Source organism: Extensimonas perlucida (assembly GCF_007655255.1).
Lineage (GTDB): Bacteria > Pseudomonadota > Gammaproteobacteria > Burkholderiales > Burkholderiaceae_C > Extensimonas > Extensimonas perlucida.
In genome coordinates this window covers 1-56,426 of record NZ_VMYE01000011.1, presented here as the reverse complement: position 1 = coordinate 56,426, position 56,426 = coordinate 1, and the positions used below count along the sequence as shown (strand labels likewise).

The window sequence follows — 56,426 nt, the reverse complement described above, 5'->3', positions numbered from 1 at the left end:
CGCTCGAGCGTGGCAAGCTGTGTGATGCTGTTGCGCGTGTGCCCCGCGAGGCCCGTGCGCGTGGCGTAGGCGCGTACGCGCTGGGCATCGTCGTACGCCAGGAAGAGCTTTCCCGTGGACGTCAGGTGCAGCGGCGCCCGGCCGCCTATGGCGCGCACCACCTGCATGCCCGAGCGTTCGCTGTAGCTGCGTTCGATATAGACGATTTCATCGCCTTGGCGCACGCTGAGGTTCACGGGCTGTTGGATCAGCTTGTGCAGCTTGCGCATGGGGGCGAGTGCGGCTTCGCGCACGTTGAGGCGGCCTTTGACGAGGTTGCCCAACTCCAGCAGACGCATGCCCAGGCGATAGCTGCCGGTTTCTGGCCTGTCGACGAAGCGGCCCAGCGTCAGGTCGTTCAGGATGCGGTGCGTGGTCGAGGGGTGCAGGCCGGTTTTTTCGCTGAGCTCCTTGAGCGAAATCGGCTCTTCGCGCGAAGCCAGGACGTCGATCAGGGTGAACATGCGTTCCAGCACCTGGATGCTGGGCTTGCTGGCAGTGGCCTGGGGATTTTTCTTCATGGGACATGCGCTAGACGATGTTCACGCATCTTATCTTGTGAAATGTCTTGCCATCAATCGGGAATGGATTCGGGCGCATCCCGCCATTGCCATTTGCCGTCCACGAGCACCTCGTGCGGCACAAAGCGCGCCTTGTAGGCCATCTTGGGGCTTTGCGCGATCCAGTAGCCCAGATAGACGTAGGGCAGGCCGAGCTGGCGCGCTTCCTGCACTTGCCACAACACGCTGTAAGTGCCGTAGCTGCTGTGTGCGTCGGACTCGTAAAAGGTATAAACAGCCGACAGTCCATCGTCGAGCACGTCGAGGATGGACACCATCTTGAGGGCGCCGGGCTGGCCGCCCGTTCCTGGCGCGCGGAACTCGACCAGGCGCGAGTTCACGCGGCTTTGCAGCAGGAACTGGGTGTATTGGTCGATGTTGTCCTGGTCCATGCCGCCGCCGGGGTGGCGCAGGCTCTGGTAGCGGCGGTAGAGCTGGTAGTGCTCGGCCACGAAACCCAGACGCAGCACGCGCACCTGCAAGTCGGCGTGGCGCGCGGCGGCGCGGCGCTGGCTGCGGTCGGGCCGGAACGCTGCCACGGGCACGCGCAAGGGGATGCAGGCCTGGCAGCCGTCGCAATAAGGCCGGTAGGTGAACATGCCGCTGCGCCGAAAGCCCTGCGCCACCAGCGCCGAATACGGCCCCGTCTGAATCAAGTGGCTGGGCGTGGCAACCTGCGAGCGCGCCTGCCGCCCAGGCAGGTAGCTGCAAGGGTAGGGGGCCGTGGCGTAAAACTGCAGGGCGCGCAGCGGGAGTTCGTTGAGTTGCGTCATGCGTGGGCCGGCAGGGGGGAAGCTGTGGCCGCGGCTGGCGGGGTGGCCGCGGTGGTCGAATGCACCAGCGGGTGCGCGAGCAAGCCGTCCCAATACGACGGGTCGAAGTGCCAGCGCAGGGGCGGCAGCGTCTGTGCAGTGGCGATGTGCTGCAGGAAGTCGGTGCGTGGAATCTCGCGTGCGCCCAGCGACGCCAGGTGTGCGGTGTTTTGCTGGCAGTCGATCAGCGCCACGCCTTCGCGCCGACACAGGCACACCAAGGCCGCGAGCGCGATTTTGGAGGCGTCGCTGGCGTGCGCGAACATCGATTCGCCGAACACCGCGCGCCCCAGCGCCACACAATACAGCCCGCCCACGAGCTTGCCATCGACCCAGGTTTCGACGCTGTGCGCGTCGCCGGCCGCGTGCAGCCGCTCATAGGCACGCACCATTTCGGGGACGATCCAGGTGCCGTTTTGGCCGGCGCGCGGCGTGCTTGCACAGGCGCGAATGACTTGGCCAAAGGCGTGGTCTATGCGAATCTCACAATCGGGCGTGGCGGCAAAGCGCTGCAAGGTTTTGCGCAGCGAGCGGTGCAGGCGGAATTCGGCCACCGGCAGCACCATGCGCGGATCGGGCGACCACCAGAGGATGGACTGCCCCGCGCTGAACCACGGGAAGCAGCCTTGCGCATAGGCCGCACGCAGGTACGCGAGATCGAGCGCGCCGCCCGCGGCCAGCAGGCCGGGGGCGGGCGTGTCCGGCCCCCAGGCGCGGTTGGGGGGCGGCAGCGGGTCTTCGGGTTCGAGCCAGGGAAGTTGCAAGGGCATGTGCAAAGCGTAGCAAAGAGCGGCCCAGGCTGCAGAAAATGCACAGAAAAAGGGGCTCAGCCAAAAAACCAATAGCACACGGCAATCGCCGCGAGCACGCCCGCAAGCTCGGCGAGCAGCGCGCAGGCTACCGCGTGGCGCGCACGCTGTATGCCCACGGCGCCGAAATACACCGCGAGCACGTAGAAGGTGGTTTCGGTGCTGCCCTGCACCGTGGCGGCGAGCAGCGCGGCAAAGCTGTCCACGCCGTGGGTCTGCATGGTTTCGATCAGGAGGGCGCGCGCGGCGCTGCCCGAAAAAGGCTTGACCAGCGCCGTGGGCAGCGCATCGACGAAGCGCGTGTCCCAGCCGAACCATTGCACGGCCACGCGGATCGCGGCGAGCAGGTAGTCCAGCGCCCCTGAGGCGCGCAGCACGCCCACGGCGCAGAGCATGGCCACGAGGTAGGGCAGCAGGTTTTTTGCCACCTCGAAGCCTTCGCGCGCGCCGTCGATGAAGGCCTCGTACACAGGCACGCGCCGCCAGGCGCCCAGCAGCAGAAAAAGCAGCAGCAGCCCGAACAGCAGCAGGTTGCCCAGCAGTGACGACAGCTGCGTGAGCGCCGCCGCCGGCAACGTGGCCAGCAGCGCCATGAAGCCGCCCAGCGCCAGCGCCACGGGCAGCAGGTAGGCCAGCACCACGGGGCTCCACAGGGGCAGGCGCTGCACCCAGGCGACACTGAGCAGGCCCACCAGGGTCGAGGCCGAGGTGGCGAGCAGGATGGGCAGAAAGACCAGCGCCGGATCGGGCGCGCCCTGCTGCATGCGGTACATGAAAATCGTCACCGGCAGCAGCGTGAGCGAAGACGCGTTGAGCACGAGGAACAGGATTTGCGCGTTGCTCGCGCTCTCGGGGTGTGGGTTGAGCGTTTGCAATTCGCGCATGGCCTTGAGGCCGATCGGCGTGGCGGCGTTGTCCAGGCCGAGTGCGTTGGCGGCAAAGTTCAGCGTGATGAGCCCGAGTGCCGGGTGCCCGCGCGGCACTTCGGGCATGAGGCGCTGAAACAGCGGCGCAAGCCCGCGCGCGAGCGCCGCGACCAGCCCCGCGCGCTCGGCGATGCGCAAAAAGCCCAGCCACAGCGTGAGCGTGCCAAAAAGCAGCAGCATCACCTCGACCGAGAGCTTGGCCATGGCAAACAGCGCCTCGACCATGGCGGCAAACACCTGCGGCTGGCCGCCCACGAGCCACTGGCCGAGCGCAGCGAGCGCGGCGGTGAGGAAAAAGCCGAGCCAGAGACGATTGAGCATAGAGTCGGGGAGGGTGCGCTGCTTGTGCAAATGCAGCAGGATAGCCTTGTAAGAATGGGCTCCAAAAGCATACGGCGTGGGAATTTTGCGCGGTTTCTTGGTATCGTAGGAGGCATCTCAGCAACCAGGAGAAGACAGACCATGACCGAAAACCAAGCGAGCACGAACCTGCGCTGGCGTCTGGAAGAGCTGGACTTTTCTGCCCTGGACGCCGCGAAGGTGCAGGCGCGCGACGATATTTTTCTGCTGGTATGCAGCGCCTCGTTCGTCGAAAGCGGTGCTGACGTCTATGCACAGAACCTCGTCGATTATTTTGCCGGCGATGCCGAAGCCGGCGAATGGCTGGACGCACACTGGATGGCCGAGGAGCTGCAGCACGGCCGGGCGCTCAAGGCCTACGTGCAACAGGTCTGGCCCGACTTCGACTGGGACGGCGCCTATGCCGACTTTTTTGCCGAATACTCCAAGCTCTGCACCACCGACGAGCTCGAACCCACGCGCGGGCAGGAGATGGTGGCGCGCTGCATCGTCGAGATGGGCACCACCACTTACTACCAGGCGCTGCACGCCGTGAGCGACGAGCCCGTGCTGCGCGACCTGTGCTGGCGCATACGCACCGACGAGGTGCAGCACTACAAGCACTTCTACCACTATTTTTTGAGCTACCGCGAGCGCGAGCACCTGAGCCGCCCGCAGGTCATCGCCACGCTGTGGCGCCGCGCGGCCGAGCTGCGCCAGAGCGACGCCGACATCGCCCTGCGCCATGCCTGGAACTGGCGCTTTCGCGGCCGCGCCGACGCGCCGCCCTACGACGCCATGAGCCGACAGCTGTTCGCGCTCATGCGCACCCAATACCCGGTGGACATGGCCATGCGCATGGCGATCAAACCGCTGCAGCTGCCAGCCTGGCTGGAGCAGCGCATGGAGCGGCCCCTGAGCGCCATGGCGCGCTGGGCTTTGCTGCATTGATCTTGATAGCAGCACATGCTTGCTGTACCTAGGCTATAGCCCGTTTTTATGTGTAATTTGCAGGCGGCAGCAAAAAATCCGCGCCATTTGGGCGGCCCGGTACCCTGAGCTGGCTCACGGGCGCCGGGCTTTGCGCGATTTGCTTGCCTCGCCGGTACACCGCGAGGCGCGCTGCGCGCAATCGGATGGCTTCGGCGGGGTCGCGCGCATGCAGCAGCACGAAGTCGGCGTGGCAACCCGGCTGCAGGCCGTAGCCCTCCAGCCCCAGCAGCCGCGCGGGCTGCGTGGTCACGGCCTCGAAGCAGGCGCGCATGGCGCTCTGGCTGGTCATCTGCGCCACGTGCAGCCCCATGTGCGCGACTTCGAGCATATCGGCGCTGCCAAGGCCGTACCAGGGGTCGAGCACGCAGTCCTGCCCGAAGGCGACCGTGAGGCCCGCCGCGAGCAGCTCGGGCACGCGCGTCATGCCGCGACGCTTGGGGTAGCTGTCGTGGCGGCCTTGCAGGGTGATGTTGATGAGCGGATTCGCGACCACGCCGAGCTGCGCCTCGGCCAGCAGCGGAATCAGCTTGCTGACGTAGTAGTTGTCCATGCTGTGCATGGACGTCAGGTGCGAACCCGTCACGCGCCCCTGCAGGCCCAGGCGCTGCGTCTCAAAAGCCAGGGTTTCGACATGGCGCGAGTGCTGGTCGTCGCTCTCGTCGCAGTGCATGTCCACGCGCTTGCCCGCTTCGGCTGCGATCTCGCACAGGATGCGCACACTTTCTGCGCCCTCGGCCATGGTGCGCTCGAAGTGCGGAATGCCGCCCACCACGTCCACGCCCAGTTCCAGCGCACGCCGCACGTTGGCCAGGCCGCCGGGGCTGCGCAGCACGCCGTCCTGCGGAAAGGCAACGAGCTGCAGGTCGAGGTAGGGCGCCACGCGCCGCTTCACGTCGAGCAGCGCATGCACCGGCAGCAGGTTCGGCTCGCTCGTGTCCACGTGGCTGCGGATCGCGAGCAGGCCGCGCGCCACGGCCCAGTCGCAATAGCGCAGCGCGCGCTCGACGATGGCCTCGTGCGTGAGCGTGGGCTTGAGCTCGCCCCACAGTGCGATGCCTTCGAGCAGCGTACCGCTTTCGTTCACGCGCGGCTGGCCGTAGCTCAGGGCCGAGTCGAGGTGGAAATGCGCATCGACGAAGGGCGGGCTGAGCAGCAGGCCGCGGGCATCCACGGCCTCGTGCGCGGGCGCCTGCAGACCTTCGGTGACTTCGATGATGCGGCCATCTTGCACGGCGATGGACATGTTGCGGCGGCCATCGGGCAGGCTGGCGCGGGTGATGAGCAGGTCGAGCATGGTTGGATGCGTGGATGGCGTGGATGGCGTGGAAGAAGGGGCGGAAGGTCCACAGCCTCTCAAGCGGCGTGTTTGCGGTAGCTGGCCAGCAGCGCCGCCAATGCCGCCATGGCGACAGCGCAGCTGCGGTGCAGGTAGCGCAGGCCGAGGGGCGAGAGCCAACGTACTGCCTGGCGGCCCGCGACCGCGTAAGCCACCATCACCAGGGCATCGATGGCGACGAACAAGGCACCCAGCAGCGCGTATTGCGGGCCCTGCGGCAGCGCTGGATCGATGAACTGCGGCAGGAACGCGGCAAAGAACAGCAGGGCCTTGGGGTTGGAAAGCGCCACGCCCAGGCTGCGCACAAAGGCTGCGCGGCCCTGCACCCCCTGGCCCGGCGCCTGCGCCAGCAGCGCTTGCACATTCAGTAGTGGGCTGCGCCAGATTTGTACGGCAAGCCACAGCAGGTAAAGCACGCCCACTGTCCTCAGTCCGTCGAACAGCAGCGCAGACGCCGCCAGCAGCGAACCCAGCCCCACGGCGACGACGGCGATCACCAGACTGCTGCCTACGCAGGCGCCGGCCATGCCCCAGCCCGCCCGCCGCATGCCACCCGCCATGCCGTTGGAAAGTGCCAACAGCATGGTGGGGCCGGGAATCACGGCCAGCGCCAGCGAAGCCGTGGCAAAGAGCAAAAAGGTTTCGAAGGCGGGCATGGTCAGCGTTCTCCCTTGCGGTAGGGCTTCATCAGCGCCTGCGGGTAGGCGGCCTTGCGCGCCATCAGCACCAGCGCGAGGATGGACAGCAGGTAGGGCAGCATCAGGTACACCTGATAGGGCAGCCAGGCGTCGCCCGATTGTTGCAGGCGCAGCTGCAGTGCGTCGAAAAAGGCGAACAGCAGCGCGCCCGCCAGCGCCTTGCCGGGCCGCCACGAGGCGAACACCACCAGCGCCACGCAAATCCAGCCACGGCCGTTGACCATGTTGAAGAAAAACGTGTTGAAGGCTGAGAGCGTGAGAAAGGCGCCGGCCACGCCCATCAGCGCCGAGCCGGCGACCACGGCGCCCGTGCGCAGCGTGGCGACCGGGATGCCCTGGCTCTCCACCGCCTGGGGATTTTCGCCTACCGTGCGCAGCGCCAGGCCCAGCGGCGTGCGCGCCAGCAGCCAGGAGAGCGCGGGCACCAGCAGCAGCGCGAGCAGGGTCAGCGGGGTTTGCGCCTGCAGCACAGGCACGCCGAGCCAGGCCATGGGCGTGAAAGGCTCTATGGTGGGCGGGGTGTTCACCTTGGGGAAGCTGACGCGGTAGCCGTAATAGCTGAGCGCCGTGGCAAACAGCGTGATGCCCAGGCCCGAGACATGCTGCGACAGCGCCAGCCAGACCGTGAGCAGGGCGTGCAGCAGTCCGAACGCGGCGCCCGTGAGCGCGGCCACTGCTACGCCAGCCCACAGGCCGTGGCCCGCATAGACCGTGAGCCAGCCTGCAAAAGCGCCCGCGACCATGATCCCTTCTATGCCCAGGTGCAGCACGCCGCAGCGCTCGCACAGCAGCACGCCCAGCGTGCCCAGGATCAGCGGCGTGGCCACGCGCAGCACGGCGCCCCAGAACGTCAGGTTGGAGAGGATGTCCAGCCATGCGGTCATACGCAGAGCTCCTGCGTGGTGGACGCTTTTACATCGATAGCTGCTTGCGCTGTATGTAAGGGCGCTAGTGGCCAATTTTGCTTGTAATTAAAAGTCATTTCCAGCGCACCCGGTATTGTGTGAGCAGCGTGGCCACGAGCACCGCGAGCAGCGACGTGGCGACGATCACGTCGGCGATGTAGGTCGGCACGTCCAGGGCGCGCCCCATGCTGTCGGCGCCGACCAGCGTGCCCGCCACGAAAACGCCCGCTGCGATCACGCCCAGCGGATGCAATCCGGCCAGCATCGCGATCACGATGCCGCTGTAGCCGTAGCCGGGCGACATGTCCAGGGTCACGTAGCCCGTGCGCCCGGCGACTTCGATCGCGCCCGCGAGGCCGGCCAGAGCGCCCGAGAGCAGCGCCACCCACACCAGCGTGCGCGTCACGGGCACACCCGCGAACGCCGCGGCGCGCGCGTTCGCGCCCGTGGCGCGCAGGTCGAACCCGGGCAGCGTGCGCGCCAGCAGCAGCCACAGCAGCACGGCCAGCGCCAGCGCCCACAGCAGGCCCGTGTGCAGGCGCGTCTGTGGCACCAGGCGCGCGAGCTCCAGGCCCTCTTGCAGCGCCACGCTCTGCGGCCAGCCGAGCGCGAGCGGGTCTTTCATGGGGCCGTCGAGCAAGGCAGAGACGAGCAGCAGCACGATGAAGTTGAGCAGCAGCGTGGTCACCACCTCATCGACGCCCAGGCGCGTTTTGAGCAGCGCCGGGCCCAGCAGGAGCAGTGCCCCGGCCAGCGCTGCGGCCAGCATCATGAGCGGAAACAGCAGCCACGCGGGCGCAGCGAAGCCCATGCCGCCGTGCAGACCGCCCACGGCCACGCAAGCCAGGGCGCCGGCGTAGAACTGACCCTCGGCGCCGATGTTGAACAGGCGCGCGCGAAACGCCAGCGCAGCGGAGAGGCCCGAGAGAATCAGCGGTGTGGCGCGCGTCAGCGTTTCCGTGAGCGCGAACACCGAGCCGAATGCGCCCTGCAGCAGCAGCGCGTAGCTGCGCCCCACGGGTGCACCGGCCCAGCGCAGCAGCAGCGCGCACACGAGCAGCGTGAAGACGACGGCACCCACGGGCGCAGCCACGTAGGCTGCGGGGGCGATGGCATGGCGTTTTTCGAGTCTCATGGGACAGCTGCGGGGCGCGAGGGGTGGCTGTGCGTATTTTCGATATCGCTATCGATCCCATCCTTGCCTGCGACACCGCCGGCCATCGCCAGGCCGATGCTGGCGCGTGTCCACGCATGCGCGGGGCGCACGGGGCTGAGCGCACCGGCGTGCAGCACGGCGATGCGCTCGCCCAGCGCGATCACCTCGTCGAGATCGTCCGAGATCAGCAGCACTGCCGCGCCCGCATCGCGCGCGGCGACGAGCTGCTGCTGCACAAAGCGCACCGCGCCTATGTCCAGACCCCAGGTGGGCTGGTGCGCGACGATCAGGCGCGGCGCAGGGGCATCGGCGCGGCCGTCGACACCGGTGGGCGGCAGCAGTGCGCGGCCGAGGATGAGCTTTTGCATGTTGCCGCCCGAGAGCGCACGCGCAGGGCTGTCGAGCCCGCCGCCGCGCACGTCGAAAGTTTCGACGATGCGGCGTGCATGCGCGCGCGCGGCGGCACGCCGCAGCCAACGGCCGCGCCACCACGGGTAGGCAAACCAGGGGCTGCGCAGGCGCTCGGAGACGGCGTTCTCCCACAGCGGCAGTTCGCCCACCAGGCCCACACCCTGGCGGTCTTCGGGAATGCGTGCGACGCCTTGTTCGACGAGCCAGGCCGGGCGCGTCTGCCAGAGTTGCCCCTGCAGTGTGAGCCGCCCCGCGATGGGTGCACGCAGGCCGCTGAGCAGCTCGGCAAGCGCCGTCTGGCCGTTGCCAGAAACGCCTGCCACGGCCAGGATCTCGCCCGCGTGCAATGTCAGAGAAACGGCGTGCAAACGCTCGCGCAGATGGTCTGAGGTGCTCACATTTTCGAGAATGCAGCACGGCGTTCCAACGCGCTTGGCGGGCTGCCGCAGCGGCGCGGCTGCCACGGGTTGACCGACCATCCACTGCGCCAGCTGCTCCTGCGTGGTGCCGGCTGCGGGCGCCTCGGCAACGAGCCGGCCGTGGCGCAGCACGGCCACGCGCTGCGCCACGCGCAGCACCTCGGCGAGCTTGTGGCTGATGAAAAGAATCGACAGGCCCTGCGCGGCCATTTGCGTGAGTGTCTGTAGCAGGGCTTCGCTCTCTTGCGGCGTGAGCACGGCGGTGGGCTCGTCGAGGATGAGGATGCGCGCGCCACGGTACAGCGCCTTGAGGATTTCCACGCGCTGGCGCTCGCCCACCGAGAGGCTGCCCACGCGCGCATCGGGCTGCACGGGCAGGCCAAAGCGCCGCGCCACCTCGAGCAGCCGCTGCCGCGCCTGGGCGCGGCGCGAAAACGGCTGCCACAGCGGTTCGGTGCCCAGCAGTACGTTGTCGAGCACGCTGAGGTTGCCGGCGAGCGTGAAGTGCTGGTGCACCATGCCTATGCCCGCCGCCAGCGCCGCGCGCGGTTGGCCGGGCGGCAGCAGCCGGCCATGCACCCAAATTTCGCCCGCATCGGCGACGTAGTGGCCAAAGAGGATGGACATCAGCGTGGACTTGCCCGCGCCGTTCTCGCCGAGCAGGGCCAGCACTTCGCCGCGCGCGAGCTGCAGGCTGATGCCGTCATTGGCCACCAGCGGCCCGAAGCGTTTGGTGATGCCGCGCAACTCCAGGACGGTTTCCGTCATGTCGGGCGTACTGTGCTTATTTGACCGTGGAGCGCGGCGCGCTGTCGTCGATCTTCACGGTGAATTTGCCGGCGCGGATGTCGGCTTCGCGGGCGCGCACCTTGGCCATGAGCTCGGGCGGGACTTTTTTCTCGAAGGTGCCCAGCGGCGCGAGCGAGGAGCCGCCCCACTTCATCATCGAATAAGGGCCGTAGTCCTCGGCGCTGAACTTGCCCTCTTTGACGCGCTGGACCGCGCGGTCAATGGTCGGCTCCATGTGCCACAGGGCTGAGGCGACCACGGTGTCGGGGTACTGCTCCTGCGTGTTGATGACGTTGCCGATGGCGAGCTTGCCCTTGTCCTTGGCCGCGTCGCTCACGCCGAAGCGCTCGGCGTAGAGCACGTCGGCGCCCTTGTCGATCATGGCAAAGGTGGCTTCCTTGGCCTTGGGTGGATCGAACCAGCTGTTGATGAAGCTGACCGTGAATTCGACCTTGGGGTTGATCTCGCGCGCACCGGCCATGAAGGCGTTCATCAGGCGGTTGACTTCGGGGATCGGAAAGCCGCCGACCATGCCGATCTTGTTCGTCTTGGTCATGCCGCCGGCGATCATGCCCGTGAGGTAGGAGGGCTCCTGGATGTAGTTGTCGAACACGCTGAAGTTGGGCGCCTGCGGTTTGCCTGAAGAACCCGCGAGGAAGGCGACCTTGGGAAAGTCCCTGGCTACCTTGCGCGCCGCGGCTTCCACGCCGAACACCTCACCCACGATGAGCTGGCTGCCGCCCGTGGCGTATTCGCGCATCACGCGCTCATAGTCGGCGTTGGCCACGCTCTCGCTCGACTTGTATTCGATCTCGCCGCGCGCCTCGGCGGCCTTCAGCGCCTTGTGGATGCGGCTGACCCATTGCTGCTCGTAGGGCACGGTGTAAATGGCCGCGACCTTGAGTTTGGGCTGCGCCGCCTGTGCCACCGCTGGCGCCGGGGCCAGGCCCAGCGTGGCTGCGGCGCTCAGGGCCAGGCCGAGCAGGCGGGCGCCAAAGCCACGGCGTGTAGGGCGCGCGGCGCTGGCGCAGCGCTTGGTTTTGGCCTCGACTGTGGTGCGGGAGGCGTTGGAACGATCGGTCATGGTGCGTCCTCATGCAAAAGGGTAGGAACGATGCCAGGATGAAACAACGAAGGGAAAGCAAGATGCGCGCCCAAGTGGTGCGCCTGTTTGCGGCGGGCCTACTTCGTGCCAAAAATCCTGTCCCCCGCGTCGCCCAGGCCGGGCAGGATGTAGCCGTGCTCGTTGAGCTGGCGGTCTATCGCGGCGGTGTAGATGGGCACGTCGGGGTGCGCCTGGCGCAGCGTGGCGATGCCTTCGGGGGCGGCCAGCAGGCACAGGAACTTGATCGAGCGGGGCTGCAACTGCTTGAGCCGCGTGATGGCCGCCACCGCCGAGTGGCCCGTGGCCAGCATGGGATCGACGACGATCACGTCGCGCTCGTTCATGCCGGTGGGCATCTTGAAGTAATACTCCACGGCTTCGAGCGTGGCCGGGTCGCGGTACAGGCCGATGTGGCCCACGCGGGCGTTGGGCACCACGCGCAGCAGGCCATCAAGCATGCCGTTGCCCGCGCGCAGGATGGAGGCAAAGACCAGCTTCTTGCCGTCGATGATGGGCGCCATGGTCTTTTCGAGCGGCGTCTCGACTTCGACGAGCTGCGTGGGCACGTCGCGCGTGATCTCGTAGGCCATGAGCATGGCGAGCTCGCCCAGCAAGGTGCGAAACGACGTGCTGCTGGCTTCCTTGTTGCGCATCAGCGTGAGCTTGTGCTGCACGAGCGGGTGGGTGACGACGTGGACTTGGGGGTCGGTCATGGCAGGCGTGGGGCGAATGAAGGAGGGCTGAATTTTGGATCAAAAATGGCCTTGAAGCGCATACAGCAATCGCTGGCAGCTACTGTTTCAATAACACTTTGCGCATTCTCATCCGGCGTCGCCAAAGCGCCGCAGCGGCGCCAGGGGCGGGAAGTCGGCGGCGCTTTTTTGCTTCATCGCACGGATCGCGGTTTGCACGTTGGCGGTGCTCCACACCGCGCCTTGCAGCCAGCCCATCTGGCGCAGGCTGTCTTCGACGGAGTGGTCGCGCGCGTAGTTCAGCGCCTGTTTGCTGCCCCAGACGGCCACGGGCGCCTTGCTCGCGATTTCGCGTGCGCACTGCAGCGCGCCGGCAACCAGCGCCTCGTGGCTGTCGAACACTTCGTTGACCAGGCCGCAGGCCAGCGCGCGCTGGGCGCTCAGGCGCCTGCCGGTGTAGGCCAGCTCCTTGGCCAGGCCCATGGGGATGAGCTTGGGCAGGCGCTGCAGCGTGCCCACGTCGGCCACCATGCCGATGTTGATCTCCTGCACGCAAAAGAAGGCGTCGGCGCTCGCATAGCGTATGCAGGCCGCGGTGACCATGTCCACCGCGCCGCCTATGCAGCCGCCGTGGATCGCGGCGATCACGGGGATGCGCAGGTTTTCGAGCCGCGTGAAGGTGGCCTGCAGGTCGCCCAGCAGGTCGAAGATCGCGGCACGACCCTCGGGGCTGGCGTCGTCCATGGCGATCGCGCCGCCGAACACGTCGAGCGCCATGCCGGCCGAAAAGTGCTTGCCCGTGCTCGAAATCACCAGCGCGCGCGCCGCGTTGCCGTTGTGTAGCTCGCTGAGTACGCCGTCGAGTTCGCGCCAGAACACCGGGCCCATGGTGTTCATGGCCTCGGGGCGGTTCAGCACGAGGTGCGCGACATGGGCGTCGATCTGGAAGGAAAAGCAGTTCAGGTCGGTCATACAGGAGCTCCGTGGGAAAAATGAGGCATCAGCAGGCAAGCGGCCCGCCGCGTCAGCGTCGCTTGCCGCCCACGAGCGTGCCCATCACGCCGCGCAGCAGCTCGCGGCCCAGCGCCGAGCCCATGGTGCGCACGGCGGACTTGGCCAGGGTCTGCGCCAGGCCGTCGCGCTGGCCGCCGCGCGGGCCGGTGCTGCCGAACAGCACTTCGCCCAGGCCGCCGAGCACGCCGGACAGGGCGCCCGCGCCGCTGCCGGCCTCGGCTGAACCGGCTTGGGAGGTGTCGGGCGCTGCACCGGCGGGAGCAGACGCGCCCGACGCATCGGGCGCCCCAGCCGCCGACAGGGCGCGGCCCTGCAGCTTTTCGTAGGCCGATGCGCGATCCACGGTTTTTTCATAGACGCCTGCGACCAGCGATTGCGCGCGCAGCGCCGCGCGCTGCTGCGGCGTGATCGGGCCGATCTGGCTGCCCGGCGGCAGCACGAAGGCACGTTCGGTCACGCCGGGGCGGCCTTGCGCGTCGAGCAGGCTCACGAGCGCCTCGCCCACGGCGAGCTCCGTGATCGCCCGTTCTATGTCCAGCCCCGGGTTGGGGCGCATGGTGCTGGCTGCGGCCTGCACGGCCTTCTGGTCGCGCGGGGTGAAGGCGCGCAGCGCGTGCTGCACGCGGTTGCCCAGCTGCGCGAGCACGCTGTCGGGGATGTCGAGCGGGTTTTGCGTGACGAAATACACGCCCACGCCCTTGGAGCGCACCAGGCGCACGACGAGCTCGATGCGTTCGAGCAGCACCTTGGGCGCCTGGTCGAAAAGCAAATGCGCCTCGTCGAAGAAGAACACGAGCTTGGGCTTTTCGGGGTCGCCGATTTCGGGCAGCTGCTCGAACAATTCCGACAGCAGCCACAGCAGAAAGCTCGCGTACAGGCGCGGCGCGTGCATGAGCTGGTCGGCCGCCAGGATGTTGACCACGCCGCGGCCATCGACGGTTTGCAGCAGGTCGGCAATGTCGAGCATGGGCTCGCCGAAGAACTGGTCGCCGCCTTGCTGCTCGATCTGTAGCAGGCCGCGCTGGATTGCGCCCACGCTCGCGGCGCTGATGTTGCCGTAGCTGGTAGTGAGCGTGCGCGCGTTGTCGGCGGCCCACTGCAGCACGGCGCGCAGGTCTTTGAGGTCAAGCAGCAGCAGGCCGTTGTCGTCCGCGAGCTTGAACACCAGATTCAGCACGCCCATTTGCGTGTCATTCAAGTCCAGCATGCGCCCCAGCAGCAGCGGCCCCAGGTCGGAAATGGTGGCGCGCACAGGGTGGCCTTGCACGCCGAACACGTCCCACAGCGTCACGGGGCAGGCTTGCGGTGTGGGCGCAGGCAGGCCGCGCTCGGCGAGCGTGGCGGCGAGCTTGTCGCCCATGCTGCCCGGCTGGCTGATGCCGCTGAGGTCGCCCTTGACGTCGGTGAGGAACACCGGCACGCCGATGCGGGAAAAATTCTCCGCAAAGGTCTGCAGCGTTACCGTCTTGCCTGTGCCTGTGGCGCCGGTGATGAGGCCGTGGCGGTTGGCCATCTGCGGCAGCAGCTCGCAGCGGGTGTGGGCATTGCGCGCGATCAACAGAGGTTCAGTCATGGCATATGGCGATATAAGAGGTTGAAGGGGCGTTGAAGGGCAAAAGTAAAATCCGGCAAGATTAAAACAGGATCAAAAGGACATCCCATGGCAGGACACAGCAAATGGGCGAACATCCAGCACCGCAAGGGGCGGCAGGATGAAAAGCGCGGGCGCATCTGGACGCGCATCATCCGCGAGATCACCGTGGCCGCGCGCGCCGGCGGGGGCGACTTGGCGGCCAATCCGCGCCTGCGCCTGGCGGTGGACAAGGCCAGGGCGGCAAACATGCCTTCGGACCGCGTCAAATACAACATCGACAAGGCCACGGGCAACGCCGAGGGTGTGAACTACGAGGAAATCCGCTACGAGGGCTACGGCATTGGCGGCGCGGCCGTGATCGTGGACACCATGACGGACAACCGCGTGCGCACCGTGGCCGAGGTGCGCCACGCCTTCAGCAAATACGGCGGCAACCTGGGCACGGAAGGCTCGGTGGCGTTCCAGTTCAAGCACTGCGGGCAGTTGATCTTCCCGCCCGGCACGAGCGAGGACAAGGTCATGGAAGTGGCGCTCGAAGCCGGCGCCGAAGACGTCATCAGCGACGAGGAGGGCACCATCGAGGTACTCACCGCGCCCGCCGACTTCGAGGCCGTGAAGGCCGCGCTCGAAGCCGCCGGGCTCACGCCCGAAGTGGCCGAAGTCACCATGCGCCCCGAAAACACCGTGGAGCTCTCGGGCGACGACGCCGCGCGCATGCAAAAGCTCCTCGACGCGCTCGAAGACCTCGACGACGTGCAGGCGGTCTATCACAACGCGGCGCTTTAACCATGGACATTCTCGTCATTGGCGGCGGTGGCCGCGAGCACGCACTGGCCTGGAAGCTGCGCCAGTCGCCCAAGGCCGGCAAGATCTACGTCGCGCCGGGCAACGGCGGCACGGCGCTGGCTGGCCAGTTCGACAACCTGCCCATCACCGACGTGCAGGCGCTGCGCGCCTGGGCGCAAGAGCACAAAATCGGCCTCACCGTGGTCGGCCCCGAGGCACCGCTCGCGGCGGGCGTGGTCGATGAATTTCGCGCGCATGGCCTGCGCATCTTCGGCCCCACGCGCGCCGCGGCGCAGCTCGAGAGCTCCAAGGCCTTCTCCAAAGCCTTCATGCGCCGCCACGGCATCCCCACGGCCGACTACGACACCTTCACCGAGCCTGCACCTGCGCACGCCTTCATCGAACGGCTCGGCGCGCCCATCGTCGTCAAGGCCGATGGCCTGGCGGCGGGCAAGGGCGTGGTCGTGGCGCAGACGCTTGCCGAGGCGCACGCCGCGGTCGATTACATGCTGATCGATAACAAATACGGCGTGCAGCACAACGCGGACGCCGAGGGCAAAGCGCAGCCGCGCGTGGTGATCGAAGAATTTTTGCCCGGCGAGGAGGCGAGCTTCATCGTGCTGTGCGATGGCAAAAACGTGCTTGCGCTTGCCACCAGCCAGGACCACAAACGCCTGCTCGACGGCGACCAGGGACCCAACACCGGCGGCATGGGCGCGTATTCGCCGGCGCCGGTCGTCACCGCCGACGTGCACGCGCGCGCGATGCGCGAAATCATCCTGCCCACCGTGCGCGGCATGGCCAAGGACGGCATCCCTTACACGGGTTTTCTCTACGCCGGTTTGATGATCGACGCGCAGGGTCGGCCCAAGACGCTCGAATTCAACTGCCGCATGGGCGACCCCGAAACGCAGCCCATCATGATGCGCCTCAAAAGCGACCTGGTCGACGTGCTCGGCGCCGCCATCGACGGCAAGCTCGACCAGATCGAGCTGCAGTGGGACCGGCGCACGGCGCTGGGCGTGGTCATGGCCGCGCACGGCTACCCCGAGCAGCCGCGCAAGGGCGACGCGATCACCAGCCTGCCGCCCGATACCGCGCTGGACGACGACGCCATGGTGTTCCATGCGGGCACCGAATTGGTGGACGGCGTGCTGCGCACCAGCGGCGGGCGCGTGCTGTGCGTCACCGCGCTTGGCGACAGCCTGCGCCTGGCCCAGCAGCGCGCCTACGAGATCGTGCAGCGCATCCACTTCGACGGCGCGCAGTACCGGCGCGACATCGGCCACCGGGCGCTGAAATGAGCGCGCAGCAAACGGCTGCGCAGGCCCTCTCCATCGCCCAGGCCGACCAAGTCCCCCAGGTGCGCGCCTATCTGCTGGGCTTGCAGGCGCGCATCATGGACGCGCTCGATGCTATCGAAGCAGAAGCTGCTTGCGCAGGACAGACGGGCGCCAAGAGCCTTATCGATCCTTGGAGCAAAGCGCCCGGCGAGCTGCTCCAGGGCGACGGCATCACGCGCATCATCGAAGGCGGGCAGGTGTTCGAGCGCGCGGGTTGCGGGTTTTCGCACGTGCGCGGGCCGCGCCTGCCGCCCTCGGCCACGCAGCACCGGCCCGAGCTCGCGGGCGCGCCGTTCGAGGCCATGGGCGTGTCGCTGGTGTTCCACCCGCGCAACCCCTACGTGCCCACGGTGCACATGAACGTGCGCATGATCGCCGCCCGTCCACCCGACCAAGGCCCCGGCGCGCCCGCGCACTGCTGGTTCGGCGGCGGCATGGACTTGACGCCGTACTACGGCTTTCTCGAAGACGTCCAGCATTTCCACCGCTGCTGCCGCGACGCCCTGCAGCCTTTTGGTGCCGACAAGTACCCGCGCTTCAAGCAGTGGTGCGACGAATATTTTTACCTGCGCCACCGCGGCGAGCAGCGCGGCGTGGGTGGTATTTTTTTCGACGACTTTGCCGAGCTCGGCTTTGCGCAAAGCCTGGCCCTGCTGCAGTCCGTGGGCGATGCGTTCCTGGGCGCCTACCTGCCCATCGTGCAGCGCCGCCGCCACACGCCCTGGGGCGAGCGCGAGCGTGCGTTCCAGCTCTACCGGCGCGGGCGCTACGTCGAATTCAATCTCGTGTGGGACCGCGGCACGCACTTCGGCCTGCAGTCGGGCGGGCGCACCGAGTCCATCCTGCTCTCGATGCCGCCGCTCGTGGCCTGGTCGTACCAACGTGAAGACGGCCCCGACACGCCCGAAGCGGCGCTCGTGCGCGACTTTTTGCAGCGGCGCGACTGGCTTGCCGAAGCGGGCGCCGCTGGTAGTACGGCGATGCTCAAAAAATGAGAGCTGCTCGCGCTTGCTGCACCTGCACTAAAGGCCAAAAACACCTGAAATTTCCGCGCCGCCACCGTGGCGCCCGCACGTCGGTCCAGGAGCCTGTCGGACTTTGGAATCGTCGGCTGCGAATGTGCCGCAGCGGTCCATTTTTTACCGGCTTCTTGCCCCATAGCACCACTATGGGGCTGCGAATCCGGCAAAAACTGGCCTCGCTGGGGCGCATTCTCGCTTTCGACGCCCAAAGTCCGACAGGCTCCTAGGGAACTCGCCTATGGCTGGCATGCGGCTTGCGGCTTAATATTTCGTCCATTTCCTTTGCCCACACCCTTCTGATGAGCACCAATACCCTTTCGGAATCTGCCGCCAAAAAGAACATCACCAAGCTCCAGCGCGCCATCGTCGATGGCCTGGAGGATGTCAAGGCGCAGGACATACAAGTCTTCAACACGGCGGAACTCTCGCCGCTGTTCGAGCGCGTGATCGTGGCCTCGGGCACCTCGAACCGCCAGACCAAGGCGCTGGCCGCGAGCGTGCGCGACGCGGTGCGCGCGGCGGGCTTCGACAAGCCGCGCGTCGAGGGCGAGGACAACGGCGAGTGGATCATCGTCGATTGCGGCGCCGCCGTGGCGCACATCATGCAGCCCGCGATCCGCCAGTATTACCGGCTCGAAGACCTCTGGGGCGAGACGCCCGTGCGCCTGAAGCTCGGTGCCGCCAAGCCCGTCAAGCCCGCAAAGTCCGCCAAGGCCGCAAAGAAAACCGCCAAGCCTGCCCAGGCCGCAGCGCCCGAGGATGAAACTGCGGCAAAGAAGCCGGCCAAGCGCAGCAAGGCAAACGCCGGGCAGGCCGATGCGGCCGCCTCTGCCGTGAAAAAATCTACGGCCAAAGAGCCTGTAGCCAAGAAAGCGTCAGCGCGGACAGCTACCAAAACCGCAGTCAAATCGGCAGCCCAAGCCACCCCGAAAACGGCTGTAAAGACGGCCGCAAAAACAGCCGTGAAGAAGGCTGCGCAGAAGACCACCAAAGCGCCCGCCAAAACCCCGCGCAAAACTTCCGCCAAGGCACCCGTGCAGACCATCGTCGTCGCGCCGCCCGCGCGCATGAAGGCGGCCGCAAAAACCGCGGCCAAAAAAGCCCCAGCTTCCCGCTGAGCTGACGCACGCAGGCCATGAAGCTGCTGATCGTGGCCGTGGGCCAGCGGGTGCCCGACTGGGCGCAGACGGCTTACGAGGACTATGCCAAGCGCTTTCCGCCCGAGCTCAAGGTCGAGCTCAAGACCGTCAAGACCGAGCCGCGCGGCAGCAAAAGCCTGCAAACCCTGCAAGCCGCGGAGCGCGCACGCATCGAAGCCGCGCTGCCGCGTAGTGCGCATGTGGTGGTGCTCGACGAGCGCGGCGCGCGCCTCACCACGCCGGCGCTGGCCGAGCGTCTGCGCGGCTGGCAGCAAGCGGGCGACGACGTGGCGCTCTTGATCGGTGGGCCCGACGGGCTGGACCCGGCACTGCGCGCCGCTGCGCACGAGAGCCTGCGGCTGTCCGACCTGACGCTGCCGCACGCTTTGGTGCGCGTGCTGTTGATCGAGCAGCTCTATCGCGCCTGGTCCATCAACGCGGGCCATCCGTACCACCGGGCCTGACGTGCTCGGGCATGATGGGGGTGGCCGCGCCACCGCAGATTGCTATGGAGTTTGTATCTACTCGCGTTGGCAGCGCAAGCGCAAATGGCATATTTCTTTCATAATTTGGCAGCCATGTCCGCCTTCATTTACCTCGCCTCGCAAAGCCCGCGCCGCAGCCAGTTGCTCAGCCAGATCGGCGTGCGCCATGCACTGCTGCTGCCCCAAACACCGGGCGCTGACGACACCGTCGGGCAGGTGGTCGATGACCTCATCGAAGACGCCGAAGCGCTCGAAGCCGTGCGCCCCGGCGAGGCGCCTGCCCGCTACGTGCAGCGCGTGACGGCGCTCAAGCTCGACGCCGCCGTGGCGCGGCATGCGCGTCGCGGCCTGCCCGCAGCGCCGATTCTGTGCGCCGACACCACTGTCGCGCTCGGGCGCAGCATCTTCGGCAAGCCCGCCGACGCAGCCGAGGCCGCGCGCATGCTCGCCGCGCTCTCGGGCAGGGTGCACCGCGTGCTCACGGCCGTGGCGCTGCAGGCCGGGCCCCGGCGCCTTGCGGCGCTGTCGGTCTCGCGCGTGCGTTTTGCCGCCATGACGCCGGCGCAGATCACCGCCTACGTGGCCAGCGGCGAACCGCTGGGCAAGGCCGGGGCCTATGGCATCCAGGGGTCCATCGCCCAATACGTGGAGAACCTGAACGGCAGCTACAGCGGCATCATGGGGCTGCCGCTGTATGAGACGGCGCGGTTGCTGCGCGCCGTGGGCGTGCTGCGCGACCACTGATCACTGGTAGTTCGCAAGCCGTTCGACGTCAGGGATGTGGATCTCGCGCTTGTCGATGCGGATCAGCCCGGCGGCTTCCAGTTCGTGCAGCACGCGCGAGAAATACTCGGGCGTGATCGACAGGCGCGAGGCGATGGTGGCCTTGCTCACCGGCAACGACACCTGCAGCGCCACGGCCTCTTTGCGCGCGGTGAGGCACGGCGCCGCACGGCCGGCGCTGGCGAGGGCCAGCGCTGCGGCGTCTTCGGCATTCTCTGGCAGCGAGCGCAGCAGGTAGCCGATCACGCGCTGCATGCCGTTGTGCAGTGCATAGGTCTGCACGTCGTGCACCAGGCCGTGCAGGCGGCGCGAGATGCCCGCCAGCATGCGCATGGCAAAGCGCGGGTCGCTCTCGATCTCCTGCACCACGGCGGCCTTGCCCACGCTCAGCAGCAAGGTGTCGGCCAGGGCCTGGGCGTTGATGATGTAGGGCTTGTCGGTGAACATCAGCGCCTCGGCGAAGCTCATGCCGGGGCCGGCGAGCTCTATGACCTTCTCCTGCCCGGCAGGCGATGTGGCGAACAGCTTGACCTGCCCCATGACGGTGACGTGGAACTCCTTGCAGGGCGTGCCCACACGAAACACGTCATCGCCGCGTGCATAGCGCCGCAGGCGACAGCCCGCAGCCAGTCGCTGCAGTTCGGCAGGGGTCATTTCCTGGAACAAGGGCAGGGCCGCAAGATAGCGCGGGATGTCGAATTGCTGGATGTCCATGGGCTGGCTTGGGTGGGTGCTTAAAGTGGAATTATGAATAACTCTTTGATTTCTGCAGAAATTCTGTATCCCGCGTGCAGCAATCGCATGACATCCCCACGGGCGCGCGCCCGTTTGCCGTGGCGCTGTCTGCTGCAAGCGCTGGAGCAGGGAAGTGCCGCGTCAGCGTGTCAGCGCAGCATAAGCAGCGGCCAGGCGGCGCACCAGGTCTTGCGGGCGGTGTACCAGTGCGTAGCCGGCAGAGCCGAACAGGTAGGGCAGGTAGTCGTGTGCCTGCGCGTCTATGGTGACGCAAAACGGCGTCAGCCCGGCCGCGCGCGCGGCGTGCACGGCGTGGCGCGTGTCTTCGAGGCCATAGCGGCCTTCGTACTGGTCCAGGTCGTTGGGCTTGCCGTCGGTCAGCAGCAGCAGCAGGCGTAGGCGCTCGGGGCGCGCGGCCAGCTGCACTGTAGCGTGGCGGATGGCCGCGCCCATGCGGGTGTAGTAGCCAGGTTTGATGGCCCCGACGCGGTCGCGCGTGCGCGCGTTCCAGGCCTCGTCAAAGCTTTTGAGCTGGTGGATGCGCACGTTCTGCCGCCGCACTGACGAGAAGCCCAGCATCTCGAACGGGTCGCCGCTGGCAGACAGCGCCTCGCCGAACACGTACAGCGCGTCGCGGATCACGTCGATCACGCGCGCGTTTTGCGTGGCGTAGGCGTCGGTGGAAAGCGACAGGTCGGCCAGCAGCAGCGTCGCCAGGCTGCGCTCGCTGCGCACGCGCCGGCTGAACACCGCCGGCGTTGCGCTGTGCGGCGCGGCCGCAGCGTCGACGCGGTGCCGCACCCAAGCGTCAAGGTCCAGCTCTTCGCCCTCGGGCTGGGCGTGCAGGTGCCCCATGCCGCCGCGCAGCACCTCCATGCGCCGGCGCACGCGCCGGGCCGTCACGCGCAGCGCGGGCGGGGGGCAAAAGGGTGCCGGATCGACGGGCACCAGAGTCTGCAGCGCGCAGTGCTCGGCGATCAGCTGGCTGCGCCGCCAGTCCCATTCGGGCAGGCGGATGCCGGGGCCCAGTGGCTTGTCATCGGCCGCGGCGCTGGGCAGGTCCAGGTCGAACTTCACGCGCGAAGCGGTGGTCTGGCCGTCGGGCGCGATGGCGAGCAGGTCCATGTCGTTTGCCGCGGCCAGGGCGTTGCCGTCGTCGTCATCGTCGCTCGCGCGGTTGACCTTGACGAATTCGCCCCACGAGAAGATGGATTCAGCACGGAAAAACATCAGCAAGGGCGCCTTGTCGCGTTCGTCGGCCACGGCCTGGGCGCGGCGGCGGCGCGGGTCTTGCTTGCTGGCGGGGCGCTCGGCGTGGGCCCCTGCGGGGTCGGGTCTGCACGCCGCTGGTGCCACCGTGGCGGCGGCGGTGTCCAGCCAGAGCCAGACCGGCGCCACTTCTTCGGGGCGCACGTCGGCGGCGATGTCGCTTTCTCGGTCCTTCAGCGCACGCCGCACCATGTGTTCGGCCTCGGCCGCGCGGCCGCGCAGGCCCGAGGGATCAGGGCGCAGCGCGCATTCCGCGGCCAGCAGCTGCCGGTAGCGCCCGGCCAGGCCCGGAAAGGTGGCCAGCGCGCGCTGCGTGGCGCGCCGGTTGTCGGCGATCCAGTCGCCCGTGGGCGCGATGTGCGCGGCCAGCGCCGCCAGCCAGAGGTAGAGCGCGCGGTTCAGCGCGGCGTCCGCATGCACCGCGATGCGCGGCGGCAGCGACAGCACCTCGGGTTCGAGCCGACCGGTGGCCGCGTGCGTGCCGGTGCCCGCCACGCGCTCGAGCCAGTGGCGCGCGCCGCCCACCTTGCGCGCGCCAGCCGGCGCCACGCGCACTGCCGCAGCGCCGCCCGCTGCGCGGAACATCAGCGTGATGCTGCGCTGCACCTCGTCCAGTTCCACCGCGGCGTTTTCGTGTTGCCGTTGCGCGGCGCGGCGGATGAAGCGGTCCCACTGTTTGCCTACCCACTCTTCCATCTCAGGACTCTCTTTCACGCAGGGCGGCGGCCTCTTTTTCGGCCTTGCGCTGGCGCAGCGTTTCGCGCACGGCGTCTGCGCCTATCTTCCATTCGAGCAGGGGCTCGTGCCCCTGATTGCTGCAAGTTTGCGAGCACGCATCGAGGCACTGGCCGCATTGCACGCAGGAAAACATCATGCGTTTGATGTTGCGCGGGTGCAGCCGCATGGGGCAGCCGTTGTCGCAGGCCGACCCTTGCGGAAATGCCGCGGTGCTGCAGCTGCGGCAGGCGCGCGCATGGTCGCGGTCGAACGCGACCACCATGCTCTTGGGGTTGGCCATCCAGGCCAGACTCTGAAACAGGCCGACCGCGCAACCGAAGCGGCAAAACAGATGGCGCGCAAAGGCGAACTCGAGCGTGAACACCACCGTGGCGGCGACCAGAAAGCGCGTGGGGTTGGGCGCCAGCTTGCCCGTGCGCAAACCACTCCAGACCTCGGACGGCGGCAGCAGGTAGGAAAGCAGCGTGACGGCCCAGAGAAAGCCAAACACCAGGCACAGGCCGAAGAACACCGGCCACCAGCGTGCCGCGGGCTGCACGCCCGCGCGCGGGGTGCGGTGCTTGTCCCACAGGCTGAGCTTGCCGCAGGCGCGCTGCAGCGTGGCGTTGAGCGTTTCCACCAGCGTGAAGTGCGGGCACAGCCAGCCGCAGTAAAGGCGCCCGTAGCGCCAGGCCACGGCGAGAAAGGCGGCGACCAGCGCGATCACCGGCACGAAGGCGCGCAGCACAATCTGCACTGCCGCCTGGTTGGCGCTGATCTGACCGGCCTTGAAGGCGTCGATACCCAGGCTCCAGCGCTGGCCGAGGAACCACAGCTGCGCCTCGTGCACGTCAAAGCGCAGCAGGTTCAGCGCAGGGGCCAGCAGAAACAGGGCGAAGAAGCCCAGCTGGAACAAAAGGCGGCGGCGTTGCAGCGCTGGCATGAGGAGGAGGGCAGCTCTGCCGCCGCGGGGAAGTGTCAAGCAGCGTTGCCCAGCACCGCCTGCACCACGTCGTCGAGCGCGGCGGCGGTCTCCAGGTCGTCGGTCAGGGCGTCCACGATGGCCGCGCGGCAGGCCGCGCGCAGGGGCAGGCCGCTGGCCACGAGGCGAGCCGCCATCACAAGCAGGCGCGTGCTTGCGGTTTCTTCAAGGTCGTGGTCGGTCAGGCGGCGCAGCGCTTGGGCCAGCTGCACCAGCCGCGCCGCCACCACAGGGTCGACACCAGCCTCGGCCGCGACGATGCGGCGCTCCAGCTCGGGCGCCGGGTAGCCGAAGGAGAGCGCAATGAAGCGCTGGCGCGTGCTGGGCTTGAGGCTTTTGAGCAGGTTCTGGTAGCCGGGGTTGTAGCTGACCACCAGCATGAAGCCCGGCGGTGCCGCCAGTTGTTCGCCGGTGCGCTCTATGGGCAGCACGCGGCGGTCGTCGGCCAGCGGGTGCAGCACCACAGTGGTGTCCTTGCGCGCCTCGACCACCTCATCGAGGTAGCAGATCGCGCCGCTGCGCACCGCGCGCGCCAGCGGCCCGTCGGCCCAGACTGTGCCCTGCGCGTCTATCAGGTGCCGGCCGACCAGGTCGGCGGCGCTCAGGTCGTCGTGGCAGCTCACGGTGATGAGCGGGCGGCCCAGGCGCGCGGCCATGTGTTCGACGAAGCGCGTCTTGCCGCAACCCGTGGGCCCCTTGATCAGCACCGGCAGGCGCTGGCGGAAGGCATGTTCGAAGAGCGCCACCTCGCCCGCCTGCTCGACATACAACGGGGCATCCATCAGGTGCGGCTGCTCACTGTGATCCATGGCCGAATCCTTGCTGTATCGGGTGTATCAGGCACGTTGCGCGGGGCGCGCACCGAGCATGCTGCCACCACTGCGACCGCCACTGCCCGCGGCGTTGTCCAGGCGCACCGGCTCGCCCCCGATGAAGAAGCTGGCAAAGTAAAGCAGCTGGCCGAGCAGGAAGGTCACACCACCGCCGATGCGGATCCAGTAGAAGAAGGCAAGCTGGTCCTGCGTGGCCATGAAGCTCATCGCGCCCTGGGTGGGAATGCGCTGCAGCCAGACCTGCAGGATGCCAGCGCCGGTCAGGGCCAGCACCATCACGGCCATGCCTATGGTCATGATCCAGAAGCTCCACATTTCGGCGGCCTGCGCCTTCTGGCTGTTGGCGATGCGGCCGCGCAGCGTGGGCATGGCGTAGCTGATCAGCGTGATCACGACGAGCACATAGGCGCCGTAGAAAGCCAGATGGCCGTGGGCCGCGGTGATCTGCGAGCCGTGCGTGTAGTAGTTGACCGCACTGAGCGTGTGGATGAAGCCCCACAGCCCGGCGCCCAGAAAGCCCAGCACCGAGGTGCCCACAGCCCACAGCACGGCGGCCTGGTTCGGGTGCTCACGGCGGCGGCGCTGCACCATGTTGAAGGCGAACACCGTCATCATGAAAAATGGAATGGGCTCCATGGCCGAGAAGATCGAGCCGATCCAGTGCCAGTAGCCCGGCAGACCGATGAAGTAAAAATGGTGGCCGGTGCCCAGGATGCCCGTCATCAGCGCGAAGGCGATGATCACGTACAACCACTTGTCGATCACCTCGCGGTCCACGCCGGTGGTCTTGACCAGCACATAGGCCAGCAGCGCACCCAGAATCAACTCCCACACGCCTTCCACCCACAGGTGGACGACGAACCACCAGTACATCTTGTCGCGCACCAGGTTGTGCGGGTTGACGAAGCTGAACAGGAACATCAGCGCCAGGCCCCACAAACCCATGAGCAGCACCAGGCTGATCGCGGTCTTGCGCCCCTTGAGCACCGTCATGCTGATGTTGAACAGAAAGCCCAACGCCACCACCACGATGCCCACCTTGGTCGGCAGCGGCTGCTCCAGGAACTCGCGCCCCATGGTCTGCAGCAGCTCGTTGCCCGTGAGCTCGGCGAGCCTGGCGTAGGGCACCGTGAGGTAGCCGACGATGGTCAGCGCACCCGCCACCAGGAAGACCCAGAACAGCACCTTGGCCAGCAGCGGGGAATGCAGCTCGGTCTCGGCCTCTTCGGGCACCAGGTAGTAGGCCGAACCCATGAAGCCGAACAGCAGCCACACGATCAGCAGGTTGGTGTGCACCATGCGGGCCACGTTGAACGGGATGTAGGGAAAGAACAGGTCGCCGATGACGTACTGCAGGCCCAGCGTGATGCCGAACAGAATCTGCCCGGCAAACAGCGCCATGGCGGCGATGAAATAGGGCTTGGAGACCGACTGGCTCTGGTATTTGATGGTGGGGATGTTCATGGTGTTGCTCCTGTTGCTCGGATGAGCCTTCGGTCAGCCTTCGATGTTGGGTGGCCACTGTTCGGTGTTGATCTCACCGGTCCACTTGAGGAACTCGACCAAGTCATCGAGCTGCTGCTCGGTCAGGTTGAATTGCGGCATCTGGCGGCGGTGCGGCGCGCCCGTGGGCTGCGCCTTGATCCAGGCCTTGATGAAGTCGCCGCCGCGGCGCTTGTACACATTGCCCAGCTCGGGCGCGAAATAGGCGCCTTCGCCCAGCAAGGTGTGGCAGCCTATGCAGTTGCGCGTCTCCCAGACCTTCTTACCCGCGACCACCGCGGGCGTGATCGCCTGCGCGTGCGAGCGCTCGGGAATGCGGCGTTCGCTGTCGAACACGATGGCCGCGAACAGCAGCGCGAAAAACACGCTGCCACCGTAAAACATGTTGCGGGCGGTCTGTTTGGTAAACCCGCTTTGCGCTTGGCTCATGGAAGGCCTCCGTCACTGGTTGGTGGGGACGAATCCTCCTTTTTTGCTCGGGTATCGTCCTTGAACTGGTTCAAGGAATGACGACGGTGCGCCGTTCGGCATATAGATATCCGCGAATTTGAGACACCGGTTTAACCCAGATTGTTGATGAGGACGCGGGACGATGGCGAGGCGGCTGGCGCGGCAGTTTGGTCGCGGGTGAGGAGTGCATGGCCGGTGCCATGGACGCCGAAGCAGCGGCCAAAATGACCGGCAGCCGTCCGCCAGCGCCCGCGTAGGTGCGAAGCACCGCCTAATGGACAATCTGGGTTTAATGTGCCATTTTGGTATTTTGTGCTTATATGACAGACGTTAGCAGCTATTAGAAATGAAGCGCTCGGTCCCCCCATGCAAGCGTCACGTCATCGATATGACGCTGCTCATGGGTGGTCTGGAAGGAGCAGTGAGGGCATTGCGGCCTCATAGTTGACCAACCTTGCGCATGGCGGTGTGTTCGCCTCGGCCACACGGCCCTCTATGCACCAAGATGATGCAAAAGGCCGTGCCCCGCCACGATGCAGCGCGGCGGGCGTGCGTGATTCAGGCCCCCGGTAAGAAAGAAGTGTGTGTGCCGCTGTGCGCGGCAACCCTCGCGCGCCGCAGCTATGCCTTGCGCCAGCCGACGGCGCGCGGGGCTGGCACGGGCTTTGCGTGGTGGCGGATGGAAGCCGACCCTGGCTCCGTCCCATCCACCCAATTCCTTTACTGGAGTCTGCACCCATGAAGCGTCGTTCCACTCTCCACGCCCTGGCCCTGGCCTCGGCCCTTGCAAGCGGTTTTGCCACTCCTGCCCTGGCCCAGTCCGGCGGCACCATCAAGGTCGGCGTGCTGCACAGCCTCTCGGGCACCATGGCGATTTCGGAAACCGTGCTCAAGGACACGGTGCTCATGGCCATAGACGACATCAACGCCAAGGGCGGCGTGCTGGGTAAAAAGTTGGAGCCCGTGGTGGTCGATCCGGCGTCCAACTGGCCGCTGTTTGCCGAAAAGGCCAAGCAGCTGCTCACGCAGGACAAGGTGGCCGTGGTGTTCGGCTGCTGGACTTCGGTGAGCCGCAAGTCGGTGCTGCCGGTGTTCGAGGAAAACAACGGCCTGCTGTTCTATCCCGTGCAATACGAGGGCGAGGAGCTCTCCAAAAACGTGTTTTACACCGGCGCCGCGCCCAACCAGCAGGCCATTCCGGCGGTGGAATACCTGATGAGCAAGGAGGGCGGCGGGGCCAAGCGCTTCGTGCTGCTGGGCACGGACTACGTCTATCCGCGCACCACGAACAAGATCCTGCGCGCCTTCCTCAAGACCAAGGGCGTGAAGGATGCCGACATCATGGAAACCTACACGCCCTTTGGCCACAGCGACTACCAGACCATCGTGGCCGACATCAAGAAGTTCAGCCAGGGCGGCAAGACGGCGGTGGTCTCGACCATCAACGGCGACTCCAACGTGCCGTTCTACAAAGAGCTGGGCAATGCCGGCCTGAAGGCCAAGGACGTGCCGGTGGTGGCCTTCAGCGTGGGCGAGGAGGAACTGCGCGGCGTGGACGCCAAGCCGCTGGTGGGGCACCTGGCCGCGTGGAACTACTTCATGAGCCTGAAGAACCCGACCAACGCGGCCTTCATCAAACAGTGGAGCGACTACACCAAGGCCAAGAACATCCCCGGCCACAAGGACAAGCCGCTGACCAACGACCCGATGGAAGCGACCTGGATCGGCATCCACATGTGGAAGCAGGCCGTGGAAAAGGCCAAGAGCACCGACACCGACAAGGTCATCGCTGCGATGGCCGGGCAGACCTTCCAGGCGCCCGATGGCTTCCTCGTGAAGATGGACGAGAAGAACCACCACCTGCACAAGCCCGTGATGGTGGGCGAGATCCGCGCCGACGGCCAGTTCAACGTGGTCTGGAAGACCAAGGGCCCGATCAAGGCCCAGCCCTGGAGCCCCTACATCGAGGGCAACGACAAGAAAAAGGACGAGCCTGACGGCAAGACCAAGATCGGCAGCTGACGGAGAGCCCGCGTGCCGCTGGCGCCCTGGCCTGCGGCGCTGGCGTGGCTCGGTGCGGCCCAGTGTCGCGCGCAGATGCTTCTTAAGTCATAGCTGCTTGCGCAGGATACATCTGCGCTAGAGGCCAATTTTGCTCAAAATTTTTATGTGCACCTTGCCCCACCTGGCCCGCCCATGGCGTGCCGTTTGCCTGGCCTGTGCCGTGCTGCTGAGCCTGCTGGGCCTGCTGGGCACCGCGCCGGCCTGGGCGCTCACGGCCGCGCAGGCGCTACAGATGGCCACGGGGGACACCGAGGCGCGCATCGCGGCCATCGACGCGGCACTGCCCGACGCCGACGAGCGCACCCGCGCCTTCCTCGACGCGCTGGCCAACGACGCCGTCAAGGCCACGGCGCATGCCGCCTACGTGATGGACGGCGATCAGGCGCACGACCCCGTCACCGGCGCGCCGGTGGCGCTGCCCGCCGATGCCGAGGACGTGATCAACAACAACGCGCTGCGCGCCGCGCTCGACGCCGCGCGCGCGGCCCTGCAATTGCGCAGCAGCGACGAGGCCACGCGCGCCGCAGCGGCCGACGCGCTCATGAAAGACCCCGCCGAGGCGCGCCTGCCCCTGATCGAGCAAGCCCTGGCGCAGGAGCGCAGCCCCCGCGTGCGCGCACGGCTGGAGCTGGCGCGCGCCACCACCTTGCTCGCGAGCCCGGACGCGGCGCACCGCCTGCAGGCCGCGCAGCTGCTGCAACAGGCGCGCGACCCCGACATCAAGCTGCTGCTCAACGAGCAGCTCGCGCGCGAGGACGACCCCAAGGTCAAGGCCGCCATCGCCGCCGCCATCGCCCACATCGACGCCGGCCTGGCCTGGGGCGAGCGCCTGGGTGTGCTGTTTACCGGGCTCAGCCTGGGCTCCATCCTGCTGCTTGCGGCGCTTGGGCTGGCCATCACCTATGGGCTGATGGGCGTGATCAACATGGCGCACGGCGAGCTCATCATGGTGGGCGCCTACGCCACCTACGTGGTGCAGGCGCTGTTTCAGCGCTACCTGCCCGCGGGCGCGTTTGACTGGTACCTGGTGGCCGCCCTGCCCATCGCGTTTGGCGCGGCGGCGCTGGTGGGCGCGGTGCTCGAGCGCGGCGTGATCCGCTTCTTGTACGGCCGCCCGCTCGAAACCTTGCTCGCCACCTGGGGCATCAGCCTGATATTGATCCAGGCCGTGCGCTCGCTCTTCGGCGCGCAGAACGTGGGCGTGGAAAACCCCGCCTGGATGAGCGGCGGCTGGCAGGTGCTGCCCAACCTGATGCTGCCCTACAACCGGCTGGTCATCATCGCGTTTGCGGCGGCGGTGCTTGCGGGCGTGGCCTTTTTGATTGCGCGCACGCGGCTGGGCTTGTTCGTGCGCGGCGTGACGCAAAACCGCGCCATGGCCGCCTGCATGGGCGTGAACACCGCGCGCATCGACACCTACGCCTTCGCGCTCGGCTCGGGCATCGCCGGGCTGGCGGGCTGCGCGCTCAGCCAGGTGGGCAACGTGGGGCCCGACCTGGGGCAGAGCTACATCGTCGATTCGTTCATGGTCGTGGTGCTGGGCGGCGTGGGGCAGCTGGCGGGCACGGTGGTGGCCGCGCTGGGCCTGGGGCTGGCCAACAAGCTGCTCGAAGGCTGGGCTGGCGCGGTGCTGGCCAAGATCGCCGTGCTGGTGTTCATCATCGTCTTCATCCAGAAACGCCCGCAAGGCCTGTTTGCTCTGAAAGGACGCGAGGCATGACGCGCGACGCCAACCCCTTGCAAAGTGCTGCGCCGGCCGCACCCGCTGCATCCGCCGCGCATCCAGCGGCCCGCCCGGCCACGCCCTTCACCCTGCCGGCGCGCGCCCCGCTGCTCTCGCGCACGGGCTGGGCGGCATTTTTTGCAGCGCTGATCCTCGTGTGTGCCGTGGCGCCGGTGCTGAATCTGCTCGTGCCAGTGGACAGCGCCTGGCACCTGTCCGACTACCTGCTCGGGCTTTTGGGCAAGATCATGTGCTATGCCATTTGCGCGCTGGCCATGGACTTGATCTGGGGCTACACCGGCATTTTGAGCCTGGGGCATGGCTTATTTTTTGCGCTGGGCGGCTACGTGATGGGCATGTACCTGATGCGCCAGATCGGCCGCGACGGCAACTACCACAGCGACCTGCCAGACTTCATGGTGTTTCTGGACTGGAAGACGCTGCCCTGGCACTGGGCGCTGTCAGACAGCTTCATCGCCACGCTGGTGCTGGTAGTGGCGGTGCCGGGGCTGCTCGCGCTGGTGTTTGGCTGGTTTGCGTTCCGCTCGCGCATCAAGGGCGTGTATTTCTCCATCATCACGCAGGCCATGACTTACGCGGCCATGCTGCTTTTTTTCCGCAACGAAACCGGCTTTGGCGGCAACAACGGCTTTACCGACTTCAAGCGCATTCTGGGCCTGCCGCTGGCCACGCCGCAGATGCGCATGGTGCTGTTCGTGCTCACGGGGCTGGCGCTGCTGGGCTTTTACCTGCTGGCGCGCGCCCTGGTGCGCAGCAAGTACGGGCGCGTGCTGCAAGCCCTGCGCGACGCCGAAAGCCGCGTCATGTTCTGCGGTTACGCGCCGCTGCCCTACAAGCTCAGCGTGTGGGTGCTCAGCGCCATGATGTGCGGCGTGGCCGGTGCGCTGTACGTGCCGCAGGTGGGCATCATCAACCCCGGCGAGATGAGCCCGGCAAGCTCGATCGAGATCGCGGTCTGGACAGCAGTGGGCGGGCGCGCCACGCTCGTGGGCCCCATCGTGGGCGCGTTTTTGGTCAACGGTGCGAAAAGCTGGCTCACCGTCACCGCGCCTGAAGTCTGGCTGTATTTTCTGGGCGCGCTCTTCATCGCCGTGACCTTGTTCCTGCCGCAGGGCGTGCTGGGCCTGCTGCGTGCGCCGGGCCCGGCCCTGCAGCGCATCGCCTTCTGGAGGGCCAGGCCATGACGCCAGACCTGATGGAAGAAGGCGCGGCGCGCCTGCAGGCGCACCAGCGCGCCGGCGCGCAGGGCAAGACCGAATCGGGCGGGCGCAGCGCCAGCTACGGGCGGCCCGCGCAGGCCGGCGAAGTGGACGTGACGCACGGGCGCATCCTGTACCTGGAAGACGTGTGCGTGAGCTTCGATGGCTTTCAGGCCATCAAACACCTGAACCTCGACATCGCCCCTGGCGAGCTGCGCTGCATCATCGGCCCCAACGGCGCGGGCAAGACGACGATGATGGACATCATCACCGGCAAGACCCGCCCCGACAGCGGCAGCGTGTTCTTCGGCAGCACCATCGACCTGCTGCGCCACACTGAGCCCGAGATCGCCGCCTTGGGCATAGGCCGCAAGTTCCAAAAGCCCACGGTGTTCGAGGAGCTCAGCGTGTTCGAAAACCTGGAGCTCGCGCTCAAGACCGACAAGCGCGTGCCCGCGTCGCTGCGCTTTCGGCTCGACTCGGCGCAGGCCGACCGGCTGGCCGAAGTGCTGCACACCATCCAACTGGCAGAGCAGTGCACGCGCCAGGCGGGCCTCTTGAGCCACGGGCAAAAGCAATGGCTCGAAATCGGCATGCTGCTCGCGCAAGAGCCGCGGCTGCTGCTGCTCGACGAACCCGTGGCCGGCATGACGGACGAAGAAACCGCGCGCACCGCCGAGCTGTTTTTGTCGCTGCGCGGCAAGCACTCGCTGATGGTGGTCGAGCACGACATGCATTTCATCCGCGCCATTGCAGGTGAGGACGGCATCGTCACCGTGCTCGCCGAGGGCAGCGTGCTCGCGCAAGGCACGCTGGACGCCGTGCAGGCCGACGAGCGCGTGATCGAGGTCTATCTGGGGCGCTGAGCGCCGCGCGACGTACCCATGCCGGGCATTGAATGCAATCATTGTGATAGCTGCAAGCGCTTGATACATCGGCGCAAACGCCACTTTTTATCCATAAAACCATGCTCGAAGTCCAGCACCTCCACCAGTATTACGGCGGCTCGCACATCCTGCGCGACGTGAGCCTGAGCGTCGCCCCCGGCCAGGTCACCGTGCTACTGGGGCGCAACGGCGTGGGCAAGACCACGCTGCTCAAGAGCCTCATGGGCCTGGTGGCTATCAAAACGGGCAGCATCCACTTCGCCGGCCAGCCCATCCACCAGGCCACGCCCTACCAGCGCGCCCGCGCCGGCATAGGCTACGTCCCGCAAGGCCGCGAGATTTTTGCGCGCCTGACGGTGGAGGAAAACCTGCGCATGGGGCTGGCCTACAAAAGCGCCGCCACGCCGATCCCACCGCAGCTGTTCGAGCTCTTCCCCGTGCTCAAAGACATGCTGCACCGGCGCGGTGGAGACCTCTCGGGCGGCCAGCAACAACAACTGGCCATCGCCCGCGCCCTCGCTCCCGCCCCGCGCCTGCTGATCCTCGACGAGCCGACCGAGGGCATCCAGCCCTCCATCATCAAAGACATAGGCCGCGTCATCCGCACCCTGGCCGCGCACGGCCTCGATGGGCAGCCCATGGGCATTTTGCTGTGCGAGCAGTATTACGACTTCGCCGAATCGCTGGCCGACCACTACCTCGTAATGGAACGTGGCGAAATCATCGCGCGCGGGGTGGGTGCAGAAATGCAGGCGAGGGGGATTCGGGGGTTGGTGGCGATTTGAGGCGGGGCGGTTTTTGGCTTGGGGGGATTTTTTGATTGGCGCGATCGAATTCCAATTTCCATGCAAACGGGGCGTAATGATTGGTGACATAGATGTGGGTGGCTGCCGGAGCGCAAAGCGCGGAGGGAGCCTGCATGCGCAGCTTGTAGGTGGTAGGTTGACTGAGTGATTAAACCTCTTACGCCTCGCCGTAGATGACATATTTTTCGGTTAGTCCCTTCTTGGAGAAAAGATCATCTTGTTTTCGCGCGGAGACAAGCAGGCTATCAACCTCGCCTTCGGGCTCGTCCCACAGTGGGTGGGAGAAGAGACGGTTGAGGCACTTCTGGATGATGGCCTTCTGATGATCGCTGATTGGTTTTCGATAAAGGAGTCTCTCTCGTTCCTCGCTAGTCATGGCCTGCAAGGCAAAGTAGAGAATGCTTTTCAAATATGGTGCCCACGTCAGTACCGCACCTTTGTGCCAGATGCGACGTGCCTTCAACTGCTCATGCGTAAGGGTCTTGCCCTTGATGTTTTGCGCCCAGTTTGCAATCATTGTTTCCGCTACGATGAGTTTTGCAATTTCTGCAAAATTCTGAGTCTCCGCATTTCGGTAATCTTGATCTGATGTGAACTTGGCAGTCGCTGGATCGAGATATAGCGTAGCGGGAAAGATTGTCTTCTCAAGCAAATCAATGGTAATTGGATAGCTTGCATCCTTCGAAGCTTCGGCAACATATTGTTCCAAGGCGCTTCCGGCAAGGGCGGCGGTCTTGATGGCGCCCCGCAGCATGTCTTTAGCTGCTGTCTTGCTGTATTGTTTTGTGACCGTCAGGAAGTGAACAAAGTGTTCCTCAGTGTGGCTCTCCGGGGCCTTGGTGCTAATAAACTCATCAAGCAACTCTCGATAGATGACCGACAGTCGATCTAGAAGCGTGGAGGTGTAGAAAGGAACCTGCTTGAGTTTGGAGTGCGCCTCAAGGTTGGTAATCATCAAGTCATCGAAGAGTCGTTTGGCGCTCGCAGGATCATCTGGAGAGACGTAGACCTTGATGTCTGCCTCGGTGTTGTTGTTCAGAACTTGCGCTGCCAATTTGTGTTGACCATCGAATAGCTTAAGGCGATTGCCAAGAAGTCGGGCAATCGAGGGAGCCAACTGAGGGTGTATTTTGAGGTGGTCGCGAATATTGATGAGCCGCTTGTAATCAATAACGCGGGGCTGGAGTCCTTCTTGATCGTCATTTTCGAGCCAAGAAATAGGCACGCGCCCATAAAAGTAATTGACGTGAAGAATGGAATCACTTAGTAGCGTGAAGGTGCGTTTCAGAGTCCCGTCATCGATGGTAATGACACCGTCTGTTGTTGTGCAGTGAGTATTGCGGCGTTTAACGTCTTTTAAATCCAGAATATCTTGGAGTTTGATGTGATTTTTCTTGCTCTCGAACAATCTTTCCAAGCGCAAATTGTCGCGCACGTCGTAAAGCGATTGGTTTGATTTCCGTCGATTGTGATGTTTCAGGACGATTCTGATGTTCGCGATAGCGGTATCACCATCCTTAGAAAATGGCTGAATATGATCGTATTCAACCTCATCATTTGCCGAGATGACCTCGCCGGAAATGAAGCAACGCAGAGACCCGTCAGGCTCAAGTTGTTGTTGCCTGACACTAAATTTTTCGGAATCTGTAAGTTGACGTTTCATGACTGTAGGAAAGGTCGTGGTAGGTGAATCAGATGTCTAACGTAGGGCCAAGGGGCGGTTTGCCGGCCCGCACTTGCCGCGAAAGCCAACACAACAAAGGCCGAGCGCAGCGATGGCCTGTATGGTATTCCAAGCCCTTCTGCCAGCGCCGAGGAGCGCAGCGCCCGGCGAGAAAAGGGCGCGCGATTGTTCGAACGCAGCGAGTTTCGCGCGACCCAGCCGGGCGTGAGAACCGCAGCTTGCCCCTGCCGCCGCGAGGGGGCAGGGACGCGGGCAGCACGGTCGCCTTCTTTTGCCTTCTTTTCTTGGTGCGACAAGAAAAGAAGTTGCGCCGCCGGGCCACATCCCGGCACCCTCTCTCCGGTTCGTCGCCCCCCGCAAAAATTGGAGTCTGACCCCCAATTTCCTCGGCGCAACTACCGGCCCCGCCCGGTGCTTCAGCACCTCCGCTCAATAATTGGAATCCGACTCCAATTTCCCCATCCCCCAAGCACCCCCATGCAATCCATCGCCCACTTCACCATCCCCCAAATCACAGACATCACCGACCCCGCCATCACAGCGCAGCTGCAGCACGCGCTGGACCAGAAAACCAAGCCACAGGGCTCGCTGGGCCGGCTTGAGGCGCTGGCCTTGCGTTTGGGTCAAATTCTGGGCAGCACGGCGCCTGCGTTGCAGCAGCCGCAAATGCTGGTGTGCGCGGGCGACCACGGCTTGGCTGCGCGCGGGGTGTCGGCGTTTCCGGCGGACGTCACCTGGCAGATGGTGCACAACTTTCTCGCCGGCGGCGCGGCCGTGAGCGTACTTGCGCGCCAGCATGGCATGGCGCTCACGGTGGTTGATTGCGGCGTGGCGCGCGCGGTGGAGCCGCCCGTCGGGAGCAGCCCAGCGGCAGCGCAAGAGCAGTCCTTCACCCCACCGCGCCTGCTGCAGCGCCGGTTGGCCGCGGGCACGCAAGACGCCTCCTGCGGCCCGGCGATGACACCCGAGCAATGCGCGCAGGCGCTCGCCAACGGGCAGGAGGTGGTGCGCGGCCTGCCTGGCAATGTGCTGCTGCTGGGCGAAATGGGCATAGGCAACACCTCGGTGGCCTCGCTGTTGCTCGCGCGCCTGGGCGGGGTCGATCTGGCGGCGTGCACCGGCGCGGGCACGGGGCTCGATGCCGAGGGCGTCGCGCGCAAGCGGGCCGTGCTGCAGCAGGCGCTGCAGGCCAATGCGCAGGCTACGAGCCCGCTGCAGGCGTTGGCGGCGCTCGGTGGCTTCGAGGTCGCCACACTCGTGGGCGCCGTGTTGCAGGCCGCGACCGAACGCCGCGTGATCGTCGTCGATGGTTTCATCAGCAGCGCCGCCGTGTTCGTGGCCAGCCGGCTGCGGCCCGCCGTGCTGCAGCGCTGCGTGTTCGCGCACCGCTCGGGCGAGCCCGGCCATGCGCTGATGCTCGCGCAGATGCAGGCCGAGCCGCTGCTCGACTGGGGCTTGCGCCTGGGTGAAGGTTCGGGCGCGGCGCTTGCGTGGCCACTGCTCGTCTCGGCCTGCGCCATCCTGCGCGAGATGGCGAGCTTCGAGGCCGCAGGCGTGGCAGGGCGGGTGGACTGTTCACCCGGCAACTAAGGTTTGGTGCACATTCCCTGCCGGCACCGAACCCATTGGTCGCGCACTTTCCCAAGTTTCGCTACCAGCCCTCCATCGGCCGTGCGAGCGGCTACGTGGTCGATACCGTGCAGACGGTATTGCTCCATTTTTGCGACGCCCGACTTCGAGGCCGCCATGGTCGGCACGTTCAACGATGGGGATGCGACACGTAGCACGCGCATGGCTCATCACTGAGCAGACCAGCGCGCCGCTGGCGCCCGGGGCGGTGGGGCTTGTTGCCTGACACTGCTGTCGATTGCTCGAAAAATGTCTGGGTGTTGCATGTCATCGGGCATTTTGTAGCGGGTACCCTCTCGCTCAGGTGAACCCGCCACACCCAAAGTTCACCCCGGCACGCCCAGCACCACATGGCTGGCCTTGATGAGCGCGGTCGCGGGGCTGCCTTCCTTGAGGCCCAGCTCGCGCACGGCTTCGCTGGTGATCACGGCATGCACCTGGCTGCCGCCGGGCAGGCTCAGCACCACGTCGGTGTTGACCGCGCCTGGCACCAGTTTGCTCACCGTGCCGCGCAGGCGGTTGCGCGCAGAAAGATGCACGCCAGCGTCGTCGGTGAGCAGCATGACCCACGGCGCCTTGACGAGCGCAAACGCCGGCTTGCCGGGCGCGAGGCCCAGCTCGCGCACGCTCGCCTGCGTGACGATGGCCACGAGCTTGTCGCCGCCGTCGGTGGTGAGCTCGACTTCGCTGTTCACGGCGCCGGCGGTGATGGCGCTGACCTTGCCGTGGAAGACGTTGCGGGCACTGACTTTCATGGTGATTCCTTTCAAAGTCGAATTTGAAACGATGTCGTTATGTCTTTAGAAATATCGCGCATGCTTCTTGCATGGCGTTGGTCAGTGTAGGCGCAAACCCTGTATGCCCACAACAATAGCGCCTCATGCTTTTCTTTTCTGGACTCGTGCCGGTTTCTGGGAAGACAACCCACGTGTCGTGTTTGTCAGGAATCGGCCAAAATGGTTATGTAGTTTTGTATATTTCGATACACAAAAAGGTGCCCCAGATGTCCCCTCAGTCCAACAAGCTCATAGGCCGGCTCGCGCTCGAAACCGAACTTGGCCCTTTTCTCGGGGCCACGCGCATCCGCCTGCTCGAAGCCATAGGCGAGCATGGCTCGATCTCGCAGGCGGCCAAGGCTGTGCCCTTGTCGTACAAGGCGGCATGGGATGCGGTCGATGCCATGAACAATCTGGCGGACGAGCCGCTGGTGCTGCGCAGCACCGGCGGCGCGCGCGGCGGCGGCACGCGCCTGACCGACTACGGGCGCAAGGTGATCGCGCTGTACCGCGCCGTGGAGCAGGAATACCAGGGCGCGCTCGACCGGCTCGCGGGCCAGATGCAGGCGCTGAACGCGGGCGACGTGCACCAGTTCCAGACGCTGCTGCGGCGCATGGCCGTGCGCACCAGCGCGCGCAACCAGTTCGTGGGCACGGTGGTGGGGCTGCACGACGGCGGCGGCGTGGATTTTGAAGTGCGCATCGCGCTCGACGCGCAGACCGAGCTCACCGCGCTGATCACGCGCGCCTCGGCAGACAACCTGGAGCTGGCGCTGGGCCAGGAGGTGGTGGCGCTGGTCAAGTCGTCCTCGCTGCTGCTGTGCACCGCGGGCGTGGGGCTGCTGAGCGCGCGCAACCAGCTCTGGGGCGAAGTGAGCCACATCCACCAAGGGCCGGTGAGCGCCGAAGTGAGCCTGGCGCTTGCGGGCGGCAAGACCGTGACCGCCGTGCTCACGCGCAACAGCGTGGAAAACCTCGGCCTCGCGCCGGGCGTGCGCGCCTGCGCGGTGTTCAAGGCGTCTAGCGTGATCCTCGCGGCGCTCGGTTGAGCTGGCGTTTTTGCACCGTTTCATTCTTTGTCGTTTTCGCTTCCCTTTTTCCAAGCTCACCAGGAGATTTGCCATGTCCCGCTTGTTGTTCCGATCGCTGGCCCGCATCGCGGCCTTGGTGCTCACCCTCGCCGCCACCGGCGCGCGCGCCGACGAGGTGCAGGTGGCCGTGGCCGCCAATTTCACGGCGCCCATGCAGAAGATCGCCGCGCTGTTTGCGCAGGACACGGGCCACAAGGCCGTGCTCTCGTTCGGCTCCACGGGCAAGTTTTACGCGCAGATCAAGAATGGCGCGCCCTTCGAGGTGCTGCTCACGGCCGACGACGAAACCCCGGTGCGGCTCGAACAGGAGGGCGCGGCGCTCGCGGGCAGCCACTTCACCTACGCAATCGGCAAACTGGTGCTGTGGAGCGCGCAGCCCGGCGTGGTCGATGCGGCGGGCGAGGTGCTGCGGCGTGGCAACTTCATGCACCTGGCCATCGCCAATCCCAAGCTCGCGCCCTATGGCGCCGCGGGCATAGAGGCCATGCAGGCGCTGGGTGTGTACGACGCGCTCGCGCCCAAGATCGTGCAGGCCGAGAACATCGGCCAGGCCTACCAGTTCATCGCGAGCGGCAATGCGCAGCTGGGGTTTGTCGCCTACGCGCAGGTGCTCGACGAACAAGGCCAGTTCAAGGGCGGCTCGATGTGGATGGTGCCCGCCAAGCTCTACCGCCCCATCCGCCAGGACGCCGTTGTGCTCACCAAAGGAACCGCCGGCGGCCAGCCCAAGCCCGCCGTGGCCGCGCTGATGCAATACCTGCGGGGCGACAAGGCGCGCGCGGTGATCCAGACCTACGGCTACGGGCTGTGAGCCCCCACGCTATCCTTTCTGCCATGCCTGCCACCATGCTCTCTGCCTCTTCATCCGATGCCGGCTCGGCCCCGGCTTTCGCGGCCTTGTCTTCGTTGCTCGGCCCCGACGACTGGTCGGCCATTGCGCTGACTTTGCGTCTGGCCGTCACGACCACGGCGCTGCTGCTCGTGCTCGCCACCCCGCTGGCCTGGTGGCTGGCGCGCACGCGCTCTTGGTGCAAGGGGCCGGTGGGCGCCGTGGTGGCGCTGCCGCTGGTGCTGCCGCCCACGGTGCTGGGGTTTTACCTGCTCGTGCTGCTCGGGCCGCAGGGGCCGGTGGGGCGGCTCATGCAGGCCTGGGGGCTGGCGCTGCTGCCTTTCACCTTTTGGGGGCTGGTGCTGGCTTCGATGGTGTATTCGCTACCCTTCGTGGTGCAGCCGCTGCAACAGGCCTTCGAGGCCGTGGGCACGCGCCCGCTCGAAGTCGCCGCCACCTTGCGCGCCGCGCCCTGGGATCGCTTCGTGAGCGTCGCGCTGCCGCTCGCGCGGCCGGGTTTTTTGACTGCGGGCGTGCTCGGCTTTGCGCACACGGTGGGCGAGTTCGGCGTGGTGCTGATGATGGGCGGCAACATCCCGCAGCAAACGCGCGTGGTGTCGATCCAAATCTACAACCACGTCGAGGCCATGGAGTACGCCCAGGCGCACGCGCTCGCGGGCGGCATGCTGGCGTTCAGCTTCGTCGTGCTGCTATGGCTCTACGGCCGCCGGGCTGGGGAGCGCCGTGGTGGCTGAGACCGCATCTGCGCCCGCGAATGGAGGGGCGCCAGGGATTGAGGCGCGCTTTGCCATCGCCCGCCCCGGCTTCACGCTGCGCGCCGATTTGCAGCTGCCGGGGCGCGGCGTCACGGCGCTGTTTGGCGCCTCGGGCTCGGGCAAGACCAGCGTGCTGCGCGCCATCGCCGGGCTGGAGCGGCACGCGGGCGGCTACCTTGCGGTCAACGGCGCCGTTTGGCAGGACGCGCAGCGCTTCGTACCCACGCACCGGCGCCCGCTGGGCTACGTGTTCCAGGAGGCGAGCCTGTTTGCGCACCTGGACGTGGCGCGCAACCTCGACTACGGCCTGCGGCGCATCCCACCCGCGGCGCGGCGCGTGCCGCGCGCCCAGGCGATCGAACTGCTGGGCATAGGCCACTTGCTGCAGCGGCGGCCCGATACGCTTTCGGGCGGCGAACGCCAGCGCGTGGCCATTGCGCGCGCGCTGCTCACTGCGCCGCGGCTGCTGCTCATGGACGAACCGCTCGCCGCGCTCGACGCGCAGCGCAAGGCCGAGATCCTGCCTTATCTGGCGCGGCTGCGCGCCGAGCTCGACATCCCCGTGCTCTACGTCTCGCACGCGCTCGACGAGGTGATCCAGCTCGCCGACCACCTGGTGCTGCTCGACGCAGGGCAGGTGCGCGCGAGCGGCCCCATCGCCGAAACCCTGGCGCGCATAGACCTGCCGACGGCGCAAAGCGCCAGCGCCGCCGTGCTGATCGAGGCCACGGTGCAGGGCTACGACAGCGCCTACGAGTTGCTGCGCCTGGGCTTTGCCGGCGGCGAGCTGCTCGCGCCGCACCCCACGCCGCTCGCGCCGGGCACGCGCCTGCGTCTGCAGGTGCAGGCGCGCGACGTGAGCCTGGCGCTAGCGCCGGCGCCGGGCAGCTCCATCCTCAACCGCCTGCCCGCCACCGTCACAGGCATCTCCAGTGCCGACACCCCCGCGCACATGCTGGTGCGCCTGGACGCTGGCGGCACGCCGCTGCTGGCGCGCATCACGCGCTTTTCGTGCGACCAGCTGCACTTGGCCGTGGGCCTGCCGGTGTGGGCGCAGATCAAGGCCGTGGCGCTGCTGGGGTGATGCGCCGCTCTTCCTACGGAGACCACTGCCATGCCTTCTTGCGTACTTCCCGATCATGCCCTGGCCGCGCTGCTGGCTGACGACGTGCCGCACGGCGACCTCACCACGGAGGCCCTGGGCATAGGCGCGCAAGCGGCCGAGCTGCACTTTCGGGCGCGCGCAGACCTGCGGCTGTGCGGCGTCGAAGAAGCCGTGCGTCTGTTCGCGCTCGCGGGCTGCAGCGCCCATGCCCTGGCCGCGAGTGGCGATGCGCTGGCGGCGCAGCAGCCCATCCTGTACGCCGCAGGCAGCGCCGCGGCCCTGCACCATGCGTGGAAAGTCGCGCAGACCCTGGTTGAATGGGCCAGCGGACTGGCCAGCGCCGCTGCGGCGCTCGTGGCCGCCGCCCGGCCCTGCCCCGTGGCCTGCACGCGCAAGACGCCGTCGGGTAGCAAGGCCCTGGCCGTCAAGGCCGTGCGCGCCGGCGGTGCAGGCATGCACCGGCTCGGACTGTCGGAAACGCTGCTGCTGTTTGCCGAGCACCGTCTGTTCCTGGCCGAGCCCCCCACCGCCACGATCGCGCGCCTGCAGGCCAGCCAGCCCGAGCGCAAGGTGGTGGTCGAGGTGCACAGCGTCGAAGAGGGCCTGCTGTGGGCCCAGGCGGGCGCGCATGTGCTGCAGCTCGAAAAGTTCAACCCCGACACGCTCGCCGCGCTGGCCCAGGCATTGCGCATACAGGGCCTCGCGCCCGTGCTCGCGGCCGCTGGCGGCATCCACCCCGGCAACGCCGCCGACTACGTGGCCGCGGGCGCGGCGCTGCTGGTGTCATCCTGGCCCTACAGCGCCGCGCCGCGGGACGTGGCGGTGGGCTTCGTCGCCGCCGGTGCCGACCCGCATGGGTGATCGCGCCCCCAGCAAGCCGACTGAATCCATCACCCCAATCCTCTGCCGCCGCCCATAACTGCGTTTCCAAAAGACATAGCGATACCCTAAAAAACACATGGCGCAAGCGACTCAGCTCGGCCTCTATTTCCGATGGCGGCTGCGCCGGCGCTCGCTTGACCAGTTCCTGGCCGCGACGAGCACGGTACACCCAGTTTGCCAATGACTTGCAGGGCATCTCCAGCGAGTGTGCCACCGCCGCAATGGGGCGGCCGCCATCGATCACCTGCTTGACTGCCGCTTCTCGAAATTCCGGCGTGTATCTATGATTTTTTCCTGACTTCATATTTCCTCCACAAGGTCAACATTACAAACCTCGTGGCGTCCGTTTTTCGGGGGCAAGCTCACACAGAGCAGAGGAAGGTGGACCCGCGCTGGCGGCGTGGCTTGTCATAGCTGTGCCATACCGGTGCATCATGCTTGGGGCTTTTGCATCCACCTCGTCAGGAAACGCCCATGCGCAAGGAACAAGCCGTGGCATCGCTCGGGCAGCAGTCACTGCTGCTGCCGGCCTGGGTCAAGGCGGCACTGGCCGCCAATGACCGGCTCAAGCTCTACCTCACTTTGTTGCAGTCGGCTGCCCAGCATGCGGCGGCGCCCGATACCGCCGTACCCGACTGGGGGCGCGAGCTCGCACATGCAGGCCTGCAGGATGCCGCCTGGCTGCCGGAGCTCGTGAAAAGCGCGTATTTCGACGACGGGCGCATGGTCATGCGCCACCAGGACAAGCTGCTGGCGGCGCTGGCCGCAGACCTTGCCACCATGGCGCGCCCGGTATGCGACAGCGGCCGCGCCTGCCCGCCCGAGCTTACGGCGCGGCGCGACTTTTGGCTGCAGCGCCTGCGCGAGCTCGACACCGACGAAGGGCTGGAGCGCGCCGCACTCGCGCAGCTCACCCACGGCGACCGCAAGGCCGGCGACAGCCTGCACCTGCTCGTGATGGACTTGCACCAGCAGCTCAATGCCATGGCCAGCGAGATCGCCACCGAAGACCTCGACGGCGCACACGTGTGGCAGATCGACAAGCAAGACCGCCCGCTGGTCAGCGCGTTCATGCGCGGCCTGCACCGCACGGCGCCACTCAAGTTCTCGCACCCGGGCCTGGACACGGCGGTCACGCGCGACGGCGCGCGGCTGCTGATCCAAAACGACATCGGCACGAACGATGTACACGTGCTCGTGATCACGGTCGAAGGGCTGGAGCTGCGCCTGACGTATTCCGATCTGCACACGGCGCGCTTCAACTTCTTTCGCGGCATGCTCGAAGCGCTGGGCTTCACGTGGACGGTGTCCGAGCCGCGCACCGTCGAAGGCCTGAACGCCGGCAAGCCTTACGTGCTGGGTGAGGCATGCTTCCAGGCTGATAGCATGCAGGCGCTCGAAAACGCGCTCGAAGGCGTGGCCTCGCGCATCGTGTTCGTGATCGACTGGAACCGGGCGCGCAAGCGCTTGCAGAATTTCGTGAGCAAGGCGCAGGCGCAGCAGCTGCTCGCCAAAGCTGCGCAACAGGAATGGGGGCACGTGGGTTGGCTCGAAGCCGGCGGTGAGCGGCTGGTCTTTCATGCCATGCAGGCCGTCGATGGCGACGCTTTCCGCATCGGCGACCGGCTCGACGAAGTCCTGGGCGAGGCGGCCGCGGCCGAATACCTGCTCGAGTTGCTGCGCATTGCGAGCACCATGCTGCGCCAGCAGCAGCCCATGGCCTTGATCGCCGACGAAGCGCGCATGCTGCTCGCGCGTGTGCTGCGCCAGCGCAGCTTCGAGTTCGACCTGCTCGCCGAGCACGCGGCCTACACCCATGCCATCGCGCTCGGGCTGTGTGAGGCCATCGAGAGCGGCGCAGGTGCCGAGGCCGCGGCGCGCACCAACCTGGCCGCACGCGCCAAGTATTGGGAGCGCCAGGCCGACCACCTGCTCATGGACGCGCGCCAGCGGGCCGAGCGCCACGGGCGCTGGCAGCCCGTGGTGGAATTGCTCGAAAAATCCGACGACGTCGCCGATGCGCTCGAGGAAGCCATGTTCGTGCACTCTATGCTGTTCGTGGCGCCGCTCGATGGCCTGCCCGCGGCCATTAACGAGGTGCTCACGCACCTGGCCGGCACCACGCTTGCGGCGATCCAAGACCAGGTCAAGGCGGTGGAAATCGCCCGCCACGTCAGCGACCGGGGCGACCCGATAGACAGCGAGCAGTTTCTGCAAACCCTCTGGCGCATGCTGCGCGCCGAGCGCATGTGCGACCAGCTCGCGCGCGAGGCGCGTGTGGCCATCGTGGGTGCGCTGCATGCCGCGCCGGTCAGCCTGCAGCTGGCCACCGAGCTCGCCGGCACCATGGAAAAAGCCACGGACAGCCTGCTGGCTGCCGGTTATGCCTTGCGCCAGATGGTGCTCACCAAGACGGAGGTGGCGTCGTGAAGTCCACTGCATCGCACTGGCCCAAGCACTTTTACTTGATCGCCCAAGCCGATCAGGACAGCCACGGCAGTCACCATGCCCAGCATGGGCGCCACGCGCGCACCAAGGCCGGGCGCGAGAGCATGGGCTCCAAGGCCTGGAACCTGCTGCGCATGGCGGCGATCGGTCTGCGCGTGCCGCCTGCGCTCGTGATCGGCACGCATTACACGCAAGCCCCGGACGACTGCCTGCTGCCGGCTTTCTCGGTGGGCGTGCCGGCGCTCGAAGAGGCCACGGGCCTCGCGCTCGGTGATCCGCGCCGCCCGCTCATCGTTTCGGTGCGCTCGGGCGCGCCCGTGTCCATGCCCGGCATGATGGAGACGCTGCTCAACGTCGGCCTGTGCGATGCCACGCTGCCGGGCCTGCTGCGCCAGACGGGCAACCCGCGCATGGTCTGGGACGCCTACCGGCGCCTCGTGGCGAGCTACGCCGAGGTGGTGGCGGGTGTCGATCCGGCGCTGTTCGAGCAGGAGATCGCGCGCGTGGCGCAGGGGCGCGACGAGCGCTTGCTCGACTTCAACGAGCTGCGCGGCTTGACGCGCAGCTTTCAGGCCATCTACCAGCAGCAGGTCGGCGAGCCCTTTCCGCAGTCGGCCACGGCGCAGCTGGGCGCAGCGATCCGCGCGGTGTTCGCGTCCTGGCACGCCGAAAAAGCCGTGAGCTACCGCAAGATCAACCACATCGACGACCAGATGGGCACAGCCGTGACGGTGCAGCAAATGGTGTTCGGCAACTCCGGCGGCCATTCGGGCGCGGGCGTGGGCTTCACGCGCGACCCCATGAGCGGCCAGCCTGCACCCTGGGTCGATTTTCTGGTCAACGCGCAGGGCGAAGACGTGGTTTCCGGCCGGCGCAATGCGCATGGCCACGAAGCGCTGGCCGAAATCGCGCCCGACGCCTGGCGCCAGCTGCAGGAGGGCGCGCAGGCGCTCGAGCACGAATTCAAAGACATGCAGGACTTCGAATTCACCGTGCAGGACGGCGTGCTGCATTGGCTGCAGACGCGCGCGGGCAAACGCACCCCGCTGGCCAGCGTGCGCATCGCGCTCGACCTGCTCGCAGAGGGCGTGATCGACGAAGATGCCGCGCGCGAGCGCACTCAGAACGTCGCTGTCGAAAGCCTGGGCACGCTGCAGCTGGTGGCCCAGGGCGAGGGCGGGCAGGCTGCGCAGGCGCTGGCCCGGGCAACCCCGGCCTGCCCCGGCGTGGTCAGCGGCGAGATCGCGCTCGACGGCGAGCGCGCCGCGGCGCGCGCTGCTGCCGGCGTGCCCGTGGTTTTGGTGCGGCAAGATGCCGAAACTGCCGACATCGACGCGCTGGGCCATGCGCTGGGCCTTTTGACGCAGCGCGGCGCGCGCACCTCGCACGCCGCCGTGGTCGCGCGCCAGCTCGGCAAGGTGTGCCTCGTGGGCTGCGGCGACCTGCACATAGACCCGGCAAGCCGCAGCATTCAGCTCGGCGCAAAGACCTTGAGCGAGGGCGAAGTGATCTCGCTCGACGGCAACGCCGGTCAGATTTTCGCCGGCGCGGTCGCTGCCGTGCTGGTGCCGGACGAGCCTTTGCAGCAACGTCTGCAGCAATTGCGAAAGAAGAAAAAACCGGATTGAGCCCGCATGGGTCGTGCGCTAATAGCTCCTAAATAAGGAGTTATTAGCGCGCTGCTCGCAGTGCCTGCGCCTCGCGCGCGAGCTGCGTGATGCGCGCCCAGTCGCCCGCGTGCACCGACTGCGCGGGCGCGAGCCAGGAGCCACCGACACAGCGCACGTTGGGCAGCGCAAGGTACTGCGGCGCCGTGGCTTCGGTGATGCCGCCCGTGGGGCAAAAGCTCACGTGCCGAAAAGGGCTGGCCCAGGCTTTGAGCAGGGCCAGCCCCCCCAGCACCTCGGCGGGGAACAGCTTGAAGAACTGAAAGCCATCGGCAAACGCCGCCATGATCTCGCTCGCCGTGGCCACGCCCGGCAGCAGCGGCAAGCCGAGCGCCCGGCAGGCCTGGCCCAGTTCCCGGCTGTAGCCGGGGCTCACGGCAAAGCGCGCGCCGGCCTCGCGCGCGCGGCGCGCATCGCCCGCGCTCAGCACCGTGCCCGCGCCCACGACCACTTCGGGCAGCTGCCGCGCGATCTGCGCGATCGCAGCCAGGGCCACGGGCGTGCGCAAGGTGACTTCGAGCACCTGCACGCCGCCCGCGTACAGCGCCCGCGCGAGCGGCAGCGCATCCTCCACGCGATCGAGCACGAGCACCGGAATCACCGGGCCGTAAGACGCCAGGTCTATGGGGTGCAGCAGGTGCAGCGGGGTCGATGTGGCAGGGGATGGGTTCACAGCCATGTGCATGCTCCTTGTTCGGCGCCGGCGGCGTTGCGGCGAAAGTTCGCGAAAAGCTCGCGCCCGAAGCCGCGCGGCGGCACCTGCGGCGGCGGGGCGGGCACGCGATGCTGCCATTGCGCGGCATCGACGAGCGCGTCCAGCGTGCCCGCATGGGTGTCGATGCGCAGCAGGTCGCCGTCACGCACGCGCGCGAGCGGCCCGCCTTCGAGCGCCTCAGGCGTGACGTGGATGGCCGCCGGCACCTTGCCCGAGGCGCCGCTCATGCGCCCGTCGGTCACGAGCGCCACGCGATAGCCTTGATCCTGCAGCACCGAAAGTGCGGGCGTGAGCTTGTGCAGCTCCGGCATGCCGTTGGCGCGCGGCCCCTGAAAGCGCAGCACGGCCACCATGTCTTCACGCAAGCCGCCCGCGCCGAACGCGGCGAGCAGTTCCTCCTGCGAGGCGAACACGCGCGCCGGCGCCTGCACCACGAGGCAGTCCTCGGGCACGGCCGAGACCTTGATCACCGCGCGCCCGAGGTTGCCCTGCAGCAGGCGCAAACCGCCCGTGGGCGCGAAAGGGCGGCGCACCGGGCGCAGCACGGCTTCGTCGCCCGACTCTGCGGCCGCGGTGCGCGCGCCCGCGCTCAGGCCGCCTGGGTGCACGCTGGGCAGATCGTGCATCAGCCCCGCAGCGAGCAGCTCGCGCAGCACCCACAGCGGCCCGCCTGCAGCCTGGAACTGGTTCACGTCGGCCTCACCGTTGGGATAGACGCGCGCGAGCAGCGGCACGGCGGATGACAGCTCGTCGAAGTCCGTCCAGTCGATCACGATGCCGGCGCTGCGCGCCACCGCGACCCAGTGGATCAAATGGTTGGTCGAGCCGCCCGTGGCCAGCAGCGCCACCATGGCGTTCACGATGCAGCGCGCATCGACGAGCCGCCCTATGGGCGTGAAGCGCGCGCCGCGCCGGCCGATGTCGAGCACGGTGCGCAACGCCGCGCGCGTGAGCTGCTCGCGTTCGGGCGTGTCGGGGTGCACGAAGACCGCGCCCGGCACGACCAGCCCCATGGCTTCGAGCAGCATCTGGTTGCTGTTGGCCGTGCCGTAAAACGTGCAGGTGCCGGGGCTGTGATAGGCCGCGGATTCGGCCTGCAGCAGCTCGGCACGTCCGACCAGCCCTTGCGCATGCAGCTCGCGCACCTTGGCTTTTTCGCGGTTCGACAGGCCCGAGCGCATGGGCCCCGCGGGCACGAACACGCAAGGCAAGTGGCCGTAGTGCAGCGCGCCGATCAGCAGGCCCGGCACGATCTTGTCGCACACGCCGAGCAGCAGCGCGCCGTCGAACACGTCGTGCGCGAGCGCGACGGCTGTGCCCATGGCGATCACGTCGCGCGAAAACAGGCTCAGCTCCATGCCCGGCGTGCCCTGCGTGACGCCGTCGCACATTGCGGGCACGCCGCCCGCGACCTGCACCGTGGCGCCGCAGCGCGCCGCCTCGTCGCGCAGCAAGTCCGGGTAGGCATGGTAGGGCTGGTGCGCCGAAAGCATGTCGTTGTAGGCCGTGACGATGGCAATGTTGGGCGCGCGCTCGGCCATGAGCTTGATTTTTTCTGCGCCCGGCAGCGCGGCATAGGCGTGCGCCAGGTTCGCGCAGCCCATGCGCTCTTGCGGCGCCGCGCGCGCGAGCATGGTGTCCACCCCGGCCAGATAGGCCGCGCGGCTGTCCCGACTGCGCTGCGCGATGCGCTCCGTGACGCGCGTTACGACTGCATGCATGGGGCTGCTCCCTGAGAAATTGCAAGGGGAACAATGTAGCGCGCCATCCATGACAGCAGATAGCGCGCGGGTTTTCAGCGCCGCCTCATGAACAATCTGGGTTCAGCCCAGCCTTTCCGCCGCCAACGCCCGCGCCAGTTTGCCCTCGAGCGGCAGCGGTTCGTCGTGCCAGCGTGCGGCGAGCAGTTCGGCGCACAGCAGGGCGAGCGTGAGCCCGCGTGCGCCCATGGCGGTGCAGACCCAAAGGCCGGGCAGGGCGTGCGGCTCCACCGGGCCGACGATGGGCAGCCGGTCGGGGGCGACGCAGCGCACCGCGGCCCAGCTTTGCAGCGGCGAGGCGGATGCCGAGATTGCGTGCGGCCCAGGCATATCCAAAAAGGGCGCAAAGCTGGCTTGCAATTGCTGCGCGGCGGCGGGCAGCAGGGTTTGCAGTTTGTGCCAGTTGGCTGCGTGAGCTGCGCGTTGTTCGTCAGGGGTGGGGGGCAGGTGGTCCACGCCGCGCTCGAAGGTCGAGCCCAGCACCCAGGCGCGCGGCCCCTCGGCCGCGTCGCCGAGCGGGAAAGACGGCACCCAATTGCCATGGCCGTTGACGGGGTAGGGCAGCATGGGGGCTACGCCAGCGGGCCAGCGGGCCCACGAAATCTGGCCGCGCAGCGGGCGCAGCGCCCAGCGCTGCGCGAGCAGCGCGCGGCTGCCCGCGCCTGCGGCGATCACCACGCGTTCGGCCTCGGCCAGCACGCGGCCTTGGGCGTCCAATGCCTGCCAATGCGCCCCATCGTGGCTGCGCTGCAGGCGATCGACGTGGGCATTGCCATGCCAGCCAATGCCGGGCTGCGCGAGCAGCGCCGTAACCAGGCGCGCAGGGCTGATCCAGCCGGCGCGCAGGTGCCAGCAGGCGGCGGCAACGACGGGCAATTGCGCTAGCAGCCTGTCGGCGCTGGCGCGGCGGCTCCAGTCGGCGCCGGGGCCGCTCTCCCATTCTGGGGGCAGGCCGGGGCTGCCATCGACGCGGTGTTCGAGCACGCCGCTGCACTGCCAATCGACGCCCGCGCGCAGCAAGCCTTGCGCTTGCAGCATCTGCGCATGTTCGAGCACGATGCGCACGCCGCTGCGCGATAGGCGCGAGAGCACGCTGTCGTCGGGCGAGACATGCGGCGCAAACACGCCTGCGGGCAGGGCCGAGGCGCCCGCAGCCGGTGCATCGGCCTGATCGAGCACCTCGACCTGCCAGCCGCGCCGCGCCAGGCTCGCCGCCGTGGCAGCGCCGGCGAGCCCGCCGCCGATCACGATGCAGCGGCCCGGCGCAGTCACGGGTGGGAGCACGGGCACCGTCTGCGTGCTGCGGCGCGGCTCCCAGTGCGGGTTGTAGATGGCGTGCAGGTTTTCGCGCTTGGGCGGCACGCCGGGCACGCGCTGCACGACGAAGCCGCACTGCGCGAGCGCATCACGCACGCTGCGGGCCACGCACCAGGTGGCCAGCCGCGTGCCGCGCCGGCACCAACGCGCCACGGCCTTGAGGGTGTGCAGGCTCCAAATGTCGGGGTTGCACTGGGGGCTGAAGCCGTCCAGATAGACGGCATCCACGGTGCCATCCTGCTGGCGCAGCAGCGTCTGCGCATCGCCTATGCACAGCGTGAGCAGCACGCGCCCGCCTTCGAAGCTCAGCCGGTGCACGCCTGGCAGCAAACCCCAGAATTGGTCGTGCAATTGCTGCGCGAGCAGCGCGAGCTGGGGGTGCGCGGCGTGCGCGCGCAGCAAATCTTCGGCGCTGACCGGCCACGCCTCGGTGGAGACGAAGTGCAGCAGGCGCGGGCGCTGGGCGTCAGCGCGCCACGCGGCCCAGGTGACGAGAAAGTTCAACCCCAGGCCAAAGCCGGTTTCGAGGATGCGCCACTGCGCCTGCCCGGCCCAGGCGTGCGGCAGACCGCAGCCGCGCAGAAAGACGCCCTCGGCCTGGTCGAGCCCGGCGTTGGCACTGCTGTGGTAGCGGTCGCCAAAGCGTGCGCTATAGGGCGTGCCGTCGGCCAGCCATTGCAAAGGTTCGGCCATGACGCCGCAGTGGGGGTGAAGGTGGGGCGCTGCCTCAGGCGCTGGGCGGCACGTAGCCCGCGGCTTGGTCTGCGCCTTCGCCGAAAAAGTGCTTTTCCATCTGGCGCGCAAGGTACTGGCGCGCGCGCGCATCGGCGAGGTTCAGGCGGTTTTCATTGACCAGCATGGTTTGCTGCTTGAGCCACTCGGCCCAGGCTTCTTTGCTGACGTTTTCCCAGATGCGCTTGCCGAGTTCGCCGGGGTAGGGTGGAAAGTCGAGGCCCTCGGCTTCTTTGCCGAGCTTGATGCAGTGAACCATGCGTGCCATGGGGGCTCCAGTTTTAGAAAATTTTTGAATATCAAACTGAAAAATCAGTCGTTCCAGTTTTGTTGGGTGGCTTTGAGAATGGCGGCCAGCCCGCGGCTGCGTCACGCGACACGCCGTGTTCCGTTTCACATTCTGTAGAAAGCCTTGTATGACCCTGCGCCGCGACTTTATCAAGTTTCCCTGGGCCGCCGCCGTAGCCGGCAGCTTGTCCCTGACGGCCTGGCCGGCATGGGCGCAGCCCGTCAGCTTGCTCAACGTGTCCTACGACCCGACGCGCGAGTTTTATGTCGAATTCAACCAGGCCTTTGCCAGACACTGGAAGGCGCAGACCGGGCAGGACGTGACGATCCAGCAGTCGCACGGCGGCTCGGGCAAACAGGCGCGCGCCGTGATCGACGGTTTGCCCGCCGACGTGGTGACGCTTGCGCTCGCGGGCGACACCGATGCACTGCACATGCAGGCGGGCCTGATCCCCAAGGACTGGCAAAAGCGCCTGCCGCACAACGCCTCGCCCTACACCTCGACCATCGTGTTTGTGGTGCGTGCGGGCAACCCCAAGGGCATCAAGGATTGGGACGATCTGATCCGCCCTGGCGTCAGCGTGATCACGCCCAACCCCAAGACTTCGGGCGGCGCGCGCTGGAACTATCTCGCGGCCTGGGAATTTGCGCGGCGCAAAACGGGCAGCGAAGCCAGGGCCAAGGAATTCGTCGGCAAGCTCTACGCGCAGGTGCCGGTGCTCGACACGGGCGCGCGCGGCTCGTCCATCACCTTTGCGCAGCGCGCACAGGGTGACGTGCTGATTGCCTGGGAGAACGAGGCCTATCTGCTCGAAAAAGAATTCGGCAGCAAATTCGACGTGGTGGTGCCGTCCATCAGCATCCTGGCCGAGCCCGCGGTGAGCGTGGTGGACAGGAACGTGGACAAAAAAGGCACGCGCAAAGTGGCCGAGGAATACCTTCGATACCTTTACAGCGAGGAGGGGCAGGACATCGCGGGCAAGCATTTCTACCGCCCTGCCGTCTCGGCCAAAGCCCAGGCCAAGTATGCGCACCAGTTCCCGCAGCTGAAGTTGTTTACTATCGACGAGGCCTTTGGCGGCTGGGCGCAGGCGAGCCGGGCGCATTTTGCCGACGGCGCGAGCTTCGACCAGATTTACGTGCGGCGGTGAGGTGCAAACACTCCTTCTGACGCGCAGCAGCTCCAAAAGCCGAAGCGCTGAGGCTGGTTTTCGGGCGCAGCGCATATTGCAGTGCAGCAAGCGGCATAAGATGCAGACGTTTCAACCCTCATCCCAAGGAGTGTCAGCATGCGTCTCAAGGACAAAGTCGCCCTCGTCACGGGGGCCGCGAGCGGCATAGGCAAGGAAATCGCGCGCACCTTCGTCGCCGAAGGTGCCAAGGTCGTGATCGCCGACCTCAACGCGCAGGGCGCGCAGGCCACGGCCGCCGAGCTCGGCGGCCCGGCCAAGGCGCTGGGTGTGGCCATGGACGTGACCGACGAGGCCGCCGTCGATGCGGGCATGGAGCAAACCGTACAAACCTTCGGCAAGATCGACATTCTGGTGAGCAACGCGGGCATCCAGACCATCGCCGCGGTCGATGAACTCGAACTCGCCAAGTGGAAGCAGATGCTCGCAATCCATCTCGACGGCGCCTTTCTCACCACGCGCGCCGCGCTGCGCCACATGTACCGCCAGGGCACGGGCGGCAGCATCATCTACATGGGTTCGGTGCATTCCAAAGAGGCGTCCATGCTCAAGGCGCCTTACGTCACGGCCAAGCACGGCCTGATCGGCCTCGCCAAGGTGGTGGCCAAGGAAGGCGCCAAGCACGGCGTGCGCGCCAACGTGATCTGCCCTGGCTTCGTGCGCACGCCGCTGGTGGACAAGCAGATCCCCGAGCAGGCCAAGGAATTCGGCATTTCCGAAGAGGACGTGATCAAGAAGATCATGCTCAAGGACACGGTCGATGGCGAGTTCACCACCACGCAGGATGTGGCGCAGGCGGCGCTGTTCTTTGCCGCGTTCGAGACGAACGCGCTCACCGGGCAGTCGCTGGTGGTGAGCCACGGCTGGTTCATGCAGTAAAGCCAGTCCTCCCCATCGCCGCGGGCAGCCGCGGACAGCCGCGGCAGCCGGACGCCTCGCCACCCGCATCTTCGCGGAGAAGGCGAGGCGCTCTTTTGTGCAGAAGAAAAGGAGTGTGGCTTTGCGTGTCATCGACCATTTGCTGCTCGGCGGCGGCGCAGCGAGCGCGGCCGCGGCCGAAACGCTGCGCCTGGAGGGCGCGAGCGGCTCCATCCTGATCGTTTCAGCCGAGCCGGAGCCGCCGTTTTACCGGCCTGCCTTGTCCAAGGAAATACTGCTGGGCACGAGCGAGGTGCAGCAGCGCCTGCTGCATCCGCCCTCGTTTTATGCCGAGCAGGCGGTGGAGCTGCAGTTGGGCACGCGCGCCCTCTCGGTCGATACAGCGCAGCAAACGGTGCGCCTCGACACGGGCGAGACCGTGCGCTGGGAGCAACTCCTGATCGCCACCGGCTCGCGCCCCGTGCCGCTGCAGGTACCGGGCGCGCACCTGGCCGGCGTGCACATGGTGCGCACGGTGGCCGACGTGCAGGCGCTGCGCCAGAGCGCGGGCCTGCAAGAGGGGCAAAGCCGCGTGCCGGCGCCGCGCCGCGCCGTGGTGCTGGGCGGCAGCTTCATGGGCATGGAAGTCGCCATGTCGCTGCTGGCGCTGGGCCTGCAGGTAACCGTGGTCGAGCAGGAGGCTGTGATCCTGCCGCACCTCGAGGCGCCTTTGACCTCGGACTTTTTCCGCCGCCATGCGCAAAGCCGCGGTGCCGAGTTTTTCCTGTCGGACACCCTGGTCGCCGTGCATGGCAAAGAGCGCGTGCAAGCGGTCGAAACGGCCTCGGGGCGGCGCCTGCCGTGCGATGTGCTCGTGGTCTGCATGGGTGTGATGCCCGCGACCGAGTACCTCGCGGGCAGCGGCATCCAACTCGAAGGCGGGCTCGTGCTCGTCGATGAGCTGCTGCGCAGCAACGTGGCGCAGGTCTATGCCGCGGGCGATGTGACCTGCTTTCAAGACCCGGTGTTCGCGCGGCGGCGCCACATCGAGCACTGGGACAATGCCATCGAGCAAGGGCGCCTCGCCGCGCGCAACATGCTCGGGCGGCGCGTGCGCCACGACGGGGTGTCGTGCTTTTTTTGCGACATCGGCGACATCAGCTTCAGCCTCATGGGCGCGCCCGAGGGCGCCGACGAGCGCATCGTGCGCGGCTCGCTTGAAAGCGGCTCGTGTGCAGTGTTTTATTTACAGCGCAATGTGCTGCGTGCCTTGTTTTCCATGGGCCGGCCCGCCGAGGAAACGCGCCATGCCGAAAACCTGATCCGCTACCGCGTGCAGCTGCGCGCGCTCAAGGAGCGTCTGGCCGACCCGGCTTTTGCGCTCGACCAGATTCCCGCGCAGACCGTGCTCGCGCTGCAGGGCGGCGGCGCGATGGGCGCGTTCGAATGCGGCGTGGTCAAGGCGCTCGAGGAAGAGCGCATTTATCCCGACATCGTCGCGGGCATTTCGATCGGTGCGCTCAACGGCGCCATCGTCGCCGCGCACCCGCGCCATGCGGCGCAGGCGCTCGAAGCCTTCTGGGCCGAACTGGCCGTGCACACGCCGTTTCCGCCGGGCAGCGCCGCCGACAATGTGGCGACCAGCCTGCAGATATTGACCTGGGGCGTGCCCAAGTTCTTCCGCCCGCGCTGGCTGCCGACCTGGGCGGACCTGCTGGCCGGCCCGGCGGCCTTGCCGCTGCACTGGACCAGCTACTACGACACCGCGCCCATGAAAGAGCTGCTCGTGCGTTACGTGGACTTCAAGGCGCTCAAGTCCAGCCCGGTGCGCCTGCTGGTCGGCGCCGTGAACGTGGCCAACGGCACGCTCGAAGTGTTCGATAGCTACGTCGATGACATGACGCCCGAGCACATCCTGGCCAGCGGCAGCCTGCCGCCGGGCTTTCCGTGGACCGAGGTTGACGGCCAGGCGTACTGGGACGGCGGCCTGCTGAGCAATTCACCGCTCGAACTCGTGGTCGAGCGCTGCGGCGCCGAGGGCAAGCGTGCCTTCGTCGTCGATTTGTTTTCCGGCCAGCGCCCCTTGCCGCAGAACATGATCGAGGTGATGGCGCGGCGCGACGAGATCGCCTATGCGGAGCGCGTGCGCAACGACCTGCGCTGGCGCGAAACCGCGGGCGCCTACCGGCGCCTGGTCGAGAGCATTCTGGCGCAGGTCGATCCTGCCGTGCAGGCCAAGATTCAGCAGCGCCCCTTGTTCATCGAACTGATGGGCGAGGGCGCGCCGCTGCAGGTCACGCGCTTCGTGCGCGCCGGCCGGCCGGGCGAGCCGGCTTCACGCGACTACGACTTTTCTGCCGAGGCCATCCGCCGCAATCAGGAGGAAGGCTACGCGCTGGTCAAGAAAACCCTGGCGGAAACGCGCGGCAAAAACGGCCAGACAAACTCCTGAAAAAGGAGCTGCCAGCGCTTGATGTATAAGCGCAAAGTGCCAAAAACACTCTTATTTTTGCAGTCTCAATGCGCATTGTCGGACGCGCCGAGCAGCTTGTCCGTGTAGGCAATGGCCAGCGCGCTGAGCAAAAACACGCCGTGGATGATGGTCTGCCACATCAACACCTTGACGTCGTAGTTCGCGGCGTTGATGAAGGTCTTGAGCAGGTGGATGGAGCTGATGCCGATGATGGACAGCCCCAGCTTGACCTTCAGCACCGAGGCGTTCACGTGGCCCAGCCATTCGGGCTGGTCCGGGTGGTTTTCGAGCCCGAGCCGGCTCACGAAGGTTTCGTAGCCGCCCACGATGACCATGATGAGCAGGTTGGAGATCATCACCACGTCGATGAGCGCGAGCACCACGAGCATGATGACCGTCTCGTTGAGCGTGGTGACCTGCACTTCGGGCTTGTAGCCTATGCTGGTCACGAGCGCCTGCAGCGCCGTCTGGCTACCGAACGCGGCCTCGACCAGGTGCGCCAGCTCCACCAGAAAATGCCACACATACACCCCCTGCGCGGCAATCAGGCCGAGGTACAGCGGCAACTGCAGCCAGCGGCTGGCAAAAATCAGCGCAGGCAAGGGGCGCAAGGGCGAGTTTTTGGGTGGGTTGGGCGACATCATGGTATGCAAGCCTGAAGAAAAGTGGATGCGATGGGCTCGGAGGCGCGATTGTAGAAATGCGCCAAAGGCACGCAAAACGGATGGGGATTGCGGCGCTAACTTTCATGAGTGGAGTTCACACACCCCCGATCATGAAAGACACAATAGGAGTGCAGTTGCGCCAGGGCTGAGGTCGCGAAAACCTTTGATGGCTACAGACCGCGAAAGCTAACTCGACC

Annotated in this window: 49 protein-coding genes and 1 pseudogene (1 of these 50 running past the window's edge); 23 read left to right on the top strand and 27 right to left on the bottom strand. The window is 66.8% G+C overall.

Features of this window, described 5'->3' with window-relative positions; genetic code table 11:
* The 4 genes in view from FK527_RS10715 to FK527_RS10700 are tightly spaced (at most 56 nt apart) and all read right to left on the bottom strand, a layout consistent with a single transcriptional unit that may run on beyond the window.
* On the bottom strand, positions 1-560 hold the 5' portion of the coding sequence (locus FK527_RS10715) for an IclR family transcriptional regulator (RefSeq protein ID WP_144733383.1). The gene continues 271 nt to the left of window position 1, outside the view; the window shows 560 of its 831 coding nt (coding positions 1-560); the start codon lies at positions 558-560; its stop codon lies off the left edge, out of view.
* 53 nt (positions 561-613) lie between these two features.
* Entirely contained in the window at positions 614-1,372 is a 759-nt protein-coding gene (locus tag FK527_RS10710; RefSeq protein WP_144733380.1) for an arginyltransferase, read from the bottom strand.
* A complete protein-coding gene (gene aat, locus FK527_RS10705) occupies positions 1,369-2,181 on the bottom strand; it encodes a leucyl/phenylalanyl-tRNA--protein transferase (RefSeq protein WP_144733377.1) in 813 nt (270 codons plus the stop codon). The genes FK527_RS10710 and aat overlap by 4 nt, the downstream gene beginning before the upstream one ends.
* A 56-nt stretch (positions 2,182-2,237) precedes the next feature.
* The gene (locus FK527_RS10700; protein WP_144733373.1) at positions 2,238-3,467 is read right to left on the bottom strand and encodes a nucleoside recognition domain-containing protein; all 1,230 of its coding nucleotides are present in this window, start codon (positions 3,465-3,467) and stop codon (positions 2,238-2,240) included.
* A 141-nt stretch (positions 3,468-3,608) separates the two neighbouring features.
* Here FK527_RS10700 and FK527_RS10695 point away from each other — a divergent pair, with 141 nt between their 5' ends.
* Positions 3,609-4,436: a ferritin-like domain-containing protein gene (locus FK527_RS10695; protein WP_144733370.1), complete on the top strand. Its 828-nt coding sequence runs from the start codon at positions 3,609-3,611 to the stop codon at positions 4,434-4,436.
* 46 nt (positions 4,437-4,482) lie between these two features.
* Here the strand turns inward: FK527_RS10695 and FK527_RS10690 are convergent, their stop codons facing one another.
* The 9 genes from FK527_RS10690 to FK527_RS10650 form a co-directional block, all read right to left on the bottom strand.
* Positions 4,483-5,772: an amidohydrolase family protein gene (locus FK527_RS10690; protein ID WP_144733367.1), complete on the bottom strand. Its 1,290-nt coding sequence runs from the start codon at positions 5,770-5,772 to the stop codon at positions 4,483-4,485.
* 59 nt (positions 5,773-5,831) lie between these two features.
* Positions 5,832-6,470 (bottom strand): LysE family translocator, encoded by a 639-nt coding sequence (locus FK527_RS10685; RefSeq protein WP_144733364.1) that lies wholly within the window; start codon positions 6,468-6,470, stop codon positions 5,832-5,834.
* 2 nt (positions 6,471-6,472) lie between these two features.
* Entirely contained in the window at positions 6,473-7,396 is a 924-nt protein-coding gene (locus tag FK527_RS10680) for an ABC transporter permease (RefSeq protein ID WP_144733361.1), read from the bottom strand.
* Positions 7,397-7,490: 94 nt separating this feature from the next.
* Positions 7,491-8,552 carry an ABC transporter permease gene (locus FK527_RS10675; RefSeq protein WP_144733359.1) on the bottom strand — a complete coding sequence of 354 codons (1,062 nt, stop codon included), beginning with the start codon at positions 8,550-8,552 and terminating at the stop codon, positions 7,491-7,493.
* A complete protein-coding gene (locus FK527_RS10670; protein ID WP_144733357.1) occupies positions 8,549-10,171 on the bottom strand; it encodes an ABC transporter ATP-binding protein in 1,623 nt (540 codons plus the stop codon). The genes FK527_RS10675 and FK527_RS10670 overlap by 4 nt, the downstream gene beginning before the upstream one ends.
* A gap of 16 nt (positions 10,172-10,187) precedes the next feature.
* A complete protein-coding gene (locus FK527_RS10665; protein WP_144733354.1) occupies positions 10,188-11,276 on the bottom strand; it encodes a BMP family protein in 1,089 nt (362 codons plus the stop codon).
* A 98-nt stretch (positions 11,277-11,374) separates the two neighbouring features.
* Complete coding sequence (gene upp / locus FK527_RS10660) at positions 11,375-12,010, bottom strand: uracil phosphoribosyltransferase (RefSeq protein ID WP_144733351.1); 636 nt, start codon at positions 12,008-12,010, stop codon at positions 11,375-11,377.
* 108 nt (positions 12,011-12,118) lie between these two features.
* Entirely contained in the window at positions 12,119-12,961 is an 843-nt protein-coding gene (locus tag FK527_RS10655; RefSeq protein WP_144733348.1) for an enoyl-CoA hydratase-related protein, read from the bottom strand.
* A 52-nt stretch (positions 12,962-13,013) separates the two neighbouring features.
* Positions 13,014-14,576, bottom strand: a complete 1,563-nt coding sequence (locus FK527_RS10650) for a helicase HerA-like domain-containing protein (RefSeq protein WP_144733345.1) — start codon at positions 14,574-14,576, stop codon at positions 13,014-13,016.
* Positions 14,577-14,663: 87 nt separating this feature from the next.
* On the opposite strand from FK527_RS10650, the gene FK527_RS10645 reads away from it, so the two are divergent.
* The 6 genes from FK527_RS10645 (at position 14,664) to FK527_RS10620 (ending at position 20,116) form a co-directional block, all read left to right on the top strand.
* Entirely contained in the window at positions 14,664-15,383 is a 720-nt protein-coding gene (locus FK527_RS10645; protein ID WP_144733342.1) for a YebC/PmpR family DNA-binding transcriptional regulator, read from the top strand.
* A gap of 2 nt (positions 15,384-15,385) precedes the next feature.
* Positions 15,386-16,687 (top strand): phosphoribosylamine--glycine ligase, encoded by a 1,302-nt coding sequence (purD, locus tag FK527_RS10640; protein WP_144733340.1) that lies wholly within the window; start codon positions 15,386-15,388, stop codon positions 16,685-16,687.
* Entirely contained in the window at positions 16,684-17,721 is a 1,038-nt protein-coding gene (hemF, locus tag FK527_RS10635; protein WP_144733337.1) for an oxygen-dependent coproporphyrinogen oxidase, read from the top strand. Before purD ends, hemF begins: the two co-directional genes overlap by 4 nt.
* 326 nt (positions 17,722-18,047) lie before the next feature.
* Positions 18,048-18,866, top strand: coding sequence for a ribosome silencing factor (rsfS, locus tag FK527_RS10630; protein WP_144733334.1), 819 nt, complete (start codon positions 18,048-18,050; stop codon positions 18,864-18,866).
* Between the two features lie 17 nt (positions 18,867-18,883).
* On the top strand, positions 18,884-19,351 hold the full coding sequence (rlmH, locus tag FK527_RS10625; RefSeq protein WP_144733331.1) for a 23S rRNA (pseudouridine(1915)-N(3))-methyltransferase RlmH: 468 nt from the start codon (positions 18,884-18,886) through the stop codon (positions 19,349-19,351).
* 114 nt (positions 19,352-19,465) lie between these two features.
* Positions 19,466-20,116, top strand: a complete 651-nt coding sequence (locus tag FK527_RS10620) for a Maf family protein (protein WP_144733328.1) — start codon at positions 19,466-19,468, stop codon at positions 20,114-20,116.
* On the opposite strand, the gene FK527_RS10615 is transcribed toward FK527_RS10620, so the two are convergent.
* The 6 genes from FK527_RS10615 to FK527_RS10590 form a co-directional block, all read right to left on the bottom strand.
* On the bottom strand, positions 20,117-20,869 hold the full coding sequence (locus FK527_RS10615; protein WP_144733325.1) for a Crp/Fnr family transcriptional regulator: 753 nt from the start codon (positions 20,867-20,869) through the stop codon (positions 20,117-20,119).
* 162 nt (positions 20,870-21,031) lie between these two features.
* On the bottom strand, positions 21,032-22,855 hold the full coding sequence (locus tag FK527_RS10610; RefSeq protein ID WP_144733322.1) for a nitric oxide reductase activation protein NorD: 1,824 nt from the start codon (positions 22,853-22,855) through the stop codon (positions 21,032-21,034).
* Position 22,856: 1 nt separating this feature from the next.
* Positions 22,857-23,819: a 4Fe-4S binding protein gene (locus FK527_RS10605; RefSeq protein WP_144733319.1), complete on the bottom strand. Its 963-nt coding sequence runs from the start codon at positions 23,817-23,819 to the stop codon at positions 22,857-22,859.
* A gap of 35 nt (positions 23,820-23,854) precedes the next feature.
* Positions 23,855-24,667, bottom strand: coding sequence for a CbbQ/NirQ/NorQ/GpvN family protein (locus tag FK527_RS10600; protein ID WP_144733316.1), 813 nt, complete (start codon positions 24,665-24,667; stop codon positions 23,855-23,857).
* Between the two features lie 27 nt (positions 24,668-24,694).
* Positions 24,695-26,155, bottom strand: a complete 1,461-nt coding sequence (locus tag FK527_RS10595; protein ID WP_144733313.1) for a cbb3-type cytochrome c oxidase subunit I — start codon at positions 26,153-26,155, stop codon at positions 24,695-24,697.
* Between the two features lie 33 nt (positions 26,156-26,188).
* On the bottom strand, positions 26,189-26,623 hold the full coding sequence (locus FK527_RS10590; RefSeq protein ID WP_144733310.1) for a c-type cytochrome: 435 nt from the start codon (positions 26,621-26,623) through the stop codon (positions 26,189-26,191).
* 759 nt (positions 26,624-27,382) lie between these two features.
* Between FK527_RS10590 and urtA the strand changes: the two genes are divergently transcribed.
* From urtA to urtE, 5 genes are all read left to right on the top strand, one after another.
* Positions 27,383-28,666: an urea ABC transporter substrate-binding protein gene (urtA, locus tag FK527_RS10585; RefSeq protein ID WP_144733307.1), complete on the top strand. Its 1,284-nt coding sequence runs from the start codon at positions 27,383-27,385 to the stop codon at positions 28,664-28,666.
* 145 nt (positions 28,667-28,811) lie between these two features.
* The gene (gene urtB / locus FK527_RS10580) at positions 28,812-30,428 is read left to right on the top strand and encodes an urea ABC transporter permease subunit UrtB (RefSeq protein ID WP_144733304.1); all 1,617 of its coding nucleotides are present in this window, start codon (positions 28,812-28,814) and stop codon (positions 30,426-30,428) included.
* The gene (gene urtC, locus FK527_RS10575; RefSeq protein WP_144733301.1) at positions 30,425-31,636 is read left to right on the top strand and encodes an urea ABC transporter permease subunit UrtC; all 1,212 of its coding nucleotides are present in this window, start codon (positions 30,425-30,427) and stop codon (positions 31,634-31,636) included. The genes urtB and urtC overlap by 4 nt, the downstream gene beginning before the upstream one ends.
* The gene (urtD, locus tag FK527_RS10570) at positions 31,633-32,517 is read left to right on the top strand and encodes an urea ABC transporter ATP-binding protein UrtD (RefSeq protein WP_144733298.1); all 885 of its coding nucleotides are present in this window, start codon (positions 31,633-31,635) and stop codon (positions 32,515-32,517) included. Before urtC ends, urtD begins: the two co-directional genes overlap by 4 nt.
* A gap of 101 nt (positions 32,518-32,618) precedes the next feature.
* Positions 32,619-33,323 carry an urea ABC transporter ATP-binding subunit UrtE gene (gene urtE, locus FK527_RS10565; protein WP_144733294.1) on the top strand — a complete coding sequence of 235 codons (705 nt, stop codon included), beginning with the start codon at positions 32,619-32,621 and terminating at the stop codon, positions 33,321-33,323.
* A gap of 178 nt (positions 33,324-33,501) precedes the next feature.
* On the opposite strand, the gene FK527_RS10560 is transcribed toward urtE, so the two are convergent.
* Positions 33,502-35,007: an HNH endonuclease domain-containing protein gene (locus tag FK527_RS10560; RefSeq protein ID WP_144733291.1), complete on the bottom strand. Its 1,506-nt coding sequence runs from the start codon at positions 35,005-35,007 to the stop codon at positions 33,502-33,504.
* A 498-nt stretch (positions 35,008-35,505) separates the two neighbouring features.
* On the opposite strand from FK527_RS10560, the gene cobT reads away from it, so the two are divergent.
* A complete protein-coding gene (gene cobT / locus FK527_RS10555; protein ID WP_144733288.1) occupies positions 35,506-36,618 on the top strand; it encodes a nicotinate-nucleotide--dimethylbenzimidazole phosphoribosyltransferase in 1,113 nt (370 codons plus the stop codon).
* A 365-nt stretch (positions 36,619-36,983) separates the two neighbouring features.
* On the opposite strand, the gene FK527_RS10550 is transcribed toward cobT, so the two are convergent.
* The gene (locus FK527_RS10550; RefSeq protein ID WP_144733285.1) at positions 36,984-37,412 is read right to left on the bottom strand and encodes a TOBE domain-containing protein; all 429 of its coding nucleotides are present in this window, start codon (positions 37,410-37,412) and stop codon (positions 36,984-36,986) included.
* A gap of 248 nt (positions 37,413-37,660) precedes the next feature.
* Here FK527_RS10550 and FK527_RS10545 point away from each other — a divergent pair, with 248 nt between their 5' ends.
* From FK527_RS10545 to modD, 5 genes are all read left to right on the top strand, one after another.
* Positions 37,661-38,482, top strand: coding sequence for a TOBE domain-containing protein (locus tag FK527_RS10545; protein ID WP_144733283.1), 822 nt, complete (start codon positions 37,661-37,663; stop codon positions 38,480-38,482).
* A 73-nt stretch (positions 38,483-38,555) separates the two neighbouring features.
* Positions 38,556-39,335, top strand: a complete 780-nt coding sequence (modA, locus tag FK527_RS10540; RefSeq protein WP_144733280.1) for a molybdate ABC transporter substrate-binding protein — start codon at positions 38,556-38,558, stop codon at positions 39,333-39,335.
* 35 nt (positions 39,336-39,370) lie between these two features.
* The gene (modB, locus tag FK527_RS10535) at positions 39,371-40,108 is read left to right on the top strand and encodes a molybdate ABC transporter permease subunit (RefSeq protein WP_144733277.1); all 738 of its coding nucleotides are present in this window, start codon (positions 39,371-39,373) and stop codon (positions 40,106-40,108) included.
* The gene (modC, locus tag FK527_RS10530; RefSeq protein ID WP_186298430.1) at positions 40,101-41,213 is read left to right on the top strand and encodes a molybdenum ABC transporter ATP-binding protein; all 1,113 of its coding nucleotides are present in this window, start codon (positions 40,101-40,103) and stop codon (positions 41,211-41,213) included. Before modB ends, modC begins: the two co-directional genes overlap by 8 nt.
* 30 nt (positions 41,214-41,243) lie before the next feature.
* Positions 41,244-42,095 carry a ModD protein gene (gene modD, locus FK527_RS10525; protein ID WP_144733271.1) on the top strand — a complete coding sequence of 284 codons (852 nt, stop codon included), beginning with the start codon at positions 41,244-41,246 and terminating at the stop codon, positions 42,093-42,095.
* Between the two features lie 106 nt (positions 42,096-42,201).
* On the opposite strand, the pseudogene FK527_RS17795 reads toward modD, so the two are convergent.
* Positions 42,202-42,420: pseudogene (locus FK527_RS17795) on the bottom strand (transposase); the annotation flags it as partial.
* 170 nt (positions 42,421-42,590) lie between these two features.
* Between FK527_RS17795 and FK527_RS10515 the strand changes: the two are divergent.
* Together FK527_RS10515 and FK527_RS10510 are read left to right on the top strand one after the other, a co-directional pair.
* On the top strand, positions 42,591-44,546 hold the full coding sequence (locus FK527_RS10515; protein WP_144733265.1) for a phosphate transport regulator: 1,956 nt from the start codon (positions 42,591-42,593) through the stop codon (positions 44,544-44,546).
* Positions 44,543-46,192, top strand: coding sequence for a PEP/pyruvate-binding domain-containing protein (locus FK527_RS10510; RefSeq protein ID WP_246072747.1), 1,650 nt, complete (start codon positions 44,543-44,545; stop codon positions 46,190-46,192). Before FK527_RS10515 ends, FK527_RS10510 begins: the two co-directional genes overlap by 4 nt.
* A gap of 43 nt (positions 46,193-46,235) precedes the next feature.
* Here the strand turns inward: FK527_RS10510 and eda are convergent, their stop codons facing one another.
* The 4 genes from eda to FK527_RS10490 all read right to left on the bottom strand — a co-directional run bounded on the left by eda (position 46,236) and on the right by FK527_RS10490 (position 51,023).
* A complete protein-coding gene (gene eda, locus FK527_RS10505) occupies positions 46,236-46,910 on the bottom strand; it encodes a bifunctional 4-hydroxy-2-oxoglutarate aldolase/2-dehydro-3-deoxy-phosphogluconate aldolase (protein WP_144733262.1) in 675 nt (224 codons plus the stop codon).
* Positions 46,901-48,667 carry a phosphogluconate dehydratase gene (edd, locus tag FK527_RS10500; protein WP_144733259.1) on the bottom strand — a complete coding sequence of 589 codons (1,767 nt, stop codon included), beginning with the start codon at positions 48,665-48,667 and terminating at the stop codon, positions 46,901-46,903. The genes eda and edd overlap by 10 nt, the downstream gene beginning before the upstream one ends.
* A 102-nt stretch (positions 48,668-48,769) precedes the next feature.
* Positions 48,770-50,716, bottom strand: coding sequence for a bifunctional tRNA (5-methylaminomethyl-2-thiouridine)(34)-methyltransferase MnmC2/FAD-dependent 5-carboxymethylaminomethyl-2-thiouridine(34) oxidoreductase MnmC1 (gene mnmC / locus FK527_RS10495; RefSeq protein ID WP_144733255.1), 1,947 nt, complete (start codon positions 50,714-50,716; stop codon positions 48,770-48,772).
* A gap of 34 nt (positions 50,717-50,750) precedes the next feature.
* Positions 50,751-51,023, bottom strand: a complete 273-nt coding sequence (locus tag FK527_RS10490; protein ID WP_144733252.1) for an oxidative damage protection protein — start codon at positions 51,021-51,023, stop codon at positions 50,751-50,753.
* 148 nt (positions 51,024-51,171) lie between these two features.
* On the opposite strand from FK527_RS10490, the gene FK527_RS10485 reads away from it, so the two are divergent.
* The 3 genes from FK527_RS10485 to FK527_RS10475 all read left to right on the top strand — a co-directional run bounded on the left by FK527_RS10485 (position 51,172) and on the right by FK527_RS10475 (position 55,543).
* Entirely contained in the window at positions 51,172-52,194 is a 1,023-nt protein-coding gene (locus FK527_RS10485) for a sulfate ABC transporter substrate-binding protein (RefSeq protein ID WP_144733250.1), read from the top strand.
* Between the two features lie 138 nt (positions 52,195-52,332).
* Entirely contained in the window at positions 52,333-53,112 is a 780-nt protein-coding gene (locus tag FK527_RS10480) for a 3-hydroxybutyrate dehydrogenase (RefSeq protein ID WP_114481681.1), read from the top strand.
* Between the two features lie 115 nt (positions 53,113-53,227).
* Entirely contained in the window at positions 53,228-55,543 is a 2,316-nt protein-coding gene (locus FK527_RS10475; RefSeq protein ID WP_144733247.1) for an FAD-dependent oxidoreductase, read from the top strand.
* 65 nt (positions 55,544-55,608) lie between these two features.
* Here the strand turns inward: FK527_RS10475 and FK527_RS10470 are convergent, their stop codons facing one another.
* Positions 55,609-56,208, bottom strand: coding sequence for a TIGR00645 family protein (locus FK527_RS10470; RefSeq protein ID WP_144733244.1), 600 nt, complete (start codon positions 56,206-56,208; stop codon positions 55,609-55,611).
* Positions 56,209-56,426 lie beyond the last annotated feature (218 nt).

Excerpts from the sequence above, each read along its gene's own strand:
- urtE (WP_144733294.1), top strand. The coding sequence starts at position 32,619 with ATGCTCGAAGTCCAGCACCTCCACCAGTATTACGGCGGCTCGCACATC.
- FK527_RS10680 (WP_144733361.1), bottom strand. The coding sequence starts at position 7,396 with ATGACCGCATGGCTGGACATCCTCTCCAACCTGACGTTCTGGGGCGCC.
- upp (WP_144733351.1), bottom strand. The coding sequence starts at position 12,010 with ATGACCGACCCCCAAGTCCACGTCGTCACCCACCCGCTCGTGCAGCAC.
- urtB (WP_144733304.1), top strand. The coding sequence starts at position 28,812 with ATGTGCACCTTGCCCCACCTGGCCCGCCCATGGCGTGCCGTTTGCCTG.
- FK527_RS10645 (WP_144733342.1), top strand. The coding sequence starts at position 14,664 with ATGGCAGGACACAGCAAATGGGCGAACATCCAGCACCGCAAGGGGCGG.
- FK527_RS10600 (WP_144733316.1), bottom strand. The coding sequence starts at position 24,667 with ATGGATCACAGTGAGCAGCCGCACCTGATGGATGCCCCGTTGTATGTC.
- modA (WP_144733280.1), top strand. The coding sequence starts at position 38,556 with ATGTCCCGCTTGTTGTTCCGATCGCTGGCCCGCATCGCGGCCTTGGTG.
- modD (WP_144733271.1), top strand. The coding sequence starts at position 41,244 with ATGCCTTCTTGCGTACTTCCCGATCATGCCCTGGCCGCGCTGCTGGCT.
- FK527_RS10675 (WP_144733359.1), bottom strand. The coding sequence starts at position 8,552 with ATGAGACTCGAAAAACGCCATGCCATCGCCCCCGCAGCCTACGTGGCT.
- urtC (WP_144733301.1), top strand. The coding sequence starts at position 30,425 with ATGACGCGCGACGCCAACCCCTTGCAAAGTGCTGCGCCGGCCGCACCC.
- urtA (WP_144733307.1), top strand. The coding sequence starts at position 27,383 with ATGAAGCGTCGTTCCACTCTCCACGCCCTGGCCCTGGCCTCGGCCCTT.
- FK527_RS10700 (WP_144733373.1), bottom strand. The coding sequence starts at position 3,467 with ATGCTCAATCGTCTCTGGCTCGGCTTTTTCCTCACCGCCGCGCTCGCT.
- FK527_RS10550 (WP_144733285.1), bottom strand. The coding sequence starts at position 37,412 with ATGAAAGTCAGTGCCCGCAACGTCTTCCACGGCAAGGTCAGCGCCATC.
- FK527_RS10685 (WP_144733364.1), bottom strand. The coding sequence starts at position 6,470 with ATGCCCGCCTTCGAAACCTTTTTGCTCTTTGCCACGGCTTCGCTGGCG.
- FK527_RS10560 (WP_144733291.1), bottom strand. The coding sequence starts at position 35,007 with ATGAAACGTCAACTTACAGATTCCGAAAAATTTAGTGTCAGGCAACAA.
- mnmC (WP_144733255.1), bottom strand. The coding sequence starts at position 50,716 with ATGGCCGAACCTTTGCAATGGCTGGCCGACGGCACGCCCTATAGCGCA.
- urtD (WP_144733298.1), top strand. The coding sequence starts at position 31,633 with ATGACGCCAGACCTGATGGAAGAAGGCGCGGCGCGCCTGCAGGCGCAC.
- FK527_RS10650 (WP_144733345.1), bottom strand. The coding sequence starts at position 14,576 with ATGACTGAACCTCTGTTGATCGCGCGCAATGCCCACACCCGCTGCGAG.
- FK527_RS10470 (WP_144733244.1), bottom strand. The coding sequence starts at position 56,208 with ATGATGTCGCCCAACCCACCCAAAAACTCGCCCTTGCGCCCCTTGCCT.
- purD (WP_144733340.1), top strand. The coding sequence starts at position 15,386 with ATGGACATTCTCGTCATTGGCGGCGGTGGCCGCGAGCACGCACTGGCC.
- rsfS (WP_144733334.1), top strand. The coding sequence starts at position 18,048 with ATGAGCACCAATACCCTTTCGGAATCTGCCGCCAAAAAGAACATCACC.
- FK527_RS10665 (WP_144733354.1), bottom strand. The coding sequence starts at position 11,276 with ATGACCGATCGTTCCAACGCCTCCCGCACCACAGTCGAGGCCAAAACC.
- FK527_RS10620 (WP_144733328.1), top strand. The coding sequence starts at position 19,466 with ATGTCCGCCTTCATTTACCTCGCCTCGCAAAGCCCGCGCCGCAGCCAG.
- modB (WP_144733277.1), top strand. The coding sequence starts at position 39,371 with ATGCTCTCTGCCTCTTCATCCGATGCCGGCTCGGCCCCGGCTTTCGCG.
- FK527_RS10710 (WP_144733380.1), bottom strand. The coding sequence starts at position 1,372 with ATGACGCAACTCAACGAACTCCCGCTGCGCGCCCTGCAGTTTTACGCC.
- hemF (WP_144733337.1), top strand. The coding sequence starts at position 16,684 with ATGAGCGCGCAGCAAACGGCTGCGCAGGCCCTCTCCATCGCCCAGGCC.
- edd (WP_144733259.1), bottom strand. The coding sequence starts at position 48,667 with ATGCATGCAGTCGTAACGCGCGTCACGGAGCGCATCGCGCAGCGCAGT.
- FK527_RS10655 (WP_144733348.1), bottom strand. The coding sequence starts at position 12,961 with ATGACCGACCTGAACTGCTTTTCCTTCCAGATCGACGCCCATGTCGCG.
- FK527_RS10690 (WP_144733367.1), bottom strand. The coding sequence starts at position 5,772 with ATGCTCGACCTGCTCATCACCCGCGCCAGCCTGCCCGATGGCCGCCGC.
- FK527_RS10595 (WP_144733313.1), bottom strand. The coding sequence starts at position 26,155 with ATGAACATCCCCACCATCAAATACCAGAGCCAGTCGGTCTCCAAGCCC.
- FK527_RS10605 (WP_144733319.1), bottom strand. The coding sequence starts at position 23,819 with ATGCCAGCGCTGCAACGCCGCCGCCTTTTGTTCCAGCTGGGCTTCTTC.
- cobT (WP_144733288.1), top strand. The coding sequence starts at position 35,506 with ATGCAATCCATCGCCCACTTCACCATCCCCCAAATCACAGACATCACC.
- FK527_RS10545 (WP_144733283.1), top strand. The coding sequence starts at position 37,661 with ATGTCCCCTCAGTCCAACAAGCTCATAGGCCGGCTCGCGCTCGAAACC.
- FK527_RS10490 (WP_144733252.1), bottom strand. The coding sequence starts at position 51,023 with ATGGCACGCATGGTTCACTGCATCAAGCTCGGCAAAGAAGCCGAGGGC.
- FK527_RS10610 (WP_144733322.1), bottom strand. The coding sequence starts at position 22,855 with ATGGAAGAGTGGGTAGGCAAACAGTGGGACCGCTTCATCCGCCGCGCC.
- aat (WP_144733377.1), bottom strand. The coding sequence starts at position 2,181 with ATGCCCTTGCAACTTCCCTGGCTCGAACCCGAAGACCCGCTGCCGCCC.
- FK527_RS10515 (WP_144733265.1), top strand. The coding sequence starts at position 42,591 with ATGCGCAAGGAACAAGCCGTGGCATCGCTCGGGCAGCAGTCACTGCTG.
- FK527_RS10485 (WP_144733250.1), top strand. The coding sequence starts at position 51,172 with ATGACCCTGCGCCGCGACTTTATCAAGTTTCCCTGGGCCGCCGCCGTA.
- FK527_RS10615 (WP_144733325.1), bottom strand. The coding sequence starts at position 20,869 with ATGGACATCCAGCAATTCGACATCCCGCGCTATCTTGCGGCCCTGCCC.
- rlmH (WP_144733331.1), top strand. The coding sequence starts at position 18,884 with ATGAAGCTGCTGATCGTGGCCGTGGGCCAGCGGGTGCCCGACTGGGCG.
- FK527_RS10590 (WP_144733310.1), bottom strand. The coding sequence starts at position 26,623 with ATGAGCCAAGCGCAAAGCGGGTTTACCAAACAGACCGCCCGCAACATG.
- FK527_RS10695 (WP_144733370.1), top strand. The coding sequence starts at position 3,609 with ATGACCGAAAACCAAGCGAGCACGAACCTGCGCTGGCGTCTGGAAGAG.
- FK527_RS10480 (WP_114481681.1), top strand. The coding sequence starts at position 52,333 with ATGCGTCTCAAGGACAAAGTCGCCCTCGTCACGGGGGCCGCGAGCGGC.
- eda (WP_144733262.1), bottom strand. The coding sequence starts at position 46,910 with ATGGCTGTGAACCCATCCCCTGCCACATCGACCCCGCTGCACCTGCTG.
- FK527_RS10670 (WP_144733357.1), bottom strand. The coding sequence starts at position 10,171 with ATGACGGAAACCGTCCTGGAGTTGCGCGGCATCACCAAACGCTTCGGG.